This window comes from Azospirillum sp. NS33 (assembly GCF_059703765.1).
The window spans coordinates 54,525-112,195 of the sequence record NZ_BAAKJB010000020.1 but is presented as its reverse complement, the minus strand read 5'-3'; the positions used below and the strand labels follow the sequence as shown (position 1 = coordinate 112,195).

Sequence of the window (57,671 nt, the reverse complement as noted above, 5' to 3'; positions counted from 1 at the left end):
TCGGCGCCCCCTCGCGCAGCGGCACCTCCGCGGGATCGCCGTAGACGGCCGCGGAGGACGCGTACACCACCGGAACCGGCCCGTCGCTGCGGGCGTCCCGGGCCGCCTCGAACACGCCGATGCTGGCCGACAGGTTGGTGCGGTGGGTGGCCAGCCAATCCTCCCGTGACCGCTCGACCGAGGCGATGGCGGCGAGATGGAAGCAGCCGTCGACGCCGGCCATCGCCGTGCGGACCACCGCACCGTCGGCGACGTCGCCGACCACCAGGGTCGCCGCGGCGGGCAGGTTCTCACGCCGGCCGGTCGACAAGTCGTCGAGCACCGTCACCGCGTGGCCGCCGGCGAGCAGCCGGGCCACGAGGTGGGAACCGATGAACCCGCAACCGCCGGTGACGAGGTAACGCGCCATGGGCGTGCGCCTCCTTGGGGCGGATCGGAGGGTGGGCGGCCGGGTGGGCAGCCGGGTGGGCGGAACCGGGCGGGCGTTATATGGGGACCGGCGCCGCGGCGTCGAGGAAGGCCCGGACCTCCCCTGAAAACTCTTTCGGGCGTATCGGTTTGGCCAGGTGGCCGTCGAACCCGGCCGCGGCGAGACGGCGCCGGTCGGCCGGCGACGCGAGGTTGGTCACCGCGACCACCGGGGTCGCGGCGAGATCGGCGGCGCCGCGGATCTGCCCGATCAGCTCAATGCCGGTGAGGTTCGGCATCAGGATGTCCATCACCACCAGGTCCGGCCGGACGTCGCGCATGAGGCCGAGCACGGACCGCGGGTCCTCCGCCTCGACCACCGCGAAGCCGCCATCCTCCAGGCAGCGGACGAACAGCTTGCGCATCAGCGCGTTGTCTTCGACCACCAGGATCGTTCCCGTTCGACCGATCGTGTCCATGTCCGCGTCGTCCATCTGCAACGTGCGCCCGTCCGGCCCGCGGCGGCGGCGATCCCGTGCCGGTCAGCCGAGCCGGCGGGGAGCGATGACATATAGGAAGATGTGCATTTTCGTCAAATCGTCCTTAAGTGGGAGATCGGCGGCGGCGTGTGCGGCGGCGTGCGGCGGCCTGCATCACCGCCGTTCGGCGACGGAGCCGTCGTCGCGGGCGACCCACCAAGTCTCGAAGGCCAGGGCATAGGGGGGCGCCACGTCGGGCCGGTGCAGGCGGCGCCAATAGGCGACGCGGTAGGCGGTGCTGTGCCAATGGGGCACCACGTGGTGGCCCCACAGCAGGACGCGGTCCAGGGCGGCGACCGCGGTTTCCAGGTCGCGGCGGGTCGTCGCCCGGACCACCGCGTCGATCAGGCGGTCGACCGCCGGGCTGCGGATGCCGGCGAGATTCTGGCTGCCCGGGGAGTCCGCAGCCTCGGAGCCCCAGAGGCCGCGCTGCTCGTTGCCGGGTGACAGCGATTGCGGCCAGACATGGACCACCATGTCGAAATCGAAGTCGCGGATGCGGTTCTGGTACTGGGTCGCGTCCACCGTGCGCACGCGGGCGCGAACGCCGAGGCGGCGCAGATTGGCGACGAAGGGCAGCGTGACGCGTTCGAAGGTCGGCGACTCCAGCAGGATCTCGAACGTCAGCGCCCGCCCGGTGCCGGCGTTGACCCGGACGCCGTCGCGCACCGTCCAGCCCGCCGCCTCCAGCAGGCGCTGCGCCGTCAGCAGGGCGCGGCGGCGGCCGTCGGGCCCGTCGGTGGAGGGCGGCTCGTAGGGACGCAGGAACACCTCCTCCGGCAGCTGGCCGCGCAGCGGCTCCAGCAGCGCGCGTTGCGCCGCGTCGGGCACCCCGGCCGATTGCAGGTCGGAGTTGTCGAAGTAGCTGTCGGTCCGCGTGTAGGCGCCATAGAGCAACGTCTCGTTGGTCCAGGCGAAGTCGAAGGCGTGGGTGATGGCGTTGCGCACCATCGGGTCCTGGAACACCGCACGCCGGGTGTTGAAGACGTAGCCCTGCATGCCGGCGACGTTCTGGTGGGGGATCTCCTCCCGGACGATCCGGCCGGCGGCGACCTCCGGCAGGTCGTAGCCGGTGGCCCAGGTCTTGGCGGCGGTCTCGGCGCGGAAATCGACGAGGCCGGAGCGGAACGCCTGCAACGCCACCGCCGCATCCCGGTAGTACTCATAGGTGATCGAGCCGAAATTGTGCCGGCCCGCCATCACCGGCAGGTCGCGCGCCCAGTAGTCCTCGACCCGCTCGTAGACCACGGTGCGGCCGGGCTCGACGCGGGCGACGCGGTAGGGGCCGCTGGTCAGCGGCGGCTCGAGGGTCGAGGCGGCGAACGCCCTCCCGTGCCAGTGGTGACGGGGAAGCACCGGCAACTGGCCGAGGATCAGCGGCAGCTCCCGGTTGGCGCCGGGGCGGAACAGGAAGCGGACGGCCCGCTCGCCCTCCACCTCGACCGTCCGGACCCCCCCGTAATAGCCGCGGAAGAAGGGGTGGCTGGCGACCAGAGTCTCGAAGCTGAAGGCGACGTCGGCGGCGGTCACCGGGCGGCCGTCATGCCACCGCGCCTGCGGGCGAAGCACGAAGCGCGCCCAGCTCCGGTCGTCGGCGACCTCCACCGTCTCGGCGAGCAGGCCGTACTGGGAGAACGGCTCGTCGTCCGAGCCGACCATCAGCGTGTCGTAGGTCGCGCCGAGCCCGGCCGCAGGCACCCCCTTCAAGGTGTAGGGGTTCAGGGTGTCGAAACTGCCCACCGCCGACAGGCGGACCGCGCCGCCCTTGGGGGCGTCGGGGTTGACGTAGTCGAAATGCGCGAAGCCCGGCCCGTACTTCGGGTCGCCGTAGAGCGCCAGGGCGTGGCGGGGCGGGCCGGCGTGGGCGGCGTCGGCGGCAGCGAGCACGCCGGCGGCGGCACCGGCGGCGGCGAGGACGATCGCGGCGAGGATGCGCGGCATCGGGACGGCCTCCGTCTTCGGACTGTCGGGATCTCCGGTCCGAAGAACAACAGGCGCGCCGCCCGGGGGTCGCGGGGCCGCCCCGGCCATCCCCTGCCCGGTTGGCCGGCGGGGCAGCCGCGTTCAGGGGCGGCCGGGCCGTTCAGCCAGGTGGATCAGCCGGGCCGTTCAGCCGGGCTCGTCGGGGTCCGCCGGCTCCACCGTGCGGCAGCGGCGCTTGAGCAGGTCGACCGCCTGCGGAAGCTGCTCGTCCGACATGTCGAAGCTGGCCTGGTCCAGCATGCGGCCGGACGCGTCGGACACCAGCACCTCCAGCCCGTCCTCCACGTAGCGCACGCGGGCGTCCAGCACGCCGTCCGTCGTCTCGTCCGAGGCGACGTCCAGGAACTGGCTGAGCTCGTCGAGCAGGGCGTCGTCGTCCCACGCCCCTTCGGCGACGAACTCCAGCAGGTCGGTCAGCCCGCCCACCGGCCGGCAGCGGCGGATGCGGGAATCGGCAGCGGCGACCGCCGAGGAGATTTCGGCGACGGCGGTCAGGATGCGCTCCTGCCCCTCCGGCGACAGCTCCTCGTCCCAGTCCTCGTCGGTGCGCAGGAAGGCGTCGTCGTGCGGCTCGTCCAGCAGGCCCAGCACCGCCAGCATGCCGCCCTCGTCGCTGCCGTCGGCCAGCAGCTCCTGCTCGGCGGCGAAGCGGCCGACCCCGTCGAACGCCGCCACCACCCGCTTCAGCAGGGCGCGGCGGTCCACCGCCTCCATGTAGGACAGCTCCTCCGGCGACAGCCACACCGGCACCACGCGCAGCCGCTCCTCGCCCTCGAACAGCTCGGCGTCGTCCACCGCCGTGGCGATGGCCTCGGCCGGCGGCGGCACCGTCAGCTCGCCGTCGACCTCGGCCACGAACCAGTACAGGCTGCTGGTGACACGCCGCCCGTTCTCGTCGACGCGGTCGACGATCTCGGCCAGCGTCTCGACGTCGTCCAGGAAGGACAGCCGCTCGTCCTCGCGCAGCTTGGCCGCGGCGGCGTCCACCACCGCCTGGCGCCCGGCGTCGAGGATCTCGTCGAGAAGCTGGTCGAACCGCTCGTCGTCGCCACGCCACAACCGGATCAGCCGGTCGGCCGGCGTGCCCGTGAAGGGCTCGCGCGGCGCCACGCCGCCCGCCCCGCCGCCGTTATCCCGTTGCCCCACGACGCTCTCCTCCATCCCGTCCGCGAGCCGGCATCATAGGCAGACCGGGGGTCCGCGTCGACAGCGACGACGGGGGAGTCAGCCGCGGCGGAAGAGGAATTCGCGCCCGACCTTGACCCGCGGTTCGCCATCGTACTCGATGATGTCGGCGGTGGCGTAGGTCTCGTTCCAGTGCTCCGGCAGGAAGCTGCCGGTGCCGACCACGTCGACCGGGGCGCTGGCCTCCGCCATCAGCCGGCACTTGGCCGGCCCGAAGCCGCTGGAGGCGACGATCTTGACCGCCGGAAAGCCCGCCTCGTCCAGCTTCTCGCGCATGTGGTGGGCCGCCGCCGCCGAGACGCCGGTGCCGATGAGGTAGCGGAGCTGGGTCTCGTCGCGGTAGCCGCGAATGGCGTGGGGGGCGTGACGCTCGAGCACCGCGTAGGACGCCGGGGGGTCCAGCCCCTCCACGAAGCGGCCGCCCGGGGTGTCCAGCCGCACCCCCAGCTTGCCGGCCGCCGCCAGCTCGGGAAAGCGGCGGCACACCGCCAGGCTGTCGGTGACCTCGCGCCCGAAATAGTCCACCAGGACGGTCAGCGGCAGGTCGGGAAAGGTCTCGTGGAACATCTCGGCGGCGCGCACGGTGGAGCCGGCGTAGCCGATCAGGGCATGGGGCATGGTGCCCATGCCGCGGCTCTGGCCGAAATACCGCGCGGTGGCGTCGGTGGCGTTGCCGACGAAGCCGCGCGCCCCGACCTTGCGGCGCGCCCGCTCCGACCCGACCGAGGCGGCGTAGGCCATGGCCTCGGCCATCTCGGTGCCGGCGCAATGGCGGGCGTCCATGGCCAGGAACGCCGCCTTCGGCAGGTCGGCGCACATGGTGAAGGCGTTGTAGGCGGCCACGCAGGCCGGCCCCAGCTTCATCAGGAACAGCGTCTCCAGGTCCACCAGGTGATAGAGGGAGCCGGTGAGGTACATGATCGGCTCACCCGCGCCGATCCACTTGCCCTCCTCGTAGTTCAGCTCGATCCCGACCTCGGTGCCGCGCTGCGCGCAGACCGCCTTCAGCCAGTCGATGGCGAGCCGCGGGGCGCAGACCACGGGGCGGCGCATGAAGACGGCGTAGACGACCCGCTTGTCGCCGAACTTGCCGACCGCCTCCTTGGTGCGCTTGAAGTAGGTGTCCGTCCAGTCGCCGACCGTGGCGGCGTCCGGATAGGGGAAAGTCGTCGCGCTGTTGCCGTCCATTGCCTCGTTCCCGGCGTCTCGTTCCCGGCGTCTGGTGCCGTGCCCGCCCGGCCGCCCGGGGGCCGGCCACGGCACGGAGCGTCCAGCTTTATACGGGCGGGCGGCGCGAGGGAAGAGGCTTTGGCGGGGACGCCGGGGCGACCGCCGGCGGCGGCGGACCTCCGGCCCCGTCCCCTCTCCCCGCCGGGGAGAGGGGCTTCACAGGCGGCGGTGGGGCCGGCGGGCGGAGCCCTGCGTCACTGGGCCGCGCGGGCGGCGGCGCGGCGCTCGGCGTCGCGCTGGTCGCGGGCGCGCTTCAACTCCTCGGCCAGCAGGAAGGCCAGTTCCAGGGCCTGGCTGGCGTTGAGGCGGGGGTCGCAGGCGGTGTGGTAGCGCAGCGCCAGCTTGTGGTCGGTGATCGCCTGGGCGCCGCCGGTGCACTCGGTGACGTCCTGGCCGGTCAGCTCGAAATGGACGCCGCCGGCGTGGGTGCCCTCGGCCTGGTGCACGGCGAAGAAGTCGCGCGCCTCGCCCAGCACCCGCTCGAACGGCCGCGTCTTGTAGCCGTTGGAGGCCTTGATGGTGTTGCCGTGCATGGGGTCGCACGACCACACGACCGTGCGCCCCTCCGCCCGCACCCGGCGCAGCAGCGGCGGGAACATCTGCGCCACCTTGTCCGCCCCCATGCGCACGATCAGGGTCAGCCGTCCCGGTTCGTTGACCGGGTTGAGGATGTCGATGAGGCGGATCAACTCGTCGGGGTCGCTGGTCGGCCCGCATTTCAGGCCGATCGGGTTGCGCACCCCGCGCAGGAACTCCACGTGGGCGCCGTCGAGCTGGCGGGTGCGGTCGCCGATCCACAGCATGTGGGCCGAGACGTCGTACCATTCGCCCGAGGTGCTGTCGATGCGGGTCAGCGCCTGCTCGAACGGCAGCAGCAGCGCCTCGTGGCTGGTGAAGAAGTCGGTCTCGCGGATCTGCGGGGTGGTCTGCGCCGTGATGCCGCAGGCCGCCATGAACGCCAGCGATTCGTCGAGGCGCTGCGCCAGGTCGCGCATGCGCTCGCCGGCGGGCGACCGCTCGACGAAGCCCAGGGTCCACTGGTGCACCTTGTGCAGGTCGGCGTAGCCGCCCTGGGCGAAGGCGCGCAGCAGGTTCAACGTGGCCGCCGCCTGGGTGTAGGCCTGCATCATCCGCTCGGGATCGGGGATGCGCATGTCCGGGGTCGGCTCGAAGCCGTTGATGATGTCGCCGCGGTAGCTCGGCAGCTCGACACCGTCCACCGTCTCGTAGTCGGCCGAGCGCGGCTTGGCGAACTGGCCGGCCATGCGCCCCACCTTGACCACCGGAATGGCCGCGCCGAAGGTCAGCACGATGGCCATCTGCAGCAGCACGCGGAAGGTGTCGCGGATGTTGTTGGGGTGGAACTCGGCGAAGCTCTCGGCGCAGTCGCCGCCCTGCAGCAGAAACGCGTTGCCCGCCGCCGCGTCGGCCAGATGCTGCTTGAGCCGCCGCGCCTCGCCGGCAAACACCAGGGGCGGGTAGGAGGCCAGGCGTTGCACGACGGACTCGACCTTCGCCGCGTCCGGATAGACCGGCAACTGCTTCGCCGTCTTCGTCTTCCAGCTCTCCGGGGTCCAACGCTCGGCCATGACGCTCACTCTTTCCTTCCGGGTCAACCTCCATTGGGCCAGGGCCGGCCCAAGGGATCATTGGGCCAGGGCCGGCCCACGGGATCAACCCTATACGTCGGCACCCGGAAATTTTCCACTGCTTCGGAGTCGCCGGGAGGGCCGCCGCCTACTTGGCGCGGCGCAGCAGGAACACGTAGTCGCCCTTTTCCTCCTTGAGCCCGACCAGCTCGTGGCCGGTGGCGCGGCAGAAGGACGGGAAATCGTCGAGCGAACCGGGATCGGTGCTCGTCACCTCCAGAAGGCCCCCGACCGGCAGTCCCTGGATCGCCTTCTTGGTCCTCATCAGCGGCTGCGGGCAGCTCAGCCCGCGCACGTCGAGGGTTCGGGTCACGGTGGTGTCAATGCTCATGTCCGCGCATTCTCCTGGAGGGAAACGGCCGCTCAGCCGCGGGTGAGGACGGCGCGCAGGGCGCCGCCGAAGGAGCCTTCTTCCAAGTACTTCATGCCCAGCACCCCGCCCGCGAGGATCGCCAGAAGGGCGAGCACCGAGCCGACCGCCAGGGTGGAGATCCCGGTCAGCCCCTGGCCTATGGTGCAGCCCAGCGCCAGCACGCCGCCCACCCCCATCAGCACCGCCCCGCCGAGATGGCCCAGCATGTCCTCGGCGCCGACGAAGGCCTCGACCCGGAAGGTGCCGGTGGCCACCGCCATCAGGAAGGACCCGGCGATCACGCCGCCCACGGTGGCGATGCCGAAGTCGATGGTCGAGCCGGTGAAGGTCATGAGGTATTGCAGGCTCTCGCCGATCGGGGCGATGAAGGAGAAGGAGGCCAGCGGCGTCGGCTCGAAGTCGTCGTGGCCGACCACGCCGGTGATGCACCATCCCGCCGGAACGATCAAGCCGATGATGAGGCCGGCGGCGACGTCCTTGCCCGAGCGGCGGAACGCCGCGTCCTTGAGACACCACCACAGGACCGCCCCGGCGGCCAGCGCCGTCACCGCCAGGCGCAGGGCCGCCGCCGGCAGGCCGGTGGTGGCGGCGAGGATCTCGTCGACGCCCTGCGCCATGCCGAGGTCCAGGTTGGTGGCCGCCTCCATCTCCACCCGGGCCAGGGCGATCAGGCCGCGCAGGGTCATGTAGGCGGTGACGCCCAGCACCATGAACACGACCACTGACTTCAGGCTGCCGCCACCGATGCGCACCAGGGTCTTGTTGCCGCACCCGCCGGCCAGGGTCATGCCGAAGCCGAACATCGCCCCGCCGAGGATGGCACCCATCCAGCCGAGGGAGGCGGTGCGGTAGATGGAGCCGTTGAGGTCGATCACCCCGGCCGCCCACAGGCCCTGGCTCACCGCGAGCGCCACGGCGATGGCCAGCAGCCAGGACCGGAAGCGGCGGTAGTCCGCCATCACGACGATGTCGGAGATGGCGCCCATGGTGCAGAAATGGGTCTTCTGGGCGGTGGCTCCGAACACGATGCCGGCCAGGAACGCCAGCCCCGCCACTGCGGTGCGGACCGAAACCTCTTCCATGCGACGCCCCCTGTTGAACGGCGGCCCGCTCAATGGCGGGCCGGCAACCCCTGTGTGTGCGCGAGTATTCCCGACACCGTCGCTTCGGGCAATGCCCGCAGCGGCGGCATCGCCTCGCCGGGATGGCCGTTCAGGATGCCGTGCAGCGCCCGCCAGGGATCGCCGGCGGCGATCCGGCCGAGCGGCGGCATGGTGCGGATGGCGCGTCCCTCCCGGCCATGGCAGGGCGCGCAGATGGTCTGGAAATGATCCGCATGGGCGGCCGCGTCGCCCCGCGCCCGCCGCGTGGCCCGGTCGATCACGGCGTCCATGTCGACCTGGCCGTGGACGACGAAGTTGGCGAGGTCGGCGCGGTCGCGGGGGCTGAGGAGCGCGCCGTAGCGGTGGGTCGCGTCGTCCAGCACCGCGGCCACCGCCGCCGGATCGCCGCCGGCCCGGTCGCGCACCCCGGCGATCCCGGTGTGGTGGGCGTCGTCGCCATAGGCGCCGTCCCGTCCCCGGTAGTCCCAGCCGTGGCATTCCTTGCAGCGCCAGGTGGTGCGGGGCAGCACGCCGGGCGGCAGCGGCCCGGGATAGGCGGGATGCACCGTGGCCGGCGGGTCCTGCCGGTTCTCCTTGTACCAGGTGTCGTAGAGGCGGCCGCCGCGCGCGATCGAGGCTTCGAGGGCGCGCGGCGGCAGCGTCTGCAGATGGGCCAGCGTGTCGCCGAGGGCGCCGAGGCCGAGGACGCGCAACGCCGGCATGTCGCCACCGGGGTGGCCGTTCAGAAGGGTGTGCAGGGCCTGCCACGGGTTGCCGCGGGCGGCGTCGCCCAGCGCGGGGGCGCGCGCGATGGCCTGCCCGGCGATGCCGTGGCAGTTGGCGCAGATGGTCTGGAACAGGACGTTGCCCGGGCCGGGCGCGCCGGCGGCGCGGCCCGTCGCCGGGTCCACCGTCCGGTCCATCGCCACCTGCCCGCGGGTGACGAAGGCGGCAAGGTCCATGACGTCGTCGTGGTCCAGGACCGCGTCGTGGCCATGGCGGTCATCGGCGAGGACCGCCAGGACGGCCGCGGGGTCGCCGCCGCGCAGGGCCTGCAGGCCGGCGGCCGCCCCGGGCCCGCCGCCCCGCCCCCGCTCGCCGTCGCGGCCACGGTAGTCCCAGCCATGGCAGGCGACGCAGCGGCCCGGCGTCCGCCCCTCCCCGGCCCCGGACCCGGACCCGGACCCGGATTCGGGCACCGTGGCTCCGATCTCCTTGGCCCAGTCGTCGTAGAGGCGACCGCCGCGGACGACGGAGCCGAGGTCGCCCTCTCCCACACCGGCCCCGTTTCCGTCGGCGGCGGCCGGGGCGGTTCCCGGCCACCCCAGCAGCGCCGCCAGAACCCCGATCGCCAACACCCCCGCGGGCCGTGCCGCGCGCACCCGCCGCCCGATTGCCGGTCGTCCCGCCATCAGTCGCCCTCGTAATCCGCTGGCAGTTCGTGGACGATGCCCTTGTGGCAGGCCACGCAGTGCTTGCCCTCCTGCATCGCCGCCGGATGCTTGGCGCGGGCGCGCCGGCCCTGCTCCTCCAGATCCATCGCCCGGAAATCGTGGCAGGTGCGGCAGGGCTGCGAGCCGGACGCCTCCATCGTCGCCCACACCCGCTGCGCCATGGCGAGGCGGCGGGCCTCGAACTTCTCCCGGGTGTCGATGGTTCCCATCAGGGAATGGTAGACGTCCTTGACCGCCACCACCTTGGCGACCAGCTTGGGGCCGAACGCCTCGGGTACGTGGCAGTCGGCGCACTGCGCCCGCACCCCGGTCCGGTTGTTGAAGTGGATGGTCCGGGTGTACTCGGCGTACGGGCCGCTCTCCATCTCGTGGCACGAGATGCAGAACTCCGTCCGGTTGGTGAGGTCGGCAAAGGCGTGGAACCCGCCGACCAGCAGGGCGGTGAAGACCGCCCCGCCGGCGGCGAGGAGCAGGGCGCCGGCGACGCGGCGGGACACCCACGGGAAGGCACGGGCGGACACGGCCGGCGCTCCTCAGCCCCAGCTGTCGGCGACGATGTTGCGATGCCAGGAATGGGCGTAGGCGCGTTCCCGCTTGCGGTCGGCGTCGCTGGCATCCAGCGGCGACAGGCCGCCGGCGCCCTCGACCGCGGCGATCGCGTTCGTCGCCTTGTCGTAGGTGTAGACGGCAGCCACGGAAAAGCCGTGGTCCGGGCCGGCGATCGAGTAGCAGGTGTTGACGTAGGACGGCTCCGGTGCCTCCTCGCCGCGCAGCAGGGCGGCCACCGCCGCCGCCGTCACCTTGCCCTGGGAGTTCGCGGAATAGCCCGATTTCGGCATCGCGGTGGCGTCGCACGCGTCGCCCAGAACGTGAATGCCGGGCACCTTGGCGGATTCGAAGGTCCGCTTGTCGACCGGTGTCCAGTCGCCCTCGGTCAGCCCGGCGTCGGCGGCGATCCGGCCCGCCCGCTGGGCCGGGATGATGTTGAGCACCGCCGCCGCGACGCGGTCGAAGTCGGTCTCCACCGCCAGCCCCGCCACGTCCACCGCCCCGACGGCGCCGCCCTTGGCCGCCGGCACCCACTCGATCATGCTGTCGGCGCCGCCGAAGCCGTAGAACTTGGCCCAGGCCTGCTCGAACAGCTTCTGCTTGGAGAAGGCGTCCTTGGCGTCGAGGATGATCACCTTGGAGCGGGGCTTGTGCCGCGTGAAGTACTGGGCGACCAGGCTCGCCCGCTCGTACGGACCCGGCGGGCAGCGGAACGGGTTGGGCGGCGCCACCAGGACGAAGGTGCCGCCGTCGGGCATCGCCTCCAGCTGGCGGCGCAGCAGCGCCGTCTGCGGCCCCGCCTTCCAGGCATGGGGGGCGGTTTCGGCGGCGGCGGCGCTGTAGCCGTCGATGCTGTCGTAGACGAGCTCGATGCCCGGCGCGACGATGCAGCGGTCGTAGGCGAAGCGGTCGCCGCCCCGGGTGACCACGGTGCGCGCGGCGCCGTCGATCCCCGTCACCAGGTCGTGGACCACGGTGATGCCCGCCGCGGCAAGGCCGCCATAGCCGACCCGCAGGCTCTCCAGGCTCCGCTCTCCGCCCAGCACCTCGTTGCTCATGAAGCAGGTGTGGTAGTCGCGGTTGGCCTCGATCAGCGTCACCGCGACGGTGGGGTCGAGGCGGCGCAGATGGCGCGCCGCGGTGGCCCCGGCCGGGCCGCCGCCGACCACCACCACCCTGGCCCCGGCGGCGCGGGCGACCTGGGGGGCGGCAACGCCGGCGGCGGCGGCGGTGCCGGCGCCGGCCAGCGCCATGGCGACGAACGAACGACGGTCGATCCTGGTCATGGTGCGTTCCTCCCGGTTCATTGCAGGCCGGCGTAGTAGTGCAGGATCGCATCGAACCCCGCGTCCCCGTGCGCCTCCTTCAGCTCCGCGTATTTGCGGGCCTGCCGCTTCTCCATCTCGCGTGAGCCGTCGAGGAAGTCCTCCATGGCGAACTCCATGTAGGCCAGCTTCTGGCCGGCCAGCACGCCCACGCCGTCACCCACCCGCCCCTCCTCCTCGTGGCAGGATTCGCAGAAGGTGCGGGCCAGCCGCTTGCCCTCCGCGGCCTTGGCCGGGTCGACGGGCTGGGCGACGCGGACGAAGGGCCGGTCCTGGAACCACGCCGCCATGGCCGCGACCTGCCCGTCCGTGTAGCCCTTGGCAATGCGCTGCATCACCGTGGACGGCCGCTTGCCGGTCCGGAAATCCTCCATGGAGAGCACGAAGTACTCGACCGACAGGCCGGCGATGGTCGGGGTGGCCGGGCCGAGGCTGGAGCCGTCCGGCCCGTGGCAGCCGGCGCAGGTACCGGCCAGGGCCGCGGCGTCCGGGCCGCCGGCGGCCAGGGCCGCGGTGGGCGCCAGCCCGGCGGCGGCCCCGAAGGCGACCGCCCCCCCGACCGCCGTGGAGGCGAGTAGACGACGCAGGCGTGACAGCATCATGTGCGTTCTCCCCTGTGATCCGTTCCTGCCCGGTGCCGTTTCGTGCGCAGCCCGCCGGCGCCACCGCCCGGGGCGACGTCACCATGGCCCCAGACGGGGGGGCCCCAGACGGGACCCCGGGCGCGGCCCGCCGGCCCGTGCCACGGCCATCGGCAATGGTTATGTTTCCATATTGCTAATGTAGCAAATCATCATTCACACGTGTAACTGGAAAATGTCCCGCACCTCGGCGCCGCGGGCGAAGGCGGGGGGCGGCGCCGGCCGCCGGGTCCGGGGAACGGCCGCCAATTCACGCGCGAACCCGGGCGTTTGCCCGGTCCGCGGCGGCCGGCGGCGGGACGCTGCGGCGTGGTGTCGCAGGGGCCGGCGCGCCATCGGCCGGGGCGGGCGCGGCCGTTGCGGGTTGGCCGCGGCCCGATGGCGTGCCTATAACGTCCGCACCGGCGCCGCGCCGCCGCCACAGAGGGGAGTGCCGCGTGAAAGCGTCGTCGTGGGTCCAGGCCGCCGCCGTCTATCTCGACCGCCGCGTGCTGACCATCCTGTTCCTGGGCTTTTCCGAGGGGCTGCCTCTGGCGCTCACCGGCGCGACCCTGTCGGTGTGGCTGCGCGAGGGCGGGATCAGCAAGACCGCCATCGGCCTGTTCGCCCTGGTCTCCCTGCCCTACGCGCTGAAGTTCGTGTGGGCGCCAATGATCGACCGGCTGCGCCTGCCGGTGATCACCCGGGTGTTCGGCCGGCGCCGCGGCTGGGCGCTGGTCACCCAGGTGGCGCTGATGGCGGCGCTGGTCGGGCTGGGCAGCACCGACCCGCTGGCCGACCTGTGGTGGACCGCGGTCTGCGCCGTGGTGGTCGCCTTCTGCTCGGCCAGCCAGGACATCGTCATCGACGCCTACCGGGTGGAGTTGCTGGAGGAGGAGGAGCAGGCGGCCGGAGCGGCCATGCTGGTGCTGGGCTACCGCTTCGGCATGCTGGCCTCGGGCGCCGGCGCGCTCTACGTCGCCTCGTTCTTCGGCTGGCACGCCGCCTATTACACCATGGCCGGTCTGGTGGCGGTGGGCATGGTCACCGTGCTGCTGACGCGGGAGCCCGCGGCCGCCGGCTCGGCCGACGCCGCGGCGCGCGAGCGCCACGTCGCCGCCTGGCTGGAGGCGCGTCCCCACCTGCACGGCTGGCGCGCCGAGACGCTGGCGTGGCTCTACGGTGCGGTGGTGGCGCCCTTCGCCCAGTTCATGACCCGGCGCGCCTGGGTGGCGATCCTCGCCTTCATCGCCTGCTACAAGCTGGGCGACGTGCTGGCCGGCATCATGGCCGCGCCGTTCTACGTGGACCTGGGCTTCGAGAAGACGGAGATCGCCAACGTCACCAAGCTGTTCGGCCTGTGGGCGACGATCGTCGGCGGCTTGGCCGGAGGCGTGCTGGTGAGCCGCATCGGGGTGCTGCGCGGGCTGCTGGTGGGCGGGCTGGCGCAGATGGTGTCCAACCTCGGTTTCGTCGCGCTGGCCTGGGCCGGCCACGACCTGTCCATGCTGGCGGTCACCGTGGCGGCCGAGAACGTCTGCGGCGGCATCGCCACCGCCGCCTTCGTCGCCTATCTCTCCAGCCTGTGCCACGCCTCCTACACGGCCACCCAGTACGCGCTGCTGTCGAGCTTCTACAAGCTGGGCGGCGACCTGCTCGGTGCCTCGTCCGGCTGGCTCGCCGATCAGATGAGCTGGAGTGCGTTCTTCCTGCTGTCGATGGCGGGGGCGCTGCCGGGCCTGCTGATCCTGCTGTGGCTGATCGGCGTCAGCGGCAAGCGGCGGGACGACGCCGCGGCGGGTGCGGAGCCGGCGGTCGCCGGCTCCGCCCCGTGAGGACGGCGGGTCAGGTCGCGCCGACCGGCTTCGTCTTGCCCGCTCCCGGCCCGGCACCGATGTCGGCGCCGGTGGTCGGGTCCACGTCGAGGCGCGACTTGGTGCGCTCCGCCACCTTGTCGACCGAGGCGATCTCCGCCGCGGCCAGGCGCACCGAGGCGTTGCCGTCGCCGCCGTCGACCGCCTGCTGGTCCGGCCGGGCGTCGACGTAGTCCCACTGGTCGCCCTGGTTCCACGGCCCGCGCATGTCGCCGGGGCCCTGGCTCATGTTGTAGTACGTGTTCGCGAACCGCTCGTCCCCCGGCATCTTGCCCGGCGGGAAGTTGTTCTCGATGGAGTAGAGTGCCTTCTCGAAACTCTTCTGGTGGGCGATCTCGCGGGTCATGAGAAAGCCCAGTGCCTCCTTGACGCCGGCGTCGTCGGTCACGTTCATCAGGCGCTCGTAGATGATCTTGGCCCGCGACTCCGCGGCGATGTTGGAGCGCAGGTCGCAGGTCGGGTCGCCGATGGAATCGACGTACCCCGCGGTCCACAGCTGCCCGCCGGAGTTGGTCAGCGCCGGACCGCCGCCGTAGAGCAGCGACAGCGTGTGGCTGGAGCCGCCCTGGGTGATGTTGGCCAGCAGGTCGGCGGTCTCCTCCGCCCCCTCGGCCAGCTTGCCCTTCACACCCTTGGTCAGCATGGCGACGATGCTGCCGATCACCTCGAGATGGCTCAGCTCCTCGGTGGCGATGTCGATCAGCATGTCCTTGCGGCCGGGATCCTCGTCCGCCAGCCCCTGGGTGAAGTAGCGCATCGCCGCCGCCAGCTCGCCCTGCGGACCGCCGAACTGCTCCAGCATCAGGCTGGCCAGCATGGGATTCGGTTCCGACACCCGCACGGTGTACATCAGGCGCTTGTTGTGCATGAACATGGAGGAGGACTCCTGCCAGGTTGTGGAACGGGGCCAGGCGCGTCACCGCCGCCACGGCCGGCATCGCCGGCGTACGGTGACTCACCTCCCGCGCCCCCAACAGTCCGCCGCCTGGAAGCGTTACAAGCGCCCGCTCCCACCGCCGCCCACCTGCCCGGGATGCAGTGACCGGCCGACCGGCGGCATACGCCCTATGGTGACGGATCGGCCAGCTTGTCACGCATCAGCACGAACTCCTCCGCCGTCGAGGGGTGAAGGGCGATGGTGCGGTCGAAATCGCGCTTGGTGGCGCCGCTGTTCAGGGCGATGGCGAGCCCCTGCACCATCTCCGGCGCGTCCATGCCCATCATGTGGCAGCCCAGCACCCGCTGGCTCTCGCCATCGACCACCAGTTTCATCAGGACGCGCTCCTCGCGTCCCGACAGGGTGTGCTTCATCGGCCGGAACCCGGTGCGGTAGATGTCCACCTTGCCGTAGCGGGCCCGCGCGTCGGCCTCGGTGAGGCCGACGGTGCCGAGCGGCGGCAGCGTGAACACCCCGGTGGGGATGTTGTCGTAGCTCACCGACATCGGGTTGTTGTTGTAGAGGGTTTCCGCCAGCGCGCGCCCCTCGGCGATGGCCACCGGCGTCAGCGCCATACGGTCGGTGACGTCGCCGATGGCGTAGATGGACTCCACGCTGCTGCGCGACCATTCGTCGACCTGGATCGCGCCGCCCCCGGTCAGCTCCACCCCCACCTCCTCCAGCCCCAGCTCGCGGGTGTTGGGGCGGCGGCCGGTCGCCGCCATCACCAGACCGGCCGAATGCTCGCGGCCGAGATGGTCGGTCACGGTGAATCCGCCCGGCCCCTCGGTCACCGTGTGCGGCTTGGTGCGGGCGAGGATCTGGATGCCGCGCCGGCGCAACTCCTGCGCCAGCGCGACGCGGATGTCGTCGTCGAAGCCGTTGAGCAGCTCCTCGCCGCGGATCATCAGGGTGACCTCGACGCCCAGGCCGCGGAAGATGCTGGCGAACTCGACGGCGATGTAGCCGCCGCCGATGATCAGGATGGAGTGCGGCAGGTGGCCGAGGTGCAGCGCCTCGTTGGAGGTGATGGCGTGGTCGATGCCGGGGATGGACGGCAGCGCCGGCCAGCCGCCGGTGGCGACCAGGATGCGCCGGGCGGTGTAGCGCGCCCCGGCGACCTCGACGGTGTGCGGGTCGACCACCCGGCCGTGGCCGGTGACCAGGGTGACGCCCGCGGTCTCCAGCATGCCGAGGTAGATGCCGTTGAGGCGGTCGATCTCGCGGTCCTTGTTGGCGATCAGCCGCGCCCAGTCGAAGCCGGGGACATGGGAGTCCCAGCCATAGGCGCAGGCGTCCTCGAACCCGTCGCGGAACTGGCTGGCGTAGACCAGGAGCTTCTTGGGCACGCAGCCGCGGATCACACAGGTCCCGCCGACGCGGCTGCCCTCGCAGATGCCGACCTTGGCCCCGAAGGCGGCGGCACGCCGGCTGGCGGCCACCCCGCCGGACCCCGCGCCGATGGTGAACAGGTCGAAATCGAACTCCGCCACGACAGTCTCCTTCCCGTCTTCATCCTTCGGGCGGGAGTGTTCCCCATTCCCTGCGGCCTGTCGAGAGCGTGGGAGGACGGCGGTCGGCGATGCGGGGTCAGCGGACCAGGAAGTGCTGCAGCATGACCGAGCGCACGCGCAGCGGCTTCAACTCCCGGTTGGCGGCGATGCTGACCTGCTGCTTGACCAGGCTGGTGCCGGCCGCCCCGGCGAGTTCGCCCGGCTGCATCTCGGTCATGCGCCCGTTGACGGCGGCGGCGACCCGCGACACCGACTGGGCGACGGCCTCGGGATCCGTCCCGGGGGCGAACTCCAGGGTGACCTGCAGGTTGACCGTGTGCAGGCGGCGCTCGCCGGCCAGCGTGAACTCCATCGCCGGCAGCGGCGCCAGCGGTCCCATGGAGGAGGTCAGCGCCGTCCCGGGGCGGACGGCGTGCGCCTGCGCCACCCCGAACAGCATGGCCCCGCCGGCCCCCAGCAGCAGCAGCATGCCGAGAAGGGCCACGAGAACGACCGCCGGCACGCTGGGAAAGCGCTCGGGCACCGGCATCGTCACCGCGGCGCCGGGATTCGTCCATCGCGTGGAGGCGGTCTGTGCCATGTCGTCCTCGTCTTCTATACGACGACAGTAGACGGTGACCGATGCGGCGTCAAATGTCGGTATTTTAGTCGGTTGATCGCCAATAACGCGGCATTCCGGAGTGCGTTTTCTTCAGATGCCCGCCGCAATTGCTGCGAATTTGTCGGATATTTTTGGACATTTTTCGGGACGTTGGGAGGGGGCGCCGGCGCAACGATCGGCTGCATGGCCCGGCGCGGCGTGGCCCGGGGCGGCGCCGCCCCGGACGGCCGGGGCCGGGGCGGCGTTCCGTCACGCTAGACGTTGAGCAGCAGGTTCTCGCGCTCCCACGAGCTGATCACCCGATGATACGCTTCGTACTCCGCCTCCTTCACGCTGGTGAAGGCGGCGATGAACTTGTCGCCGAGCACCTCGCGCAACGGCTTGCAGGCGTTGAACTTGCCAAGCGCGTCGCCCTGGTGGCGCGGCAGGGTGAAGGCGAGTCGGTAGGCCGACCCCTTGACCGGCTCGGTCGGCTCCAGCCCCTGGGACATGCCCAGCCAGCCGCAGGCCAGCGACGCGGCGATCGCCAGGTACGGGTTGGCGTCGGCGCCGGCGACCCGGTTCTCCACCCGACGGCCGTCGGGCTGGGACACCGGCACCCGCAGCCCCGTGGTGCGGTTGTCGCGGCCCCAGTGGACGTTGATCGGCGCATCGGAGTTGGGGACCAGACGGCGGTAGGAGTTCACGTTGGGCGCCAGCAGCGGCATGACGTAGGGAAGGAACTTCTGCAGCCCGGCGAGGTGCGACATGAACAGCGGGCTGTCGGACCCGTCGGGCTCGGCGAACAGGTTGCGGCCGGTGGCCGCGTCCACCACGGACTGGTGGATGTGCATGGCGCTGCCCGGCTCGTTCTGCATGGGCTTGGCCATGAAGGTCGCATAGACCTGGTGGCGGATCGCCGCCTCGCGGGCCGTGCGCTTGAACAGGAAGGCCTGGTCGGCGAGCTCCAGCGGGTCGCCATGGTTGAAGTTGATCTCGATCTGCGCCGCCCCCGCCTCGTGGGTCAGGGTGTCGATGTCGATGTCCTGCACCTCGCAGAAGTCGTAGATCTCCTCGAAGATGGGATCGAACTCGTTCACCGCGTCGATGCCGAACGCCTGGCGCCCGCTCTCGACCCGGCCGTTGCGGCCGACCGGCGGCACCAGGGGATAGTCCGGGTCCTTGTTGACCTGGACCAGGAAGAACTCCAGCTCCGGGGCCACCACGGGCTTCCAGCCGCGCTCCTCGTAGAGCGTCAGCACCCGCTTGAGGACGTGGCGCGGCGAGAAATCGACGGGGTCGCCGTTGGCGTAGACGCAGTCGGTGATGACCTGCCCCGTCGGCTCCTTGTACCAGGGCACGAAACGGATCGTCCGCTCATCCGGGATCATGTAGATGTCGGAGTTCTCGTCCGACGTGATGTTGTCTTCTTCCGGGTATTCGCCGGTCACCGTCTGCACGAAAATCGCCTCCGGCAACCGCAGTCCGCGATCGCGCAGGATGCGCAGGAACTTCTCCGCCGGCACGATCTTGCCGCGAGCGATGCCCGACATGTCGGGCACGAGGCATTCGACTTCGGTAATGCGGTTCTTCTTGATGAAGTCATCCATGAAAGCCATGAACGAAACGGCCCGCGCGGGAACGCCGGGCGGCCTCCCTTTTGTTGAGGACGCCCCACTATGGTGCCATCGGGGGGCGGCGCGCCAGTGCCACGGTGGGCGCCGCCGGCAAACACCGCCGAAGACCCTACCGGCAGCAGGGCCGTCATGCGGTGGCCGGGCGGCCTCGGCGGTTGACGGCACCCGCGCCGCGGCCTATCCGAGACGCATGATCGCCGCCTCCTTCCCGCCGTCCTGGTACGCCGACACCGCCAACCCCCATCCGGCCCACCCCGCGCTGGCCGGCGAGGAGCGCTGCGACGTCTGCGTGGTCGGCGGCGGCTACACCGGGCTGATGGCGGCGCTGGAGCTGCGCGAGCGCGGCTACGACGTGGTGCTGGTGGAGGCGGAGCGGGTCGGCTGGGGCGCCTCGGGGCGCAACGGCGGCCAGATCATCACCGGCTACAACAAGGCGATGGCCGACGTCGAGCGCTGGGTCGGCCGCGACGACGCGCGCCGGCTGTGGGACCTCAACGAGGACTCCAAGGCGCTGCTGGCCGACCGGGTGGCGCGCCACGCCATCCGCTGCGGCCTCACCTGGGGCTACGTGCTGACCGCGCCCAAGCATCGGCACATGGGCGACCTGGCCGCCATGCAGCAGGAGCTGCGGGAGCGCTACGGCTACGACCGCACGACCCTGCTGGACGGCGCCGGCCTCGCCCGCTACGTCTCCAGTCCGGTCTATGTCGGCGGCCTGCACGACGCCGGCAGCGGCCACCTCCACCCCTTGAACTACGCCCTCGGCCTGGCCGATGCCGCCACCGCCGCGGGGGTGCGGATCTTCGAAGGCTCGCGCGTCACGGCGCTCGACACCGGGCCGGCGCCCTCGGTGCGCACGGCACGCGGGCTGGTGCGGGCCGCCCACCTGGTCCTGGCCGGCAACGCCTATCTGAACGGGCTGGTGCCGCAGCTGTCGGGCACCATCATGCCGGTGGCCACCTACCTCCTCGCCACCGAGCCGCTGGGCGAGGCGATGGCGACCGCCCTGCTGCCGGCGGACGTGGCCGCGTCGGACATGAACTTCGTGCTCAACTACTTCCGCCGGTCGCCCGACCACCGGCTGCTGTTCGGCGGCGGCGTCAGCTACTCCGGGCTCGACCGGCCGGGGCTGACCCAGGCGTTGCGGCGCAAGATGGTGCGGGTGTTCCCGTCGCTGCGGGAGGCGCGCGTCGCCCACATGTGGGGCGGTCACGTCGCCATCACCGTCAACCGCATGCCGCACCTGGGGCGCCTGTCGCCGACCACCTATTTCGCCCACGGCTATTCCGGCCACGGCGTGGCCCTGGCGGGCATCGCCGGCAGGACCATCGCCGAGGCGGTGGCCGGCACGGCCGAGCGCTTCGACGTCTTCGCCCGCATCCCCCACCGCCGCTTCCCCGGCGGCCCGATGCTGCGCACCCCCGCCCTGGTCCTGGCCATGACCTGGTTCCGTCTGCGCGATCTCCTGTAGGGCGCGCGGGCCCCGGCCGGTGGCCGGCGTGAGCACGGTTGCAGCGGAACGGGGTTCCCTGTAGGGATAACGCTCACCCTTCCGCCGGTCGGACCATGAGCGACGACGCGAACCTCGAGGCTACCGCCGACACGCCCACCGATGGCGCGCCCGCCCTCATGCGGGACACCCATTTCGATTTCCAGCACAAGGTCTTCTCGCTGCCCGCCGCGTTCTTCGCGGTGGAACCGACCTCCAAGGAGCCGGTGCTGAACATCCTGCTGGGCGAGCTCAAGGCGTCCCTGCCCTTCCACACCCTGGCGGAATCGTTTCAGATCGCGGAGGGAAGCCACGATTACCGGCTGCTGGAGACGGTCGCCGAGGGCCTGCGCTACGTGAAGCAGATCCGCCCGGGCGAGAAGATCCCGGGCGAACTGCTCGACGGCACCGCCTCCTGGTCGGTCGACGAGAAGCACCGGCTGATCGCCCGCGGCCGCCTGACCATGCAGCTCGTGTCCTGGATCACCGGCAGCGAGATGATCGTCGTCGACATCGACGAGCTGGAACAGATCGTCGAGGACCCGCAGACCAAGACCCGCCTGAAAGCCGCGTTCCGCGCCATCGCCGAAAAGCTCAACGTCACCGACAACCCGGAACAGTACATCAACGACCGGGTCGACGACCTGACGCAGGAGCTGTCGTACATCGAGGCGCTGCGCGACCGCTTCAAGCACATCCGGGCGATCAGCGAGAACCTGCAGCGGATGGCGCAGATCTACCGCAGCGACCGCACCCTGGCGTCGGAGATCGCCCGCATGCAGGGGCTGCTGCGCCGCCCCATGAAGGAGTTCGACGCCATCTTCGAGCAGGCCGACGCCCAGACCGGCGAGGTCGTCGGCGCGCTGAAGTCGTTCGGTTCGACCGTGACCTTCATCCGCAAGACCCGCGACGACCTGCGCGAACGGCTGATCGAGTGGGAGGAGCTGCTGCAGGCCTGGGACGGCGTGCCCATCGAGCGCTCCCAGACCCTGGAGCAGCTGCAGAAGCTGACCTACCGCTTCCTCGCCAACCGCTACATGGAAAGCAAGGTCTGGCAGCGCCGCTAGGCGGTCCCGCTCAGCGCACCGGCGGCAGGCAGGCGCCGAGGATGCGGTAGCACAGCTCCGGGTCGCGCTGGCGGTCGTAGCGCAGCTCGGCCACCCGGCCGTCGCGCACCACGACGGTCGCCTCGCAGCCGAAGGTGCGCGACCACACCTCCACCTCCGGGCGAAGCGCGCGGATGCCGTGGCGCGCCAGCAGGCGGTCGGGCTCCCAGTCCACCTCGCGCTCGACGATGGTCTGGCTGCGCCGGTAGGACAGCACCTCCGTGCCGTCCGCCTGGGCGCTGGCATCGGGCACGCCGGCGCAGGCCAGCAGCTCGGCCTTGGGCAGGCCGACCAGGGTGCGCGGCGCGGCCAGCGCCGCCTCGTTCTGCGGGTTCGCGCACGCCGCCAGCGCCAAGCATCCCACCAGCACCGCCGCCAGCCGCACCGTCCATCGCCTCGCCGCCCGCGCCATTCGCGCCCTCCCCTCGGCCACGCCCGCGTTTTCACCCAACAGGCGGCCGGCCGAACCGTCGCGGCCGCCCCCTCCGCCCGTCAGGGCAGCGGCCAGTGTGCCATAGGCAGGCCGGCGACCGGCGAGCGGAATCGGGCGATGCGGCTGCCGCGCAGGCTGCCGAGATACACCGTGCGCAGGTCGGCGCCGCCGAAGGTGACGCTGGCGCACCACGGCGCGATGGTGCCGCCGCAGGCCAGCATCAGGTCCGGCGTCGCGGTGTCGCGGGCGAACGCGTCCATCAGGGCCCGTCCGGCGGCGCTGCCGTGGTCGTCGTCCAGCAGGATGCGCAGGTCGCCGTCGGGGGTGATGGCGAACACCCGGTCGGTCATCACGTGGGTGCCCCAGAGATTGCCGTGGGCGTCGAAGGCGATGCCATCGATGAAGGCGCCGTGGTCGGCCGGGCCGAACACCTCCCGCCCGCTCAGGCTGCCGTCCTCGGCGACGCGCAGGCGCGTCACCCGGCGCCCGCAGGTCTCCGCGACGTAGAGCCACTCCTCCCGCGCGTCGAGGCGGATCTCGTTGGTGAAGGCGAAGCCGTCGGCGACGATGCGCAGGCGGCCCTGGTCGTACAGCGCGACGAAGCCGTCGGCCACGTTCGGGCTCATGGCCCGCATCCAGTTGGTGATGCGGGTCGACACGGTCAGCCACAGCCGGTCGCGGCGGTCGCGCAGCACGAAGTTGACCTTGCCGATGGGCGCCCCGTCGATGCGGTCGACCAGCACCCGGGTGGCGCCGTCGCGGGTCATCACCTCCAGCCGGTCGGTGCCGAAGTTGGAGATGACGATGTCGCCGTTGGCGGCGAACGCCAGCCCGTTGGGCAGAGTGCCGCTGACGAAGCGGGTCTCCTCGTCGGTGGCCTCGGCGAAGGCGGACCGGGCGCGCTGGGTGACCAGCCGCTGGGAGCCGTCGGGACGGATGTGCACGACCCCGCCGCGGGCGTCGGCGGCCCACAAGGACCCGTCGGGCTCGGCCAGGATGCACTCCGGGCGCTGCAGGTCGTGGCCCACATGGTCGATCCCGGCGGGATCGACCACGAAGCCGTCGATGGGGTTGCCGGCCATGGCGCGCTCCTCCTCCTGCGGCCTCAGAACCCGACCCGGTCGCCGCCCTTCAGCGCCAGCATGGCGCGGGCCTCGGCCGGGGTGGCGATCTCGTGGCCCAGCTCCTCCAGGATGCGGCGGACCTTGGCCACCTGCTCGGCGTTGGAGGCGGCCAGCGTGCCGCGGCCGATGTAGAGGCTGTCCTCCAGGCCGACGCGCACGCTGCCGCCCATCAGGGCCGCCTGGGTGGCGAAGGGCATCTGGTGGCGCCCCGCCGCCAGCACCGACCAGCGGTAGGCGTCGCCGAACAGGCGGTCGGCGGTGCGCTTCATGAACAGCAGGTTGTCCAGGTCGGCGCCGATGCCGCCGAGGATGCCGAAGATCATCTGCACGAAGAAGGGCGGCTTCAGCAGGCCGCGGTCGACGAAGTGGGCGACGTTGTAGAGGTGGCCGACGTCGTAGCACTCGTGCTCGAAGCGGGTGCCGTGCTCCTCGCCCAATGTCTTAAGGATTCGTTCGATATCACGGAACGTATTGCGAAAAATGAAGTCGTCCGTGTTGCGCAGATAGGATTCCTCCCAGTCGAACTTCCATTCCGTGTAGCGGTCGGCCAGGGGGAAGATGCCGAAGTTCATCGAGCCCATGTTGAGCGAGCACATCTCCGGCTTGGCCTGGAGCGGGGCGGCAAGGCGCTGCTCCACCGTCATGTTGAGGCCGCCGCCGGTGGTGATGTTGATGACCGCGTCGGTGTTCTGCTTGATCCGCGGCAGGAACTGCATGAACACGGCGGGATCGGGCGTCGGGCGGCCGTCCTGCGGGTCGCGGGCGTGCAGGTGGAGGATCGACGCGCCGGCCTCGGCCGCGGCGATGGCCTGGGCGGCGATGTCGTCGGGGCGGTACGGCAGGGCGTCCGACATGGTCGGCGTGTGGATGCCGCCGGTCACCGCGCAGGTGATGATGACCTTCGGCGCCGGCGTCTTCTTCGGCTTGGCGGTGGGCTCGGACATGGGGTTCCTCCGGCGCGGGGTTTCAGTCTTCGAAGATCGCCACGGCCCGGGTGAACCCGGCCGAGGCGTTGCGGATCTTGTAGGGGAAGCAGGCGATCATGAACCCGGTCGGCGGCAGCGCCTCCAGGTTGCCCAGCTTCTCGATGTGGCAGTAGGCGCGGTCCATGCCGGCGCGGTGCCCCTCCCAGATGATCGAGGCGTCGTGGCTCGCGGCGTAGCGCCGGGCGGTGTGGACGAACGGGGCGTCCCAGCTCCAGGCGTCGGTGCCGGTGACACGCACCCCGCGCTCGGTCAGGTACAAGGTGGCCTCGCGGCCGATGCCGCAGCCCGAGGCCACGTAGTCGGGCTGGCCGTAGCGGGCGCCGGCGGCGGTGTTGACGACGACGATGTCGTAGGGGCGCAGGGTGTGGCCGATGCGCTCCAGCTCCGCCGCGACCTCCTGGGCCGTCACCACGTGGCCGTCCGGCAGGTGGCGGAAGTCCAGCTTCACCCCCGGGCCGAAGCACCACTCCAGCGGCACCTCGTCGATGGTGATCGCCCGCTTGCCGCCGTCCATGGTGGAATGGAAATGGTAGGGCGCGTCGAGATGGGTGCCGTTGTGGGTGGTGATGGTCAACCGCTCGATCGCCCAGCCCTCGCCGCCCGGCAGGTCGTCGGTGGTGGCGCCGGGAAAGAACGACACCATGTCGGCGGCGGTGGCGCGGTGGTCGAGGTACTCGATGGCCGGCAGGTGTCCCGGCGGGTCGGAGGCGATTCCCGCCTCCAGCGGGACCGACAGATCGACGATGCGGCGCGGCATGGGGCTCTCCTGTGGATGGTCAGCGCCCGAGGAGCGCGGTGGTGAGGCCGGGAAAGACCAGGATCAGCCCGAGCACGCCGAGCATGATGGCGACGAAGGGGAAGGCGCCGGCGAAGACGTCGCCCAGCGTCAGCTCGGGGTCGGGCGCCGTGCCCTTGATGACGTAGACCGACATGCCGAAGGGCGGCGTCAGCAGCCCGACCTCCACCGCCAGGATGGTGACGATGCCGAACCAGATCGGGTCGATGCCCAGCGCCTTCATGATCGGCAGGAAGAGCGGGATGACGATCAGCAGGATGGAGGAGCTGTCGAGGATCGTCCCCATCGCCAGGATCAGCGCCACGTAGCCCAGCACCACCCCCCAGTAGCCGACGTCGGCGGTGGCCACGGCGGCGCTGAGGTATTCCGGCAGGCCGCTCAGCGACAGCATGCGGGCGTACATGCTGGCGGCGATGATGAGGAAGCAGATCGCCGCGGTGACCTGCCCGGTGTCGGTCAGCACCCGCCAGATCCGCTGCGGTCCCAGGGCGCGGCGGGCGAGGCCGATGACGATCGCGCCCAGCGCGCCCACACCGCCCGCCTCGGTGGGCGTGAACACCCCGCCGTAGATGCCGCCCAGCACCAGGGCGATCAGCGCCACGATGGGCAGCCCCTTGACGGCCATCGCGCCCGCCGACAGGGGGGCCGAATCCTCGGCGATGGCGGCACCGGCGTAGCCGGGGAACCGGCGTGCCAGAATATAGACACCGGCGCCGAAGGCCACCGCCAGGACGAGGCCGGGCAGCACGCCGGCCAGGAACAGGTCGCCCACGGACTGCTCGGTCAGCACCCCGTAGAGGATCAGCAGCAGGCTGGGCGGGATCAGCATGCCCAGCACCGAGCTGCCGGCGACGATGCCGTAGGCGAAGCGCCGGGAGTAGCCGTGGCGCAGCATCTCCGGCACGGCGACCCGGGTGAACACGGCCGCCGAGGCGATGGAGATCCCGGTGATCGCGGCGAACACGGCGTTGGCCCCGACCGTGGCGATGCCGAGGCCGCCGCGGATGCGCCCGAACAGGCTGTTGGCCACGTCGAAGGCGTCGCGCCCGACGTCGGCCTGGGAGACGACGAAGCCCATCAGGACGAACAGCGGCACCACGCCGAAGATGTAGGAGTCGATGGATTCCGCCGCGGCCAGCCCCAGCATACGCCCGGCCAGCGCCCCGTTGCCGGTCATCGCCAGAACGCCGAGGAAGGAGCACAGGGCGAGCGCCACCGCCACGTGGACACCGCCATAGATCAGCGTCACCAGGGCGAACAGGGCGACCGCGCCGATCAGCAGGTCGGTCATGGCCGCCTCCCCGCCGCCGCACGCGCGGCGCGGAGGGCGCGGGCCAGGAACTGCAGCCCCAGCGCCGCCGTCCCCACCAGCATGATCAGACGCACCGGCCAGATCGGCGCGGTGAAGTCGCCGATGGCCCCGACGAACACGTTGCGCGTCCACGCCCGCTCGAACAGCGGCAGCAGGCCAGTGAACAGCACCACGCACAGGGCGACGCCGAGCAGGGCGTAGAGCCCTTCCAGCGCCGCCCGGCCGCGCGGCGGCAGGCGGCCCAGCAAGGCCTCGGCCCGGGTCAGCCCGCCGGTGCGCAGAGCGTGGCCCACCTGCAGGAAGACGATGGCGACGATCGACAGGCTGACGAGTTCCGGCACGCCGGAGATCGGGCTGTCGAACAGGGCCCTCCCCAGCACGTCAGCGTTGATCGCCAGCATGACGGCGACGATCAGCAGCGTGCCGGCGGCGTTGAGCGCGGCCGTGCCGGCGTCCAGCAACCGCTGCGCGCGGCCGTCGCCGCCGGGCAGCCCGTCGTCGCGGCCGCCGGCTCCGGGGCCGGCGGCGTCAGCGGGTTCACCGGTCATCGTGCGGCTCCGCTCCTCCCCGCCGGGGTCACTGGCCCGCCCAGTCGCGCAGCGGTTCGGCCCCGGCGGCGCGCACCGTCTCCATGTAGGCCTTCAGCACCGCCTTGGCCGGCATGCCCTGCCCCTCCAGGGTGGACACCCACTGGGTGGTCGGGTCCTCCATGGCGGCGGCGTAGGCCGGGCGCAGGGCGGCGGAGTCCGGGTTCAGCGTGGCGCCGGCCGCGGTCATGCTCTCCAGGGCGGCGGCGGCGGCCTTGCGCAGGTCCTCGGTGTAGGACGCCTCGAAAGCGGCGGCCCCCGCCTCCAGCGCCGCCTTCACCGCGTCGGGCTGATCGTCGTACCACTCCTTGTTGGCGGCGATGCCGCCGGCGTACTGGGCGCCGTACCCGACCTGGGTGATGTGCGGCGCCACCTCGTGGATCTTGGCCGGCAGGGCCGCCGTGGCGAAGGTGAGCACCCCGTCGTACAGCCCGGTCTGCAACGAATTGTAGTATTCGGTGAGGTTGCCGGCGACGCCGACCGCGCCGGTCCCCTTCATCCAGTTGATGGACGGACCGGGCGTGCCGATCTTGCGGCCCTTGAGGTCGTCGAGGCTCTTCACCGGGAACGTGGTGAACAGCAGGTAGTCGTCCAGGGCGAAGCCGCCGCCGAGGTAGACCACGTCGTTCTGTTCCCACGCCGCCATCATGCCGGGCACCGCGCGCTGCACCGTCTGCACGGCGCCGGTGACGACACCGGGGTCGGTGCTGACGAAGGGGGTGTAGTAGGTGATGTTCTGGAGCGGCAGCTTCGACGGCTCGAAGATCGACGGCACCAGGGCGACCTGGGCGATCCCTTCCTGGATCGCCTCCAGTTCCTCGCCGACCTTGGCGAGCGACCCGCCGTAGAGCTGCTTCCACGACACGGTGTGGCCGGACGCCGCCAGGGCCTTCTCCACGGCCGGGACGAAGCTCTCCTGCAGGTGCTTGACCCAGCGGAACACGGGCGGGTGCCCGTTCACCAGGGTGATCTCGACGGTGTCCGCCCGGGCCGCCGGAGCGGAGACGAGCGGGACGGCGGCGGCCAAGGCGGCGAGGACGGCAACCGGCAGCATGCGCATGGAACGTTTCCTCCTGGCAGTTCAACGGGTTGGGCGGCGGGGCGCCGCCGGGTCAGCGGGGGTCGGGAGCGCAGCGGTGAACGGCCAGCGACCGGACGCCGCCGGCGATGAACGGGACGATCCGGGCCATCACCGTGTCCACGTCGGCGTCGTCGCACGCACCGTCGGACAGGCGGCCGGCGCGGCCGGTGGCCGCCATCATGGTCATGCCCACACCGATGGCGAACATGTAGGCCCACACGGCGTCGTCGGGCCGCAGCGCCGGCTCGACCTGGCGCAGGGCGTCGATGAAGCGGCGGGCGATGGCGTCGTAATGCTCGCCGATGAGCGCGCGGGAGCGCTCGTCGTCGGCGTTCGCGGTGGCGGCGAGGATGCGCGAGAACAGGTTGCCCGGCTGGCCCTCGTGACCGAATTCCATGGTCGGGCGGAACAGGGCCTCCACCAGGTCCTCCAGCGTCGGCGCCGCGGCCCGCGCCGGAGCGAACAGGGCGTCCAGCCGTGCCGCGCGCGCCGCGTTGATGGCGCCGGAGCGTCGCGCGAACATCGCCTCGAACAGCTTTTCCTTCGTGCCGAAATGGTAGTGCAGCAGGGCCTGGGCGACCCCGGCCTCGGCCGCGATCTTGCGCATCGAGCAGCCGTCGAAGCCGTGCAGGGCGAACACCCGCTCCGCGGCGTCGAGGATGGCGTGGCTTGCGTTGCGCTCCGACACCGACGCCCTCCCCCGAATGCTGGCATGTCCCGAGGCGGCCGTCCGTGCCGGCCATCCATTGCTGGACCAGCTAACCACTGACTGGGCGATCAGTCAAGATCCGTCCGTGCACACCTTGCCGCTGGCAATTGCCGCCTACGGGTTGTATCCATGACCGATCAGCGGCCTCCCGCGGCGCCATGACCAACGACCCACCGATCACCGGCATCCGTCCCATCCTGGCCATTGTCCAGCCCAACGGCGAACGGCTGCTGGTCGCCCGCCTTACGAACCTGGGAGGATCCAGCCAGTCCAACCGCTTCGTGCTGCGCCGGGTCGACCTGCGGCCGCCCTGGCCGCAACCGGACAAAGGGTATTTCGGGTACGCCGAGGTGGCCCGTGCGCTCGACGCCAACGGCTGGCGCGGCTGCACGGTCGAGGCCATGAACACCGCGGACGTCGACGAGATGCGGGCGCGCGCGCTGGCCAAGCGCAAGCTGCACCAGCACTGCATCTCCGCCGCCATCGACCGCGCCGCCCAGGACGCCGCCCGGGACGCCGCCCAAGCGTCGCGGCGCGGCGGCGGCTGACCCGGCTTTCCTTGGCCGGGCGGCCCCCCTATATCCCGTGGGTTGCCGCATCGGGAGGAATGGATGATCCGCAGCGCCGCCCTTGACACCGCCGACGGTCCCGACACCGGGTCCCTGCCCGCCTGGGACCTGCGCGACCTGTACCCGGCGATGGACGCGCCGGAGCTGACGGCCGACCTGGCGCGCATGGACGAGGACGCCAAGGCGTTCCATGCCGCCCACGCCGGCAAGGTGGCGGCCCTGGACGGGCCGGGGCTGGGCCGGGCCGTCGCCGAGTACGAGCGCATCGACGAGACCCTGTCGCGGGTGATGTCCTACGCCGGCCTGGTCTACAACGGCAACATGGTCGACCCGGCCATCGCCAAGTTCTACCAGTCGATGCAGGAGCGGGTGAACGCGATCTCCACCCACCTCGTCTTCTTCGCGCTGGAGTTCAACCGGATCGAGGACGCGGCGCTGGAGCGCGCGCTGGCGCAGTCGCCGGAGCTGGCGCGCTACACCCCGTGGATCCGCGACGTCCGCCTCTACCGCGACCACCAGCTCTCCGACGAGATGGAACGCATGCTGCACGAGAAGCATGTGGTGGGCCGCGCCGCCTGGAACCGGCTGTTCGACGAGACCCTGGCCGACCTGCGTTTCCCCATCGGCGGCAAGGAGCTGACCTGCGCGGAAGCCCTGAACAAGCTGTCCGACCGCGACGGCGCGGTGCGCAAGGAGGCGGGGCAGACCATCGGCACGGTGCTCGGCGCCAACGCCCGCCTGTTCGCCCTGATCACCAACACCCTGGCCAAGGACAAGGAGATCGACGACACGTGGCGCCAGTACGCGCGCCCGGTGTCGGCCCGCAACCTCTCCAACCGGGTCGAGGACGCGGTGGTTGACGCCCTGCACGGCGCCGTGCGCGAGGCCTACCCCGACCTCTCCCACCGCTACTACCGATTGAAGGCGACGTGGTTCGGGCAGGAGCGCCTGGACTACTGGGACCGCAACGCGCCGCTGCCCGACGACAGCGACCGCAGCATTCCCTGGTCGGAAGCGCGCGATCTGGTGCTGGGCGCCTACGACCGCTTCGCCCCGGAGCTCGGCGCCATCGGCAAGCGCTTCTTCGACAACGCCTGGATCGACGCCGCGGTGCGGCCGGGCAAGGCGCCGGGCGCCTTCGCCCACCCCACCGTTCCCAGCGTCCACCCCTATCTGCTGCTGAACTACCAGGGCAAGACCCGCGACGTCATGACCCTGGCCCATGAGCTGGGGCACGGCGTGCACCAGGTGCTGGCCGGCAGCCAGGGGCATTTCCTGTCCGACACCCCGCTGACCCTGGCCGAGACCGCCTCGGTGTTCGGCGAGATGCTGACCTTCCGTGCCCTGCTCGACGGCGAGCGGGACCCGGCGCGGCGCCGCATCATGCTGGCCACCAAGGTCGAGGACATGCTCAACACCGTGGTCCGCCAGATCGCCTTCTACGATTTCGAGACGCGCGTCCATGCCGAGCGCCGCGAGGGCGAGCTGACGGCCGAGCGGATCGGCGAGATCTGGCTGGCGGTGCAGGAGGAGAGCCTGGGGCCGGTGCTGCGCTTCGACGAGGGCTACCGCAACTACTGGGCCTACATCCCCCACTTCATCCACTCGCCCTTCTACGTCTACGCCTACGCGTTCGGCGACTGCCTAGTGAACTCCCTCTACGCCGTCTACCAGGATGCCGAGAAGGGCTTCGCCGAGAAGTACCTGGCCATGCTCTCGGCCGGCGGCACGCTGCGCCACAAGGAGCTGCTGGCCCCCTTCGGCCTCGACGCGTCCGACCCGGCGTTCTGGCAGAAGGGGCTGGGGGTGATCCGCGGCTTCGTGGACGAGCTGGAAGCGACGGGCTGACCGCCGGCCGACCGCAGTGAGCGGTGCGCCGGAAACGGCGCACCCGGAAGCCTCCGGCATCATTGCAATCGGCGACGGGCCGCGCCGCAATTTGCCACGCAGCGCGGCCCTCCGGTCCGCGGCTCTGTGCCCCGCCGGCGCGCCACCGGCGCGTCTGCTGGAGCGCAGCCCCCTGCGGGCGCTGGAACGGTCCTTGCTTAGGCGGCCGCACCCATCGCCCCGGAGGCCACCCGTGTCCCTCGCCAACCTGCCCGTCCTCGCCAAGATCCTGATCCTCGTCGGCCTGCTGGCGCTGGTCACCCTCGGCACCAACTTCTTCGCGCTGGGCCGCATGGCCCATGTGGAGGAGCGCAACGTGGCGCTGATCGAGCACGACGTGGAGGCGATCATCGACGCCGGACGGGTGGGGCGCCTGCTGATGGGGATCGGCCGGCGCGCCTACCAGATGGTCGCCCAGAGCGACATGGCGCGCCGGCGCGACGCCGCCGACGGTGTCGCCCGCAACGCCACGGAGATCCGCGCGCAGCTGGCGGCGGTCAAGGCCGCCGCGCCGCGCTGGGCCGCCGAGGTCGAGGCCGCCGCGCAGGGATTCGAGACGCTGATGGCCGACTACGCGCGGCTCGAGCCGCTCGCCCTCGCCGGCCGCACCGGCGAGGCCCTGGCGCTGCTCAACGCCACCGTCGACCCGGACCTGGAGCGTCTGCGCGACGCCGTCGACGCCCTGGTGGACCGGATGAACACCGCGGTGGACACCGCCGCCGCCGACGCCAGCGCGGTGTACGTGGACGCCTGGTGGACCACGGTGCTGCTCGCCGCCGCCGGCATCACCGGGGCGACCGCGCTGTCCGTCGCCATCGCCGTATCCGGGATCGCCCGGCCGATCGGCCGGATCACCGGCGCCATGCGGTCCGTGGCGGCCGGCGCCCTCGACGGCGCGGTGCCGGGCCTCGGGCGCAAGGACGAGGTCGGCGCGCTGGCCGAGACGTTGGCGGTGTTCAAGCAGGCGGCGATGGAGAACCGGCGCCTGCAGGCCGAGGTGGCGGAGACCGAGCGCCAGGCGGCGCTCGACCGCCGTGCCAGCCTGCACCGTCTCGCCGATGCCTTCGAGTCCAGCGTCAGCACGGGGGTGTCCCTGGTGGCCTCGGCCGCGACCCAGCTGCAATCCAGCGCCCGTGGCCTCTCCACGATGGCCGACCAGAGCCGGTCCCAGTCGGCGGTGGTCGCCGCCGCCACCGACGAGACGGCGATGAACGTCCAGACCGTCGCCGCCTCGGCCGAGGAGATGGCCTGCTCCATCGCCGAGATCAGCCGCCGCGTCGGCCAGTCCGCCGAGATCGCCCGCCTCGCCAGCGGCCGCGCCGACGCCACCAACGCATCGATCCAGACGCTGGCGGAAGAGGCCAGGGCGATCGGCACCGTGGTCCAGCTCATCACCGACGTCGCCAGCCAGACCAACCTGTTGGCGCTGAACGCGACGATCGAGGCGGCGCGGGCCGGCGAGGCCGGCAGGGGCTTCGCCATCGTCGCCCAGGAGGTCAAGACCCTGGCCAACCAGACGGCCAGGGCCACCGAGGAGATCACGGCGCGCATCGCGTCCGTTCAGGCGGCCACCGACGGTGCGGTGGCCGCCACCCTGGAGATCGCCCGGGTGGTCGGCGAGATCAACGAGATCTCGACCACCATCGCCGCCGCGGTCGAGGAGCAGGACACCGCCACCCGCGAGATCGCCCGCAACGTGCAGCAGGCCGCGGTCGGCACCGAGCACATCGCCACCTCCATCGGCACGGTCCGCCTCGTCGCCGGCGAAACCGGCAGCTCGGCGTCCCAGGTGCTCGGCGCGTCGGGCGAGCTGTCGCGCGAGGCCGAGCGGCTGCGCGTCGAGGTCGCCCGCTTCGTCGCCGAGGTGCGGGCGAGCTGACCGCCCCACCCCACCCCCACGTTCCGCCGGCAGCCTTGCCTGGCACCGGCGGTCCGTGCCTTCATCGCGGAGACACACCACGATGGAAGAGCACGCCATGGAAGCGCCGCTGCGGGTCCTGTCCTTCGCCGGCTCCCTGCGCCGGGAGTCCTACAACCGCACCCTACTGCGCATCGCCGCGGAGGTGGCGCCGGAGGGCGTCACGGTCGACACCGTCGACCTCGCCCCGATCCCCCTCTACGACGCCGACCTCGACGCCGCCGGGCGGCCCGAGCCGGTGGAGGCCTTCCGCCAGGCGATCCGCGCCGCCGACGCCATCCTCATCGCAACGCCGGAGTACAATTACTCGATCCCCGGCGTGCTGAAGAACGCCATCGACTGGGCCTCGCGCCCCCCGGCCCAGCCCTTTGCCGGCAAGCCCCTGGCCATCATGGGCGCCGGCAGCGCGCTGGGCACGGCGCGCGCCCAGTACCACCTGCGCCAGGTCTGCGTGTTCCTGGACATGCACCCCCTGAACAAGCCGGAGGTGATGGTGCGCTACGCCGAATCCTTCCATCCCGACGGCACCCTCAAGGACGAGGCGGTGCGCGCCAAGGTGGCGGCGCTCCTCACCGCGCTCGCCGACTGGACGCGGCGCATCGCGCCCCCCGGCTGAGCGCACGGGGCGTGTCCGTCCCGTGCACTGGCCGCGCCGCCCCGGCACCCCATCTTTGATGCCATGTCGAACCGGGAAACCAACTCCTTGGGCGGGCGGCTCGCGCGGTACGCGCGGGTCGGCTCGGCCGTTGGCGGCTTCGCCGCCCGGGTGGCCGGCGAGCGGGTTCTCGGAATCCCCGCCGAACGCCAGCGCCACGCCGCCGAGCTGCGGGCCGCCCTGGGCGGTCTCAAGGGGCCGCTCATGAAGGTGGCGCAGATCCTCGCCACCATCCCCGACGCCCTGCCCCAGGAGTACGTGGCCGAGCTGTCCCAGCTCCAGGCCGACGCCCCGGCCATGGGGTGGCCGTTCGTGCGCCGCCGCATGGCGGCCGAGCTGGGGGCGGACTGGCAGACCCGGTTCGCCCGCTTCGAGCACACCGCCGCCGCCGCCGCGTCCCTGGGGCAGGTGCACCGGGCCGACGCCCTGGACGGCCGGCGGCTGGCCTGCAAGCTCCAGTATCCCGACATGGCGTCGGCGGTGGAGGCGGACCTGCGCCAGCTCAGCCTGATCTTCGCGCTGTTCGAGCGCTACGACAGCGCCGTCTCGACCCGCCAGATCCACGCCGAGATCGGGGCCCGCCTGCGCGAGGAGCTCGACTACGAGCTGGAAGGGCGCCACGCCGCCCTCTACCGGGCCATGCTGGCCGACACCCCGGGCGTCCACGTGCCCGAGGTGGTGCCGGCGCTGTCGACCCGGCGCCTGCTCACCATGGAATGGCTGGACGGCCGCCGCATCCTGGAGTTCGTGGCCGCGCACCCGGAGGCGCGGGAGGACCTCGCCATGAACATGTTCCGGGCGTGGTACGTGCCCCTCTACGGCTACGGCGTGATCCACGGCGATCCGCACCTCGGCAACTACACGGTTCGCCCCGACCGCTCGGTCAACCTCCTGGATTTCGGCTGCGTCCGCGTCTTCAAGCCGAGCTTCGTCAAGGGCGTGATCGACCTCTACCACGCCCTGCGCAGCGACGACGAGGCGGCGGCGGTGGAGGCGTACCGCACCTGGGGCTTCGCCAACCCGTCGAAGGCGCTGGTCGCCGTCCTGAACATCTGGGCGCGCTTCGTCTACGCCCCCATCATGGACGACCGCACCCGCCGCATCGAGGAGACCAACGCCGGCCATTACGGCCGGGAGACGGCCGAACGGGTCCACGCCGAACTGCGCAAGGTCGGCGGCGTTGAGATCCCGCGGGAGTTCGTGTTCATGGACCGCGCCGCGATCGGTCTCGGCTCGGTCTTCCTGCACCTGAACGCCGAGGTGAACTGGTTCCGCCTGTTCCAGGACCTCGTCGGCGATTTCGACGTCACGGTCCTGGAGCAGCGCCAGCGCGCCGCCCTGGAGGCGCACGGGGTGCCTCTGCCGATCTGACGCCGCGGGGCCGTCCGTCGTTCGTGCCCAAAAGGCGTTCCCTGGCCATTGTTGCACACCTATCCTGCGTTGCACGGGCGCGGACGGGCGCCCACCCATGCCGCGTCGCGCCCCCCACCATGGCGGCGTCCGGAAACAGGAGGCGACCATGGACGATCAGAACGGGCCGATGGCAGCCGGAGCCGGCGGCCCGCTGCAGGCCATCCTCTACGCCTGCGACATCGTCGGTTTCCCCGCCCCGGACGCCGCGGCGCTCCACGCGCTCCGCCAGCCGGACGGCACCGTGGGCGGTCTGTGCGTCGAGTACGACCTGGCTGGTCCGGTCACGCTCCGGATCGTCTTCGACGAGGACCGCCGGGAGTATGCGGTCCGCGGCGGGATGGGCCGCGTTCCCGACCCCCGCCTCGCGGCCGTCGCCCCCATGGCCCTCAAGGCCAACGCCCTGCTGGCCGAGGATGGGCTGTGCCTGGCCATCGATCCCGTGACCGACGAGTTGGTGGTCACGCAGACCTTGCCGGCCGACGGTCTCGACGTGGTCGAGGCCGCGTCGCGGCTCGCCCGCGTCGCCGGCATCGCCATGGCCTGGAAGGAGCACATCGACGGCGGAACGGAGGCGCCGGCCGCCGCGGCGACGCCTGTGACAGCCGCAGGCGCGGCGCCGCCCATGTGGGGGTGAACGGACGGCGCCCGAGCGGCCGACGGCCATCGTGTGACACGCAAGGACGGAGGGATGGATGGTGGAACGGATTGGCGGGGGTGTCGTCGTCGGCACCCCGCGACTGGAGACAATCAAATCGGACGACGTCGCCAACGTTCTGAATCAGATCAAGAACGATCCTGGCTACAAAAAGAACCACGACAACTACGAGTTCCGCGTGATCTCATCCGGCAACCAGCGGCACCTGGTCCTGAAGGAGCAGAACTGGGTCGGGCAGGTGAAGGAATTCCTTGGCATCGGAAGCGCCCGGCGGCGCGAGGAGCGCGACGCCGCCCTCGCCGTCCTGTCCAACGCGCTGGGCGACGCGAAGGCCGACACGATGCTGGGCATCACCGGCCAGAAGCCGAATGAAGCCACGCGGAGCCGGGCCGCCCTGGCCTTCGTGACCGACGCCCTGAAGCCGCCGCCGGCCGACGCCAAGCTGGAAAAGCTCAGCGATTTCGATAATTACGCTTACGCCAACCACAAGGGCGTCGCGTTGTCCAGCGGCGTCTGCCAGGGCGCCTCGATCACCTGGCTCAACACGCTCCACGCCGAGGGCATGGCGGCCGCCAAGACGCTGGAAAGCCCCGCCCGCATCCAGGGAATCCTGGACCTCCAGGTGGAGGTCGAGACCGGCACCGTCGACACGAATTTCATGGCGATGACCGGGCACCTGAACGCATCGACCTACGACGCGTTCTCCGCGGAGAACTTCGTGGTCAGCGGCAATCGCAGCGAACTGGTGGGGGACCCCGGGCAGAAAGTGGCGGTCAACACACAAGTCACCAAGGCGGCGTCGAAGGACCAGTTCGCTGGCTGGGTCAACACGCATCTGACAAAGCCCGGCGACTTTGCCTTTATCAACATGCAGAACTCCAATGGGACTGGCGCCCATGCCTCGGCGCTCTATCGGGGAAGCGACGACACGATCTACTTTTTCAATCCCGACGAGGGCATGTATTCCTGCGGCACCAATTCGGTCGACCAGTTGCGGGATATCCTCTACGCGCAGGTGGGCGGGCGCGACTGCGCGCTGATCCCCGGCGAAATGACCCCGCAGCAGCCGGCCCAGCCATAGGGGCCGGCCGGCAAGCCACGACGCCGAGCGCGCCCCTATGCGGGTGCGCTACGCCGAGCGCAGCTTGTGTCCGGGTGCGCTACGCCGAGCGCGCCCCTATGCGGGTGCGCTACGCCGAGCGCAGCTTGTGTCCGGGTGCGCTACGCCGAGCGCACCTTGTTGAGGAAGCCCGAGACCTCGCCGCGCAGCATCTCGGCCTGGCGCGACAGCTCCTTGGACGCGCCCAGCACGGCGTCGGCGGCGGTTCCGGTCTTGCCGGCCGCCGTCGTCACCTCGGAGATGTTGCGCTTGACCTCCTGGGTGCCCGCCGCCGCCTGGTTGACGTTGGCGGCGATCTCCCGGGTGGCCGAGCCCTGCTGCTCCATCGCCTCGGCAATGCCGGTGACGGTGCTGCTGATGGTGTCGACGGCGTCGGAGATGGTGCGGATCGCCCCCACCGCCCCGCCGGTGGCCGACTGCATCTGCGCCACCTGGCTGGAGATCTCCTCGGTCGCCCGCGCGGTCTGGCCGGCAAGGTTCTTCACCTCGGTGGCCACCACCGCGAAACCCTTTCCCGCCTCGCCGGCCCGGGCCGCCTCGATGGTGGCGTTGAGCGCCAGCAGGTTGGTCTGCTCGGCGATCTCGCCGATCAGGTCGACCACCTGGCCGATGCGCTGGGCGGCGTCGGCCAACCCCTCGACGATGGCGTTGGTGTGGCGCGCCTTCTCCGCGGCGTCCTGGGCCACCGTCGAGCTGGCGGTGAGCTGGCGGGAGATCTCGGCGATCGAGGCCGACAGCTCCTCCGCCGCCGCGGCCACGGTCTGGACGTTGGAGCTCGCCTGCTCCGACGCGGTGGCGACCGCCTGGGACTTGGCGTTGGTCAGTGCGGCGTCCGACGACATCGCCTGGGCGTCGCGCCCCAGCGAATCGGCCGAGGCCGCCAGGGTCTGGACGACGCCGCTGACCGCCGCCTCGAAGCCGTTGGCGAACTCGTCCATGGTCCGCCGGCGGTCCTCGTCGATCTGCCGGCGCATCTCCTCGCGCTCCGTCTCCATGCGCCGCATCTCCAGGGCGTTGGCCTTGAAGACGCCGAGGCTGTTGGCCATGTGGCGCAGCTCGTCGCGGCGGTCGGAGCCGGGGATGTCGGTGGCGAGGTCGCCTTCCGCCAGGCGGTCCATCGCCCGGGTCATGGCGTGCAGCGGCACGGTGATGGCGCGGTCGATGAACCAGGCGAGCACCGCGCCCAGCGCCAGCGCGACCGCCGCGCCGACCGCCACGACCAGCCCGGCGTTGGCGCGCCCGGCCTCGCGCTCGTCGCGCTGCATCGCGGCCAGGCGCGCCACCTGGTCGCTCACCGTGCCGGCGGCCTGCGCCATCGCCACCGAGGCGCTGCGCTGCCCCTCCACGGCGCCGACCAGCGCGCCGAAGCTCTGCTCGAAGGCGCCCAGGGCCGCCTGGGCGGCGGCGATCAGCGCCTTGCCCTCCTCGTCCAGCAGCAGGTCGCCGGCCTGGCGGGCGAGGCCGGCGATCGCGGCGGCGGCCTCGCCCACCATCGCCCGCGCCGCCTCGCCGCCCTTGAGACGGTAGTCCCGCTCACCCAGCATCGCGGCCTGGGCGGCGACGTTCATGCGCATGGCCAGGCCGCGCAGCAGCACCGCCTCGTCCACTTCGGCCTGGGCGAAGTCCGCCGCGCCCTGGAGCGCCATCGCCACGGCGATCTGGTTCTCCTGCATCTCGTGGGCCAGCGCCTGCACCTGCTCGGCCTGCTTGTCCAGGATCAGCATGCGGGCCTGGAACGTCTCCGCGTCATCGCCGGCGGCGTAGCGGGCCTGTTCGGCGAAGGTGTCGCGGTAGGCGGCGACGGCGGCCACGATGTTCTCCGCCAGCTCCTCGTCGTTGGTCCCCATGACCTCCTCGTGCAGGGCCCCGGCGTTGGCCTGCAGCTCGGCCAGCGCGGCGTCCGCCGCCTCGACGATGGCCGCCTCGCGGGTGCGGACGAACTCGCCCTGCAGGCGGCGCGCCTCGAGAAGGTGCTCGATCAGGCGGTCGGCGCGGTCGGCGGTGTCGCGGCTGTGCCGCGCCGCCAGCGCCGCGTCGTTCAGGCTGATCATGTTGTTGTCGTAGCGTTCGGCCTGCTGGTGGCCGATCTTCTCCGCCACGTCGCGCAGGGCGCGGGCGCTCTGCGCCATGGAGCCGGTGCGGGCCCGCGCCTCCGCGTCCTGGGCGGCGAAGTTGGCGAAGGCCTCCTGGTACACGCCGATCCCCGCGAGGATGTCGTCGACCAGGGCGCCGCCGGCGCCGGTGCGCAGGGTGCCGCGCGTCGCCACCGCCTCGCCGCGCAGCGACTCCAGCATGGCGCCGACGTTGGCGGCGGCCTGGGCGTCGCGCTCCGCGACGAAGCGCGCCTCCTCCAGCCGGACGTTCTTGAGACGGGCGTCGAGCTCGGCCGTGTGGGCGGCGACGTCCACCCGTTCGGCGTAGGTGCGGAGGCTGTTCCAGCCGACGAAGGCCACCGCAACCGTGAGCAGCAGCACAGCCGCGAAGCCGAGCGCAATGCGCCTGCCAATCGTCATCGGGGTTTCCCTTTTATGCGGCCGGAAGCCTGGAGGGAGTCCCCTCCGAGCGTAGGCTCTTGTGTTTCTTTTTTGTACACGGCACAGAGTCGCACGACATGATCCGGATCAAGTGTGCGGCGGATTGGCGCGCGCTCAGAAGCGGTCCGGCATCCACGGCCTGGGTCCGGCGAAGACGCGGGCCGCCGCGGCCAGCGACGCCGCGTCGCCGTCGACCAGGCCGAGCCCCTGCAGCGCCGCCGGGCCGAGATGCCCGGTGAACAGAGGAGCCAGCGCCGCCACCGGCAGCCGCAGCCCGCCGGCGCCGCGCGCCCGCCGCTCCACCGTGGCGCGCCCGTCGGCCACGCGCAGGCGGAACGCGCCGTCGTTCTCCGCCACCACCGGGTCGGCGACGTCGAGCACGAGGTCGGCGTCGACGCCCGCGGGGTAGCCACGCCGAGAAAGGGCCGCCTCGACATCGACCACGCGCAGCAGCCACTCCTCCCACCCGTCCACGGCCACCCGGGCTTCGAACGCGGTGTGCACCAGCGGGTCCTCGGGGCCGCCGGACCACACCACGTCGCGCACGCGGGAGCGGTACCCGGCCAGGAACGCCGCCGCCTGGCGCACCGCGGCGGGGCCGGGCAGGCAGTGGTCGGCGACGGTCAGCCGGCCGTCCTGGGGCGGCACCACCGCGAGGTAGCCGTCGTCGCCGACCAGGAACACGTCGGCGCGCTCGCCGTCGCCGAAGGGATGGAGCGCGGCGGTCCAGGTCGCCTCGGTGCGCTCCGGCACGCCGTTGGTGCGCGCCGCCATGGGCCGGCGCAGGCCGGCGAGGAGATCGGCGTCGAGCGGGTCCAGCCGCCGCGGCAGGGCCACCTCGGGGCGGCCCTGGGCCAGCGCCTCGGGGGCGGCGCGGTAGCGGAACCACGACCCGGCCCTGGCGAAGCCGAGCTTGGCGTAGACCGGCTGGGTCGCGGCGTAGAGGACGGCCAGCGCGCTGCCGCCCGCCCGCGCCTCGGTCAGCACGGCGCGCATCAGCCTTGTGCCGAGGCCCCGGCCGCGCGCGACGGGGTCGACGCTGACGAAGGCCACCGCGCGCGCCGGCACCGGCCGGCCGCCGAACCACTGGTCCCAGCTCCACACCGCCGCCGCGCCGGCCGGCCGGCCGGCGTCCCGCAGCAGCCGGAGGCAGTCCGCCCCGTAGAGGTCGCGGCTGCGCTCCAGGTCCGAGCGCGACAGGCCGAACGCCTGGCGCGCCAGATAGGCCAGAGCGTCGGCGTCGGCGTCGCGGTAGGGTCCGTAGCCGGGGTCGGCCGGCCCGCCGGTCACAGCGCCCGGGCCTGATCGCGCAGGACGAACTTCTGGATCTTGCCCGTCGAGGTCTTGGGCAGCGGCGCGAACACCACCGTGCGCGGGCATTTGAAGTGGGCGAGATGGCCGCGGCACCAGGCGATGATCTCCTCCTCGGTCGCCGCCATGCCGTCGCGCAGGGTGACGAAGGCGCAGGGCGTCTCGCCCCACTTCTCGTCGGGGCGGGCGACGACCGCCGCCTCGACCACCGCCGGGTGGCGGTAGAGCACCCCCTCGACCTCGATGGTCGAGATGTTCTCGCCACCGGAGATGATGATGTCCTTGGAGCGGTCCTTCAGCTCGACATAGCCGTCGGGGTGGAGCACGCCGAGGTCGCCGGTGTGGAACCAGCCGCCGGCGAACGCCTCGGCGGTGGCGCGGGGGTTCTTCAGGTAGCCCTTCATGACGGTGTTGCCGCGCATGAAGACCTCGCCCATGGTCTGCCCGTCGGCCGGCACGACCTCCAGCGTGGCGGGGTCCATCACCGTCAGCCCTTCGAGGGTGGCGTAGCTGACCCCCTGGCGGGCCTTGAGGCGGGCCCGCTCCTCCAGCGGCTGGGCGTCCCACTCCTCGTGCCAGGCGCAGATGGTGACCGGGCCGTAGACCTCGGTCAGGCCGTAGACGTGGGCGATGTCGAAGCCCATCCGCTCCATCTTCTCGATGACGGCGGCGGGCGGGGCGGCGCCGGCGGTCATCATCCTGATGCCGTTCGGCACGGGCCGGCGCTGGTCGTCGGGGGCGTTGCAGATCAGGCCCATGACGATCGGCGCGCCGCACAGATGGGTGACCCCGTGGTCGGCCATGGCGTCGTAGATCGGCTTGGCGGCGATCTGGCGCAGGCAGACGTTGGTGCCGGCCATCGCCGCGATGGTCCACGGGAAGCACCAGCCGTTGCAGTGGAACATGGGCAGCGTCCACAGATAGACCGGATGGTGCGGCATCGCCCAGGTCGCCACGTTGCCCAGCGCGTTCAGATAGGCGCCGCGGTGGTGGTAGACGACGCCCTTGGGGTTGCCGGTGGTGCCCGAGGTGTAGTTGAGGGCGATCGCCCGCCATTCGTCGTCCGGCATCGCCCAGGCGAAGCCGGCATCGCCCTCGGCCAGGAGCTGCTCGTAGGTCAGCGCGCCGATGAGCGCGCCGCCCTTGCCCTGGGGGTCGTCGATGTCGACCACCAGCGGCCGCCGCTCCGGGGCCAGCATGTGCAGGGCCTTGGCGATGACCCCGGAGAACTCCCGGTCGGTCAGCAGCGCCTTGGCCTCGCCGTGCTCCAGGATGAAGGCCAGCGCCTCGGCGTCGAGGCGGATGTTGAGGGCGTTCAGGACCGCCCCGGCCATCGGCACGCCGAAATGGGCCTCGAACGCCTCGGGGATGTTGGGGGCCATGACGGCGACCGTGTCGCCGGTCCCGATGCCGCGGCTCGCCAGCGCCGACGCCAGGCGCACGCAGCGCTCGTAGGTCTCCGCCCAGGTGCGGCGCACCGGGCCGTGCACGACGGCGGTGCGGCCGGGGAACACGGCGGCGGTGCGGCGGAGAAACGACAGGGGGGTCAGCGGTACGTGGTTGGCCGCGTTGCGGTCCAGACCGCTCTCGTAGGGCCCGCCCTCGATGGGCCCGCCCTCGATGGGATTGTGCGCGGTGGTGGTCATGCGTTCCCCCCAATGCCCGTCGGCGGCGGCGCGGGCCGCCTGTCGACCGCCAGTCTTGCCAGAGAAGCCGGCCCAGGGGAAGGGCGACGCCGGTGCGGATGGCGGTGGGGGGCGGGCGGTGGTGAGGGGGGGACGGGCGCCCGGGGGTGGGGGCGAAGGGCGCCCGTCCGTTCCACAACGCCGCCGCAGGGTGTCGCGGCGTTGGGTTCCGATCTGGAATGCATTCAATGTGCAACGACGGCGCGGCGCGGTCCAATCGTTTCTGCCGACGGCGGCGATCGGCGCGGCCGATCGGCGCGGCCGATCGCCGCGGCCGATCGACGGGCGGCGGGTCAGCGCCGCTCCACCGCGCCGTGGCCGGCCCACTCCCGCAGATCGGCGGCCAGCCGGTCGATCGCGGCGCCCCACGCGCCGGCCGCCGGTTGGGTGTACAGCCGCACCCCCGGGTACCACGGGCTGTCGGTGCGCCCCGCCAGCCAGCGCCAGCAGGCGTCGAAGCGCGACAGCACCCACACCGGCGTGCCCAGGCCGCCGGCCAGATGCACCACCGAGGTGTCGACGGCGACGACCAGGTCGAGTTGCGCGATCAGGCCGGCGGTGTCGGCGAAATCCGTCACCGCGTCCATCCAGTCGGTCAGCTCCAGCCCCGGCGGCGGGGTCCGGGCCTGCGCGGCCGGCGCGCCCTTCTGCAGGCTGTAGAAGGCGACCCCCTCGGTCCCGGCGAGCGGGGCCAGCGCGGCCAGCGTCAGGCTGCGGCGGCGATCGACCGCGTGGGCGGCGGCGACCTGCGGGCGCGGATCGCCGGCCCAGGCCAGCCCCACCGTCCGGCGCCGCTCGCCCGCCAGCCGGGCACGCCACGGCGCCTCCCATTCCGGGCGCCGCGGCAGGTAGGGGGCCGGGGGAATGGTCTCCAGCGTCGTCCCGAAGGCAAGCGGAAGGCTCATGAGCGGGCAATGGAGATCGAAGCCGCCGAACGCCTCGTCGGTGCCGTGAACCGCGGCCACCCCGGGCAGCGCCCCCAGCAGGCGCTTCAGCGCCGGCTGCACCGCAAGGATCACCCGCGCGCCGCGCCGCGCCAGCAGCGGCGCGTAGCGCACGAACTGCAGGGTGTCGCCATGGCCCTGCTCGGCATGCAGCAGGATGGTCCGGCCGACGGGGTCCTCGCCGCGCCATTGCGGCACCCGCACCGGCGGCGCGGGCACGTCCGCCATGTCCCACCGCGCCTCGTAGAGCGGCCAGCCACGGCGGTAGTCGCCGGCGCGCAGCCGCGACAGCGACAGGTTGAAGCGCGCCACCGGGTCGCCCGGGCGCAGCACCAGCACCCGGTCGAAGACCGCGGCGGAGGCCGCCAGCCGGCCGTCGCACTGCAGGGCCACGCCCAGCGTGTTCCACGCCTCGGCGAAGTCGGGGCGCAGCGCCAGCGCCCGGCGCGCCCCGGCCGTGGCGGCGGCGAAGGCCCCCATCAGCCGCTGCGCCTCGGCGGCGCCATGGCGGGCCTCGGCGTGGGCGGAGTCCACCCGCAGCGCGTGGCGATGGGCGGTCAGCGCCGCCTCGGGCCGGCCCATGGCCGCAAAGGCGACCCCCAGGTTGCGCCACGCGTCGGTGTGGCCCGGCTCCAGCGCCACCGCCCGGTGGTAGCACGCGACCGCCTGCTCCGGCCGCTGGTCGTCCTGGGCCGCCGCACCCCGGTTGTTGTGGGCGCCGGGGTCGAGCGGCGCCACCGCCGCCGCACGGCGCAGCAGGCGCGCCGCCGTCTCGCGCCGCCCCTCCGCCCGCTCCAGCGCCGCCAGCGCGGCCAGGGACTCGGCGTGGTCGGGCTGGGCGGACAGGGCGCAGCGGTGGGTGGCGCGGGCCGCCGCGGCACGGCCGGCACCGCGCTGGGCCAGGGCCAGGGCGTGCCGCGGTGCGGCCGCCGCCGGATCGAGCCGCACGGCGGCGCGGGCCGGCGCCACCGCCGCCTCCTGGCCGCGCAGCGCGGCCGCCAGGTTGCGCAGCGCCTCGCCGTAGGCCGGGTGCAACGCCGCCGCGCGGCGGTAGTGGCCGGCGGCCGCCCCGCCCCGCCCGGCCATGCGGCAGGCCTCGCCCAGGGTGTTGTGGTAGATCGCCTCGCCCGGGGACAGCCGCAGCGCCGCCCGCACCAGCGGCGCCGCCCCCTCCCCAGCGCCCTCCGCCAGGCGGGCGGCACCCAGCAGGTGGAGCGCGTCGCCGTGGGCCGGAACCATCGCCAGCGTGCGCCGGTACAGCGCGGCGGCGGCGCCGGTCCGGCCGGCGCGATGGTGGGCCAGGCCGGCCGCCAGCAGCGCCTTCTCCGCCCCGGGGGCCGGCCGGGCGGCCGCACCGCCGGCGGCCCGGGGGGTCGCGGCCGCCGCGGCCAGCGCCGCCAGGTCGCGCGCGACGGCCGCGAACACCGGGTCCCAGTCGCCCGGCGCGGGCTGGCGGAAAAGGCGGAGCGTCGGGTACCAGGGACTGTCCCGCCGGTCGGTCAGCCAGCGCCAGCAGGCGTCGTGGCGCGACAGCACCCACACCGGGACGGCCAGCGCCCCGGCGAGATGCGCCACCGAGGTGTCCACCGCGATCACGAGGTCGAGCCGGGCGACCAGCCCCGCGGTGTCGGCGAAGTCCGTGACCGCGTCCATCCAGTCCAGCAGGTCCATGCCGGCCGGCGGCGCCGTCGCCTGGGCCGCGGCGGCGCCCTTCTGCAGGCTGACGAAGCGCACCCCCGGCACCCGGGCGAGCGGGGCGAAGCGATCGAGGGCGACGCTGCGCCGCCGGTCGGTCAGGTGGGCCCGCACGACGTCCGGGCGGGGATCGCCCGCCCACACCAGCCCGACCGTGAGCCGCCCGTCGCGGGGCCAGCGCCCGGCCCAGCGCGCCGACGCGTCGGCCGGCGCCGCCAGGTAGGGCACGGCGGCCGGGATGGTGTCGAGGGTGGTGCCGAACAGGCGCGGCAGGCTCATCATCGGGCACTGCAGGTCGTGGGGCGGCACGGGGTCGCCGTGGCCGAGCACCGTGATGGCGCCGGCCCGGGCCTCCGGCATCGTCGCCACCAGCCGGGCCAGCGCCGGCTGCACCAGCACCACGACATGGGCGCCCCGGCGCGCCAGCAGCGGGACGTAGCGGATGAACTGCAGGGTGTCGCCGTGGCCCTGCTCGGCGTGCACCAGGATGGTGCGCCCGGCCGGATCCTCGCCGGCCCAGGCCGGCCGCGCCAGCGTCGGCGCCGTCAGCTGGGCGGTGCGCCACCGCCACTCGTACTCCTGCCACCCCTCGGCCAGGCGGCCGGACTTCAACAGCACCAGCGACAGGTTGAAATGGGCGTCCGCGTCCGCCTCCCGGGTGGCGATGGCGGCGCGGAAGGCGGCCTCCGCCTCGTCCAGCCGGCCCAGGTCGAGCGCGACGATGCCCACGTTGTTGTGGGCGACGCCGTGACCCGGGTCGAGGCGCAGGGCCCGCCGGCCCAGCCCCTCGGCGGTGGCGTAGGCCGCGCCGTCGGCCGCCCTCAGGCGGGCGATGTAGGCGAGGTTGGCGTAGGCGTCGGCGGCGTCGGGCCGGGCCGCGACGGAGCGCCGGAGGCTCGCCGCCGCGGTGTCCAGGCGGCCGCCCTCCATGAGGGCGTAGGCCCGGTTGTTGTGGGCGTCGGGGTATGCGGGCCGCAGCGCCAGGGCGCGCACGTACAGGGTCTCCGCCGCGCCGTGGCGGCCCAGGGCCAGACAGGCGCCGCCGAGGTTGTTCAGGGCTTCGGCGACATCGGGACGCAGGGCCAGCGCCGTGCGGTAGGCGGCGGCGGCACGGGTGTGCGCACGCTCGGCCATCCAGGCGTCGCCGGCCGACCGCTCCGCCGCGGCGCGAAGCGCCGCCACCGCGGCGTCGCCGGGGGCGAGGCCGTGGGCCGCGGCGGCGGCGTCCCGGGCCGCCACCGCGTCCCCCCGATGGCGGTGCAGGCGCGCCAACGCGAGCAGCATGTCCGCCCCGCCCTGGCCGAGCGCCGCGGCGCGGCGCAGCGCCGCGCACGCCGCCACCGCGGCGCCGGCGGCGTCCAGCACGAGGCCCAGGTTGCGGTACGCCTCCCCGTAGGCCGGATTCTCGACCACGGCACGGCGGTAGGAATCGGCGGCGGCGCGCCCATCGCCGAGCACCCGCCACGCCTCGCCCAGGCTGTTGCGGAAGGCCGCCCGCTCGCCGCCGCCCCGCAGGGCGCGGCGGATGCCGGGCAGGGCCGCGGCGGCCCGACCGCGCTGCAGCTCGACGAGGCCCAGCAGGTGCAACGCGTCGGCCAGGCAGGGCGCCGCCGCCAGCGCCCCCCGGTAGAGCCGCGCCGCCACCTCGAGCCGCCCCGCCCGGTGGTCGTCCAGCGCCTGCCGGACGAGGTCCTCGGGGTGCGGACGCGGGGGGCGGGCGTCGACGGGGATGGAAGCGTGCATCGGCTGCTTATGCCATGGCCGCGACCGCCCTGTCTTCTCCGGCCGCGCCGTTTCCACCCCTCTTTCGAAACACGGGGGGCGGGGGCACCGGGTCACGCCGCCCGGTCCGGCGGGCGGCGATCACGCGGCCGGTGGCGGTCACTCCGCGGCGTCGCGGACGTCGGTGTTCCCCTGCTCGCGCGCCGGCGTCGCGCGCCGCCAGGGACGGTGGCGGTCCCACCACCGGGCCAGCCGGGCCCGCGCCCGCACCCGCCAGGCGTGCAGGTTCGCCTTCGCCATCAGGGCGCAGGGCGTCACCACCAGGGTGAGCACGGTGGCGAAGGCCAGGCCGAAGACGATGGCGGTGGACAGCCCGACCCACCACTGGGTGGCCGGGGCGCCGAAGGTGACGTCCCGGGTCAGCAGGTCGATGTTCATGCCGAAGGCCAGCGGCAGCAGCCCGAGCACCGTGTTGAAGGCGGTCAGCATGACCGGCCGCGCCCGCTCCGCGCCGGTGCGCAGGATCGCCTCGAAGGGGCTGGCCTCGGTCAGCTTGTATTGGTCGTAGGTGTCGATCAGCACGATGTTGTTCTGCACCACCGTCCCGGCCAGCGCGATCACGCCGACGCCGGTCATGACGATGCCGAAGGGCTGCCCGGTGACGATCAGCCCGATGGTCACCCCGATGGTCGAGAGGATCACCGAGGTCAGGATCAGGAAGGCCGAATAGAAGCTGTTGAACTGGGTGACCAGGATGATCGCCATGATGAACAGGGCCGCCACGAAGGCACGGCTGAGGAAGGCGGCGCTCTCCTTCTGCTCCTTGTCCTCGCCCTCGAAGCTCGAGCCGACGCCGGCCGGCAGCGGGTGGGCGGCGAGCCAGGCGCGCAGCGCGCTCACCGCGTCGTCGGCCAGCACCCCGGGGGCGACGTCGGCCTTCACCGTCATCACCCGCTCGCCGTCCACCCGGTCGATCTGCCCGACCTTGGGGCGCGCCACCCGGTCGACGAAGTTGCCGACCGGCACGGCGCCGCCGCCGGCGTCGATGCGGATGCCGTCGATCTGGTCGACGGTGCGCAGGGCGCGGGGGTAGCGCACGACGATGTCGATCTCGTCGTCGGCGTCGTCGGGCCGGTACTCGCCGATCTTCAGGCCGTTGGTGACCAGGCGCACGGCGTCGCCCACCGCGGTGACGTCGAGGCCGAAGCGGGCGGCCTGGGCGCGGTCCACCTCGACCTGCCACTCGATGCCGGGCAGCGGCCGGGTGTCCTCCACGTCGACCATGCCGCCGACCGCGTCGAGACCGGTGCGCACATGGCGCACCGCCGCGGGAAGCCGCTCCGCATCGCGGGCGTCGAGGCGGACCTGCACGGCCTTGCCGGTCGGCGGCCCCTCGTCCTGCTTGCGCGGTTCGACGACGATCCCGGCGAGGTCGGCGGTGCGGGCCCGGATGTCCTCCAGCACCACGGACGCCGCCCGGCGCTCCTGCCAGTCCCTGAACTCCAGGGTGATCTGGCCGATCACGTCCTCGGGCACGTCGCGCCCGACCGGCGGCTTGCCGGTGCGGGTGTAGACGCTCTTGAAGTCGTCGAGCGCCAGGATGCGCTGCTCCACCTCGCGCACCAGCACGTCCTGCTCGTGGATCGACAGGTTGCCGCGGGCGTGGACCAGCACGGTGGCGTTGGTCGGCTCCACCTCGGGGAAGAACTCGACGCCGTTGCCGTGCAGGGCGTAGTAGCCCTGGATCGCCACCAGAAGCAGGGTCGAGCCGATGAGGACCTTGGCGGGGTGGCGCAACGCCACCCGCAGCAGGCCGACGTACCAGCCCGTCGGCGGGTGCCGCGGGCCCGCCGCGTCGGCATCGTCGTCCGCCCCATCGCCGCCGCCGGGCTCCGGGCGGACGGCCGGCGCGACGTTGGGCTTGCCCACCAGGGCGCCCAGCGCCGGGATGAAGATCAGCGCCATCAGCAGCGCCGCCAGCAGGGTGGCGAACTGGCTGATGGGCAGGAACTTCATGAACTCGCCGACCACCCCCGGCCAGAACAGCAGCGGCGCGAAGGCGGCGAGCTGGGTGGCCGTCGAGGCGATGATCGGCCACGCCATGCGCCGCGCCGCCACCGCGTAGGCCTGGCGCTTGGCCATGCCGTCGGCCATCTTGCGGTCGGCGTATTCGGCGACGACGATGGCGCCGTCGACCACGTTGCCGGCGGCGAGGATCAGGCCGAACAGGACGACGATGTTGATGGTGTGGCCCATCCCCGCCAGCACCAGCATGGCGGTGAGGAAGGAGCCGGGCACCGCGACGATGATGAGGGCGGAGGTGCGCATCCCCAGGGTGGCGACGACGATGATCATCACCAGCAGCACCGTCACCGCCAGGTTGTTCTCCAGGTCGCCCAGCATGGTGCGGATGTCCTGGGAGCGGTCCTGGGAGTAGGTGATCTCCAGCGCCGCGGGGAAGAAGGCGCGCTCCGCCGCCACCGTGGCGCGGACCTGCTCGATCGTCTCGATGATGTTCTCGCCCGTGCGCTTGGTGATCTCCAGGGCGATGGCCGGCTTGCCGTCGACGCGGGCGAAGCTGTCGGGGTCCTTGAAGGTGCGGCGGACCTCGGCCACGTCGCGGAAGCGGACGACGGCGTCGCCGTTCACCTTCACCGGCATGTCCCAGATGTCTTCGACCGTCTCGAACAGGCCCGGCACCTTGACCGCGAAGCGGCCGGCGCCGGTGTCCAGGTTGCCGGCGGCGACCAGCCGGTTGGAGCGGTTGAAAAGCTGGGCCACGGCCGCCGGGTCGATGCCGTAGCTCTCCACCCGCATGGGGTCGATCACCACCTCGACCAGCTCCTCGCGGTCGCCGGCGATCTCGGCCTTCAGGACGGCGGGGATGGCCTCGACGCGGTCCTTCAACTCCCGGGCGGCCGCCAGCAGCGTGCGCTCCGGCAGGTCGCCGGACAGAATCACCACCAGGACCGGAAAGAGCGAGAAGTTGACCTCGTTGACCGTCGGTTCCTCGGTTTCCGCCGGCAGGTCCGCCTTGGCGCGGTCGACCCGCTCGCGCACGTCGTCCAGCGCCAGATCGGCGTCGAACCCGGCGTCGAACTCCATGATCACGTTGCCGCCGCCCTGGTAGGCGGTGGCGCGCATCTCCTTCAGCCCCTCGATGGTGCGCAGCTCCTGCTCCATGGGGCGCAGCAGCAGGCGCTCGGCATCCTCGGGCGAGATGCCCTCGTAGGCCATCGAGACGTAGATGATCGGGATGTTGACGTCGGGCGCCGCCTCCTTGGGGATCTCCTGGTAGGCGACCCACCCCGCCGCCAGCAGCAGCACCAGCGTCGCCAGGACGGTGCGGGTGTGGCTCAGGGCCGCCCCGATCACGGTGTTCATGCCGGGCCCCTCACGACGCGCCGCCGGGTGTCGCGTCGACCGGGGCCACGCGGTTGCCCGCGGCGACGTACTCGTGGCCCACGGTGATCAGGCGCAGCGCGTCGGGCAGCCCGGTCAGCCACACCCCCTCCGGGGTGGTCGCGGCGATCTCGACGGGCAGGAAACGGACGCGGTCGTCGGCGTCGACGACCTTGACGCCGACGCTGCCGTCGTCGGCCAGCGAGAGGGCGGAGGGCGACACGAAATGGCCCGGGCGCTCGCCGGTCGGCAGGCGAAGCTGGGCGGTCAGCCCGGAGACGACGGCGTGGCCGGGGTTGTCCAGCTCGAGCTCGACGCGAAAGGTGCGGGTCGCCGGATCGGCGGTCGCCGCCACATAGGTGAGGCGCCCGGGCACCGCGGCGACCCCGTCGAAACCGCCGACGATGCGGGCGGTGCCGGCCTGGCCGACGCGCAGCGCGCCCACCTGCAGCTCCGAGGCGAAGCCGACCACCCGCATGGGGTCGAGGTCGACCACCGTCGCCACCGGGTTGCCGATGTCGAGGAAATCGCCGACCTCGACCGGGCGGGCGTCGAGCACGCCGTCGAACGGGGCGGCGATGGTGGTGTGGGCGAGGTCGATCTCGGCCCGGCGCACCGCCGCCCGGGCCGCCTCCAGCGCGGCCGCGGCCTGGGCCAGCTGGATGTCGGTGTTGTGGCCGCGGGTGTTCAGGCTCTCCGCCGCCTTGTGCTCGATCCGGCGCTGGGCGAGCAGCGCCCGCGCCTGGTCCACCTGGACCGCCCGGTCGTCCTCGGCGAGGCGCACCAGCACCTCGCCCGCCGTCACCCGCGAGCCGCGCGCCACCGGAACCGCCTCGACACGGCCGCGCGCCTCGGCCCGCAGGCCGACGCTGCGCGACGCCTCGGTGCGGCCCTGCAGAACCACCTCGGCCGTCATCGGCCGGGCCGTCAGGCGCACCACGCGCACCGGCTGCGCCGGGGCCGGCGTCGCGTCCGGCGAGGCCGGCGCCGCGGCGGAGGGTGCGGCCTCCGGCCGGGGCGGCGGGTCGCCGCCGACCTGGCCGGACAGCACCCAGAGCACGGCCCCGACGGTGACGACGCCGGCGATGACAACGGACCGATTCATGACACTTCTCCACCGCCGCCGGACGCGGCTATTCGGCGACGCGCCGCTCGTGCTCGCCGGACGCCCGCACCAGCGCCTCCCGGTTGGCCTCGAGGTAGTCGGCGGCGGCGCGGTAGACGGCAAGGCCGTAGCCCAGGGCGAAGGCGTGCCCCGCCTCCTTGGGACGGTCGGCGCAGCCTTCCATGCGGGCGATCGCCGCGCGCAGCCAGGCAAGGCGCTCGCCGATCACCCGGTCGATGTGGTCCGGCGGCAGGGATTGCCCGAAGAAGGCGATGAACAGGAAGTCCGAGCGCACCTTGTCCGGCCCCGGTGGCGCCAGAAGGGTCGCGTACAGGGCGTCCCGGCCCGCCGCGGTGAGCCGGTAGACGACGCGGTCGCGGGCGTCGGCCGCCCCGTCCACCCCCTCCGGCGCGCCGGCGGCGATCGTCCCCTCGTCCACCAGGCGCTTCAGCGCCGGGTAGATGGAGGCGAACGCCGCCTCCTGGAAATGACCGAACGGCCCCCGCTCGAACCGCTTGCGGATCTCGTACCCGGTCGCCGGCCCGAGGGACAGCGCCCCCAGGCACAACGTCTTCACATCCATCGCGGCACCGCCCGCTCCACCGTGGCGGACACCGTACTGTAGCGGTCCGATATATGCCAGTCCGTAATATCGGGGGATGGCGCGATCCGGTGCGGCGCAACGCCGCTCCGGCCCGACCCGCCCCCCTCGAACGTCGGATGGGGCCCGGCCGAAGGTGAGGCGCCCCCACCGAAGCGCTTAGTGACAGACGGGTGCGATCTGGTACGGTCTGCCATCGAAACGCGTGCAACGAATTCCCTCTTTTGGATGAGCGAACGCACCGGGCTCCGCGACATCTGGCTGCTTCCCCTGGCCTCGCTGCTGGCGCCGCTGCTGCTGCTGGCGGTTGTGGCGTGGCGCGACCACGACCGCGCGTTCGCGCAGGCCGAACGCCATGTCGAACGCACCAGCGCCGTCCTCTACGAACACACCCTGCGCCTGTTCGAGACCTTCCGCTTCGTGGTGGACGAGGTGGCCGACCGCATCGCCGAGCGGTCCTGGGAGGAGATCGCCGCGTCGGCGGAGATCCACGGGTATCTGAGGCGGCTGGACGACGGCTTCACCCAGGTCGGCGGGGTCGTCCTGGTGCGCCCCGACGGCCGTCCGGCGAACAGCAGCGAGGGGTTCCCGCCGGCGACCGCGTCGCTGGCCGACCGCGACTACTTCCAGGCGCTGCAGGGCGGCGCGGACCGTTTCGTCAGCGCCGCCTACCCCGGCCGCAAAACCGGCAACCCCATCTTCAACGTGGCGCTGCGGCGGTCCGGCCCGGACGGCGGGTTCGACGGGGTGATCCTGGCGTCGGTGGACATCCGCGACGTCGCGGAGTTCTTCCGGCGGGTCAACGCCGATCCCCGCGACCTGGTGTCCCTGGTGCGCGACGACGGGGTGATCCTCGCCCGCGACCGCGGCGGCCCGCTGATGCGGCTGTCCCCGGACAGCGGCTTCATGCAGGCCATCGCCGCCGCGCCGGACAGCGGCGTCTACCGCGCGGCCGCGCAGAGCGACGGCAGCGAGCGGCTCTTCGCCTACCGCAAGCTGCCGGGCTCCCCCGTCTACGTGGTCTATGGCCGGGCGACCGCGGTGGTCCTGGAGGAGTGGCGCAACCAGGTGGCGTTCACCGCCTTCGTCGCCGTGCCGCTGGCGCTGGCGCTGGCGATCACGGCGTGGCTGGTCGTCCGCAAGGCGCGCGCCGAGCGCGCGGCGGTCGCCCTGTTGCGCCAGGAATCGGAACGCCGCCGTCACGCCGAGGAGCTGGTGCGGAAGGTCCAGAGGCTGGAGATGCTGGGCCAGATCTCCGGCGGGATCGCCCACGACTTCAACAACCTGCTGATGGTCATCACCAGCAACCTCTACCTTGCCCAGGCGCGCACCCGGGGCGCCGGCTCCCAGGGGCCGGGGCCGTTCATCGACACCGCCATGCAGGCGGCTTACCGCGGCGGCCAGCTCACCCAGCAACTCCTCACCTTCGCGCGCCAGCAGACGCTGAAACCGGAGGTCCTCGCGCCGGCGCCGACCCTGGCGGGCATGATCGACGGCATGCTCAAGCGGTCGCTGCGGGGCGACATCGCCATCGAGGCCGACCTGCCGGACGACACCGGACCGGTGGAGGTGGACCGCACCCAGTTCGAGCTGGCGATCCTCAACCTGGCGGTCAACGCGCGCGACGCCATGCCCGACGGCGGCACCCTGCGCATCGCCGCGGCCAACGTGACGCTCGGCGACGGCGCCCCCGGCGGCATCCAGCCCCCGCCGCAGCTGACGGGGCCGTTCGTGGCGCTGACGGTGGCCGACACCGGCAGCGGCATCGACCCGGCGGTGCGCGACCGCGTCTTCGACCCGTTCTTCACCACCAAGGACATCGGCAAGGGCACCGGGCTGGGCCTCAGCCAGGTCTTCGGCTTCGCCACCCAGTCCGGGGGAACGGTGACCCTGGAGAGCACGGTCGGCGTCGGCACGACCATCACGCTCTGCCTGCCGCGCAGCGCGGCCGCCCCCGGCGACGGCGCCACCCCGCGGGCGGAGCGCCCGCCCGACGGCCGCGGGCGGCGCGTCCTGCTGGTCGAGGACAGCCCGGAGATCGGCCGCTCCACAACCATCCTGCTGGAGGGCTTCGGCTACGCGGTGACCCTGGTGGACAACGCGCGCGCCGCGCTGGAGTCGTTGGCGAAGGGACGGCGCTTCGACTTCCTGCTGTCCGACATCGTCATGCCGGGCGACCTCAACGGGCTCGACCTCGCCCGCACGGTGCGGCAGCGCTACCCCGACGTGCCGCTGATGCTGACCACCGGCTACTCCAGCGCCGCCAGCACCGCGGTGGAGGAGGGTTTCCTTCTGCTGCACAAGCCCTACCGGCCGGAGGCGCTGGCCGACGCGGTCGACAGCCTGCTGGGTGCGCGAAACCGCGGCGCCGCGTGATCCACCCCGGCGGCGCGGGCGTACCGGTCCGACACGCCACGCCGGGAGGGAGCCCATGGACGACGACCGCGACCCCACGCCGCAGGGCCTCGCCTGGATCACCGGGGCGAGCAGCGGCATCGGCCGGGCGCTGGCCTTTCGTCTGGCGCGCGACGGCTGGACGGTCGTCGCCTCGGCGCGCTCGGCCGGCGCCCTCGACGCCCTGGCCGCGGCGTGCCCGGCGATCCGGCCGCTGCCGCTCGACGTCACCGACGCCGCCGCCGTGGGCGACGCGGTGGCGGCCATCGAGGACCGCTGGGGACCGGTCGGGCTCGCCGTCCTCAACGCCGGCACCCACGCCCCGATGGGACTCGGCGACTTCTCCGCCGCCACCGCCCGCCGGGTGATGGAGGTCAACTACATGGGTGTCGTCCACGCTCTGGACGCCCTGCTGCCGCGCCTGCGGGCGCGCCGCGCCGGGCGGGTCGCGGTGGTCGCCTCGGTGGCCGGCTACCGCGGCCTGCCGACGGCGGCGGCCTATGGGCCGAGCAAGGCGGCGCTGATCAACCTGTGCGAATCCCTGGCCCCCGACTGCACCGCCGCCGGCATCCGCCTCCAGGTGATCAACCCCGGCTTCGTCGACACCCCGCTGACCGAACGGAACCCGTTCCCCATGCCGGCCATGGTGTCCGCCGAGACGGCGGCCGACGCGATCGCCCGCGGCCTCGCCGGCCGCCGCTTCGAGATCACCTTCCCCCGCCGCTTCACCCGCGCCTTGAACCTGGCGCGCTGCCTGCCGTACGGCGCCTATTTCGCCCTCGTGCGGAAGGTCACCGGGGCATGAGCGGGGACGCACGGCGCGACGGCCTCGACGCCTGGGCGGCGTTCCTGGAAACCCTGGACGCCGCCGCCCTCGACCGCCTCGACGCCCTCACCACGCCCGGGGTGCGCTTCAAGGACCCGTTCAACGACGTGCACGGCCGCGCCGCCCTGCGCGCGGTCCTGGCGCACACGCTGGACACCTGCCGGGATCTGAGCTTCGCCGTCTCCCACCGCGCGGTGATCGACGGGCTGGGCGTCCTGCGCTGGCGATTCGCGGCGACCGTCGGGGTGGTCGGGCGGCTCGACGTGCCGGGCATGAGCGAGGTCCGGCTGGAGGAGGACGGGCGGGTGTCCGCCCACATCGACCACTGGGACGCCGGGGAGCATGTCTACCAGCGCCTGCCGGTCCTGGGCGCCCCCCTTCGCCTCATCCGCCGGCGGATCGCCGGTCGCCCAGGGGCTGGAAGAACAGGCTGACGGTGCCGATCCACAGGCCCCAGCGGCGCACATGGGCGCGGTTGATCAGCACCCCGTCGGGCTGCAACAGCATGCGGTCGTCGAACCCCACCCGCCACACCGCGTCGCCCACCGCCATGTCCATGGTGTAGCGCCAGCTCAAGACGTTGCCCGCGGCGCGGCCGCGGGCCACGCCGACCACCCCGTCGGCACGCCCTTCGTAGGTGCCGGTCGCGGTGCGCGCGATGCGCCAGACCCGCCGTTCGGTCGCCCCGTCGGCGTAGAGGAAATCCTCGGTCAGCACCAGCTCGCGGCCGTCCCAGGCGCCGACGATGTCCACGGTGAACTGGCGGCGCACCGCCCCGAAGCGGTCCTCGAACACCCCCCAGGCGCGGGTGCGCCCGGCGAAATACTCCTCGATCCGCAAGTCCGGCCCGCCGCCGGCCGGGGTGGGCGGCGGCGTGGGGGGCGCCGCGGCGGGCGGATGGCCACCCGTCATGGGGCACCCGGGCGGCGCAGGCGCCACAGGCCGACGTCGATGGTCCCGGCGCGGAACCCCGCCTCGCAATAGGCGAGGTAGTAGTCCCACAGGCGGCGGAACCGCGCGTCGAACCCCCGGCCGGCGCCGTCCCGGCCGGCGCTGTCCCGACCGGCGATGTCCCGACCGGCGATGTCCGGCCACGCGGCGTGGAAGCGCCGCCGCCATTCGGCCAGGGTGCGCGCGTAGGACAGGCCGAAGGTCTCCACATGCTCCACCACCAACCCGGCGCCCGCCGCCTGCTCGCGGATCGCCGCCGGGCAGGGCAGCATGCCGCCGGGGAAGACGTGGCGCTGGATGAAGTCGCAGCCGCGGCGGTAGCCGGCGAACCGCGCGTCGGCGATGGTGATGGCCTGGATCACCGCCGCCCCGCCCGGCGCCAGCCGGTCCCGCAGCACGCCGAAATAGCGGGGCCAATGGGCCTCGCCGACCGCCTCGATCATCTCGATGGAGACGATGCGGTCGAACCGGCCCTCGACGTCCCGGTAGTCCTGGAGGCGGAGGTCGGCGGCGCCGCCCAGCCGCGTCCGCGCCCACGCGAGCTGCTCCCGGGAGAGGGTGAGGCCGACCACCGCCGCACCGCGCCGGCGCACCAGGTGCTCGGCCATGCCGCCCCAGCCGCAGCCGATCTCCAGCACCCGCTGCCCGGGCGCCACCTGCAGCAGGTCGGCGGCGCGGCGCAGCTTCGCCTCCTGGGCCTCCTCCAGGGATTCCCCGCCGGTGGCGTAGAGGGCCGAGGAATAGCTCATGCCGGGGTCGAGCCAGAGCCGGTAGAACTCGTTGCCGAGGTCGTAGTGGAAGGCGATGTTGCGCCGGCTGCCGCCGCGCGAGTTGGCCCGGCTGCGGTGGATCACGCGGTTGATCCCACGCGCCACGGCGCTGCCCCAGGTCGCGCCGCCGATGCGCCCCTCGTTGCGCACGATCAGTTCGAGCAGCGCCGGCAGGTCGGAGGCCCGCCACAGCCCGTCGACGTACCCCTCGGCGAAGCCGACGTCGCCGCCCAGCAGCATGCGCCGGGCGGCCGCGCGGTGGTCGAGCACGAGGGCCGAGCGGGGCGCGCCGGCGGGGTCGCCGAACCGGAAGGTGCGCCCGTCGGCGGTGGTCAGGTCCAGCGCCCCCTCGCCGATCCGGGAGGCCAGCCCCAGAAGGGCCTCGGTCCAGGGGCTGCGGACGGGCGTCAGGCGGCGCCACCAGGGCAACGGGCGCGCCCCGGACGCGGCGGTCGCGGTCAGTTCGCTCATCGGGGAAGGTCCTCGCGAAGGGGGGTGGCGACGAGGGTGACGGGGTGCGCCGGGGCCGGCGGCCGCGGCCGGATGCTCAGCCCCTTGCGCCACAGCGCCAACGCCTGCCAATGGATGGCGGCCATCACCTTCGCGGTCATCAGGGGGTGGCGCAGCCAGGCCGCGGCCAGGGCGCGGTCCGACAGCTCGACCCGCCGGCCGGTCAGCGCCGCGTGCAGCACGGACCCGCCGGAATCGGTCTGGTTGATCGCCACGGCGACGCTGGCGCCGGGTGGCCGGATGCGGAAATGGTAGGTGGTCTCCATGTCCATGAAGGGGGAGACGTAGAACGCCTTCGCGCAGGCATGGCGCACCAGGCCGTCGGCGTCGACCGTCGCCGGCACCAGGTAGCCGTGGCGTTCGCCGAAGGTGTTCGAGACCTCGTGGAGGACCGCCACCAGGGCGCCGTCGCGGTCGTGGC

Annotated in this window: 47 protein-coding genes (2 of these 47 cut by a window edge); 13 read left to right on the top strand and 34 right to left on the bottom strand. The window is 72.7% G+C overall.

The genetic code is table 11. The features are described 5' to 3' along the window. From AC6H2I_RS18410 to AC6H2I_RS18355, 12 genes are all read right to left on the bottom strand, one after another. Positions 1-409: the 5' end (the start) of an NAD-dependent epimerase/dehydratase family protein gene (locus tag AC6H2I_RS18410; protein ID WP_497502140.1), read on the bottom strand. Its footprint begins 518 nt before the window's first position; only the first 409 of its 927 coding nucleotides appear in the window; its start codon is at positions 407-409; the stop codon falls past the left edge of the window. 76 nt (positions 410-485) lie between these two features. Beyond that, positions 486-887 (bottom strand): response regulator, encoded by a 402-nt coding sequence (locus AC6H2I_RS18405; protein WP_497502139.1) that lies wholly within the window; start codon positions 885-887, stop codon positions 486-488. A 174-nt stretch (positions 888-1,061) separates the two neighbouring features. Next, positions 1,062-2,888, bottom strand: coding sequence for an extracellular solute-binding protein (locus AC6H2I_RS18400; RefSeq protein WP_497502137.1), 1,827 nt, complete (start codon positions 2,886-2,888; stop codon positions 1,062-1,064). Positions 2,889-3,056: 168 nt separating this feature from the next. Next, a complete protein-coding gene (locus AC6H2I_RS18395; protein ID WP_497502136.1) occupies positions 3,057-4,076 on the bottom strand; it encodes a hypothetical protein in 1,020 nt (339 codons plus the stop codon). 78 nt (positions 4,077-4,154) lie between these two features. Further along, positions 4,155-5,303 carry a beta/alpha barrel domain-containing protein gene (locus AC6H2I_RS18390; RefSeq protein ID WP_497502135.1) on the bottom strand — a complete coding sequence of 383 codons (1,149 nt, stop codon included), beginning with the start codon at positions 5,301-5,303 and terminating at the stop codon, positions 4,155-4,157. Positions 5,304-5,539: 236 nt separating this feature from the next. Then, a complete protein-coding gene (locus AC6H2I_RS18385; protein ID WP_497502134.1) occupies positions 5,540-6,934 on the bottom strand; it encodes a class II 3-deoxy-7-phosphoheptulonate synthase in 1,395 nt (464 codons plus the stop codon). 148 nt (positions 6,935-7,082) lie between these two features. Then, complete coding sequence (locus AC6H2I_RS18380) at positions 7,083-7,325, bottom strand: sulfurtransferase TusA family protein (protein ID WP_497502133.1); 243 nt, start codon at positions 7,323-7,325, stop codon at positions 7,083-7,085. Positions 7,326-7,357: 32 nt separating this feature from the next. Continuing rightward, positions 7,358-8,449, bottom strand: coding sequence for a YeeE/YedE family protein (locus AC6H2I_RS18375; RefSeq protein ID WP_497502132.1), 1,092 nt, complete (start codon positions 8,447-8,449; stop codon positions 7,358-7,360). 29 nt (positions 8,450-8,478) lie between these two features. Then, entirely contained in the window at positions 8,479-9,825 is a 1,347-nt protein-coding gene (locus AC6H2I_RS18370; RefSeq protein WP_497502131.1) for a c-type cytochrome, read from the bottom strand. A 56-nt stretch (positions 9,826-9,881) separates the two neighbouring features. Further along, positions 9,882-10,445, bottom strand: coding sequence for a NapC/NirT family cytochrome c (locus tag AC6H2I_RS18365; RefSeq protein WP_497502130.1), 564 nt, complete (start codon positions 10,443-10,445; stop codon positions 9,882-9,884). Between the two features lie 12 nt (positions 10,446-10,457). Further along, positions 10,458-11,759 carry an FCSD flavin-binding domain-containing protein gene (locus AC6H2I_RS18360; RefSeq protein ID WP_497502129.1) on the bottom strand — a complete coding sequence of 434 codons (1,302 nt, stop codon included), beginning with the start codon at positions 11,757-11,759 and terminating at the stop codon, positions 10,458-10,460. Between the two features lie 17 nt (positions 11,760-11,776). After that, complete coding sequence (locus tag AC6H2I_RS18355) at positions 11,777-12,400, bottom strand: c-type cytochrome (protein WP_497502128.1); 624 nt, start codon at positions 12,398-12,400, stop codon at positions 11,777-11,779. Positions 12,401-12,876: 476 nt separating this feature from the next. Here AC6H2I_RS18355 and AC6H2I_RS18350 point away from each other — a divergent pair, with 476 nt between their 5' ends. Then, positions 12,877-14,253, top strand: a complete 1,377-nt coding sequence (locus tag AC6H2I_RS18350; protein ID WP_497502127.1) for an AmpG family muropeptide MFS transporter — start codon at positions 12,877-12,879, stop codon at positions 14,251-14,253. A gap of 10 nt (positions 14,254-14,263) precedes the next feature. Here the strand turns inward: AC6H2I_RS18350 and AC6H2I_RS18345 are convergent, their stop codons facing one another. The 4 genes from AC6H2I_RS18345 to AC6H2I_RS18330 form a co-directional block, all read right to left on the bottom strand. Continuing rightward, positions 14,264-15,166: a manganese catalase family protein gene (locus tag AC6H2I_RS18345; protein ID WP_497502126.1), complete on the bottom strand. Its 903-nt coding sequence runs from the start codon at positions 15,164-15,166 to the stop codon at positions 14,264-14,266. A gap of 191 nt (positions 15,167-15,357) precedes the next feature. Further along, positions 15,358-16,722 carry a glutathione-disulfide reductase gene (gor, locus tag AC6H2I_RS18340; protein WP_497502125.1) on the bottom strand — a complete coding sequence of 455 codons (1,365 nt, stop codon included), beginning with the start codon at positions 16,720-16,722 and terminating at the stop codon, positions 15,358-15,360. A 97-nt stretch (positions 16,723-16,819) separates the two neighbouring features. Then, positions 16,820-17,323, bottom strand: coding sequence for a flagellar basal body-associated FliL family protein (locus tag AC6H2I_RS18335; protein WP_497502124.1), 504 nt, complete (start codon positions 17,321-17,323; stop codon positions 16,820-16,822). 275 nt (positions 17,324-17,598) lie between these two features. Further along, entirely contained in the window at positions 17,599-18,942 is a 1,344-nt protein-coding gene (locus tag AC6H2I_RS18330; RefSeq protein WP_497502123.1) for a glutamine synthetase family protein, read from the bottom strand. A 208-nt stretch (positions 18,943-19,150) separates the two neighbouring features. Between AC6H2I_RS18330 and AC6H2I_RS18325 the strand changes: the two genes are divergently transcribed. Further along, positions 19,151-20,431: an NAD(P)/FAD-dependent oxidoreductase gene (locus AC6H2I_RS18325; RefSeq protein ID WP_497502122.1), complete on the top strand. Its 1,281-nt coding sequence runs from the start codon at positions 19,151-19,153 to the stop codon at positions 20,429-20,431. A gap of 95 nt (positions 20,432-20,526) precedes the next feature. Next, positions 20,527-21,516, top strand: a complete 990-nt coding sequence (locus AC6H2I_RS18320) for a hypothetical protein (RefSeq protein ID WP_497502121.1) — start codon at positions 20,527-20,529, stop codon at positions 21,514-21,516. 10 nt (positions 21,517-21,526) lie between these two features. Here AC6H2I_RS18320 and AC6H2I_RS18315 read toward each other — a convergent pair whose 3' ends face one another. From AC6H2I_RS18315 to AC6H2I_RS18280, 8 genes are all read right to left on the bottom strand, one after another. Further along, positions 21,527-21,967 (bottom strand): hypothetical protein, encoded by a 441-nt coding sequence (locus tag AC6H2I_RS18315; protein ID WP_497502120.1) that lies wholly within the window; start codon positions 21,965-21,967, stop codon positions 21,527-21,529. Between the two features lie 80 nt (positions 21,968-22,047). Beyond that, a complete protein-coding gene (locus AC6H2I_RS18310; protein ID WP_497502119.1) occupies positions 22,048-23,070 on the bottom strand; it encodes an SMP-30/gluconolactonase/LRE family protein in 1,023 nt (340 codons plus the stop codon). Positions 23,071-23,093: 23 nt separating this feature from the next. Further along, a complete protein-coding gene (gene kce, locus AC6H2I_RS18305) occupies positions 23,094-24,056 on the bottom strand; it encodes a 3,5-dioxohexanoate:acetyl-CoA acetone transferase (RefSeq protein WP_497502118.1) in 963 nt (320 codons plus the stop codon). A gap of 22 nt (positions 24,057-24,078) precedes the next feature. Further along, the gene (locus AC6H2I_RS18300) at positions 24,079-24,855 is read right to left on the bottom strand and encodes a cyclase family protein (protein WP_497502117.1); all 777 of its coding nucleotides are present in this window, start codon (positions 24,853-24,855) and stop codon (positions 24,079-24,081) included. Positions 24,856-24,874: 19 nt separating this feature from the next. Next, complete coding sequence (locus AC6H2I_RS18295; RefSeq protein ID WP_497502116.1) at positions 24,875-26,185, bottom strand: TRAP transporter large permease; 1,311 nt, start codon at positions 26,183-26,185, stop codon at positions 24,875-24,877. Next, complete coding sequence (locus tag AC6H2I_RS18290) at positions 26,182-26,754, bottom strand: TRAP transporter small permease subunit (protein WP_497502115.1); 573 nt, start codon at positions 26,752-26,754, stop codon at positions 26,182-26,184. The genes AC6H2I_RS18295 and AC6H2I_RS18290 overlap by 4 nt, the downstream gene beginning before the upstream one ends. A 28-nt stretch (positions 26,755-26,782) precedes the next feature. Beyond that, a complete protein-coding gene (locus AC6H2I_RS18285) occupies positions 26,783-27,853 on the bottom strand; it encodes a C4-dicarboxylate TRAP transporter substrate-binding protein (RefSeq protein ID WP_497502114.1) in 1,071 nt (356 codons plus the stop codon). A 52-nt stretch (positions 27,854-27,905) separates the two neighbouring features. Continuing rightward, a complete protein-coding gene (locus tag AC6H2I_RS18280; protein WP_497502113.1) occupies positions 27,906-28,562 on the bottom strand; it encodes a TetR/AcrR family transcriptional regulator in 657 nt (218 codons plus the stop codon). Between the two features lie 179 nt (positions 28,563-28,741). On the opposite strand from AC6H2I_RS18280, the gene AC6H2I_RS18275 reads away from it, so the two are divergent. From AC6H2I_RS18275 to AC6H2I_RS18245, 7 genes are all read left to right on the top strand, one after another. Beyond that, positions 28,742-29,131: a hypothetical protein gene (locus tag AC6H2I_RS18275; RefSeq protein WP_497502112.1), complete on the top strand. Its 390-nt coding sequence runs from the start codon at positions 28,742-28,744 to the stop codon at positions 29,129-29,131. A gap of 63 nt (positions 29,132-29,194) precedes the next feature. After that, a complete protein-coding gene (locus tag AC6H2I_RS18270) occupies positions 29,195-31,000 on the top strand; it encodes a M3 family oligoendopeptidase (protein ID WP_497502111.1) in 1,806 nt (601 codons plus the stop codon). A 232-nt stretch (positions 31,001-31,232) separates the two neighbouring features. After that, a complete protein-coding gene (locus AC6H2I_RS18265; protein ID WP_497502110.1) occupies positions 31,233-32,918 on the top strand; it encodes a methyl-accepting chemotaxis protein in 1,686 nt (561 codons plus the stop codon). Positions 32,919-33,000: 82 nt separating this feature from the next. Next, the gene (locus AC6H2I_RS18260) at positions 33,001-33,573 is read left to right on the top strand and encodes an NADPH-dependent FMN reductase (protein WP_497502109.1); all 573 of its coding nucleotides are present in this window, start codon (positions 33,001-33,003) and stop codon (positions 33,571-33,573) included. Between the two features lie 63 nt (positions 33,574-33,636). Beyond that, on the top strand, positions 33,637-34,983 hold the full coding sequence (locus AC6H2I_RS18255) for an ABC1 kinase family protein (RefSeq protein WP_497502108.1): 1,347 nt from the start codon (positions 33,637-33,639) through the stop codon (positions 34,981-34,983). A gap of 148 nt (positions 34,984-35,131) precedes the next feature. Next, on the top strand, positions 35,132-35,659 hold the full coding sequence (locus tag AC6H2I_RS18250) for a type III secretion system chaperone (RefSeq protein ID WP_497502107.1): 528 nt from the start codon (positions 35,132-35,134) through the stop codon (positions 35,657-35,659). 58 nt (positions 35,660-35,717) lie between these two features. Next, positions 35,718-36,761 carry a hypothetical protein gene (locus AC6H2I_RS18245; RefSeq protein WP_497502106.1) on the top strand — a complete coding sequence of 348 codons (1,044 nt, stop codon included), beginning with the start codon at positions 35,718-35,720 and terminating at the stop codon, positions 36,759-36,761. A 140-nt stretch (positions 36,762-36,901) separates the two neighbouring features. On the opposite strand, the gene AC6H2I_RS18240 is transcribed toward AC6H2I_RS18245, so the two are convergent. The 7 genes from AC6H2I_RS18240 to AC6H2I_RS18210 form a co-directional block, all read right to left on the bottom strand. Continuing rightward, positions 36,902-39,313 (bottom strand): methyl-accepting chemotaxis protein, encoded by a 2,412-nt coding sequence (locus tag AC6H2I_RS18240; RefSeq protein WP_497502105.1) that lies wholly within the window; start codon positions 39,311-39,313, stop codon positions 36,902-36,904. A 135-nt stretch (positions 39,314-39,448) separates the two neighbouring features. Further along, positions 39,449-40,624: a GNAT family N-acetyltransferase gene (locus AC6H2I_RS18235; RefSeq protein ID WP_497502104.1), complete on the bottom strand. Its 1,176-nt coding sequence runs from the start codon at positions 40,622-40,624 to the stop codon at positions 39,449-39,451. After that, entirely contained in the window at positions 40,621-42,291 is a 1,671-nt protein-coding gene (locus AC6H2I_RS18230; protein WP_497502103.1) for an acyl-CoA synthetase, read from the bottom strand. Before AC6H2I_RS18230 ends, AC6H2I_RS18235 begins: the two co-directional genes overlap by 4 nt. 332 nt (positions 42,292-42,623) lie before the next feature. Further along, positions 42,624-46,712 (bottom strand): tetratricopeptide repeat protein, encoded by a 4,089-nt coding sequence (locus AC6H2I_RS18225; protein ID WP_497502102.1) that lies wholly within the window; start codon positions 46,710-46,712, stop codon positions 42,624-42,626. Between the two features lie 138 nt (positions 46,713-46,850). Further along, positions 46,851-50,075, bottom strand: coding sequence for an efflux RND transporter permease subunit (locus AC6H2I_RS18220; RefSeq protein WP_497502101.1), 3,225 nt, complete (start codon positions 50,073-50,075; stop codon positions 46,851-46,853). Between the two features lie 10 nt (positions 50,076-50,085). After that, positions 50,086-51,198 carry an efflux RND transporter periplasmic adaptor subunit gene (locus tag AC6H2I_RS18215; protein ID WP_497502100.1) on the bottom strand — a complete coding sequence of 371 codons (1,113 nt, stop codon included), beginning with the start codon at positions 51,196-51,198 and terminating at the stop codon, positions 50,086-50,088. 28 nt (positions 51,199-51,226) lie between these two features. Then, positions 51,227-51,781, bottom strand: a complete 555-nt coding sequence (locus AC6H2I_RS18210; protein WP_497502099.1) for a helix-turn-helix transcriptional regulator — start codon at positions 51,779-51,781, stop codon at positions 51,227-51,229. A gap of 246 nt (positions 51,782-52,027) precedes the next feature. Here AC6H2I_RS18210 and AC6H2I_RS18205 point away from each other — a divergent pair, with 246 nt between their 5' ends. Genes AC6H2I_RS18205 through AC6H2I_RS18195 form a run of 3 tightly spaced genes read left to right on the top strand, consistent with a single transcriptional unit; the run spans position 52,028 to position 55,453 of the window. Beyond that, entirely contained in the window at positions 52,028-54,175 is a 2,148-nt protein-coding gene (locus AC6H2I_RS18205) for an ATP-binding protein (RefSeq protein WP_497502098.1), read from the top strand. A 55-nt stretch (positions 54,176-54,230) separates the two neighbouring features. Continuing rightward, entirely contained in the window at positions 54,231-54,998 is a 768-nt protein-coding gene (locus AC6H2I_RS18200; protein ID WP_497502097.1) for an SDR family NAD(P)-dependent oxidoreductase, read from the top strand. Then, complete coding sequence (locus AC6H2I_RS18195) at positions 54,995-55,453, top strand: nuclear transport factor 2 family protein (protein WP_497502096.1); 459 nt, start codon at positions 54,995-54,997, stop codon at positions 55,451-55,453. Before AC6H2I_RS18200 ends, AC6H2I_RS18195 begins: the two co-directional genes overlap by 4 nt. On the opposite strand, the gene AC6H2I_RS18190 is transcribed toward AC6H2I_RS18195, so the two are convergent. The 3 genes in view from AC6H2I_RS18190 to AC6H2I_RS18180 are tightly spaced (each overlapping or abutting the next) and all read right to left on the bottom strand, a layout consistent with a single transcriptional unit that may run on beyond the window. Continuing rightward, complete coding sequence (locus AC6H2I_RS18190) at positions 55,404-55,931, bottom strand: DUF3833 family protein (protein ID WP_497502095.1); 528 nt, start codon at positions 55,929-55,931, stop codon at positions 55,404-55,406. The genes AC6H2I_RS18195 and AC6H2I_RS18190 overlap by 50 nt on opposite strands. After that, on the bottom strand, positions 55,928-57,211 hold the full coding sequence (locus AC6H2I_RS18185; protein WP_497502094.1) for a class I SAM-dependent methyltransferase: 1,284 nt from the start codon (positions 57,209-57,211) through the stop codon (positions 55,928-55,930). The genes AC6H2I_RS18190 and AC6H2I_RS18185 overlap by 4 nt, the downstream gene beginning before the upstream one ends. Continuing rightward, a protein-coding gene (locus AC6H2I_RS18180; RefSeq protein WP_497502093.1) for a DUF1365 domain-containing protein crosses the window boundary here: on the bottom strand, positions 57,208-57,671 show its 3' portion. It continues 334 nt past the right edge of the window; only the last 464 of its 798 coding nucleotides appear in the window; its start codon lies beyond the right edge, outside the window; its stop codon occupies positions 57,208-57,210. The genes AC6H2I_RS18185 and AC6H2I_RS18180 overlap by 4 nt, the downstream gene beginning before the upstream one ends.

Bases quoted from the DNA above. Each gene is read 5' to 3' on its own strand.
- AC6H2I_RS18250 (WP_497502107.1), top strand. From the start codon at position 35,132: ATGGACGATCAGAACGGGCCGATGGCAGCCGGAGCCGGCGGCCCGCTG.
- AC6H2I_RS18205 (WP_497502098.1), top strand. From the start codon at position 52,028: ATGAGCGAACGCACCGGGCTCCGCGACATCTGGCTGCTTCCCCTGGCC.
- AC6H2I_RS18260 (WP_497502109.1), top strand. From the start codon at position 33,001: ATGGAAGAGCACGCCATGGAAGCGCCGCTGCGGGTCCTGTCCTTCGCC.
- AC6H2I_RS18315 (WP_497502120.1), bottom strand. From the start codon at position 21,967: ATGGCGCGGGCGGCGAGGCGATGGACGGTGCGGCTGGCGGCGGTGCTG.
- AC6H2I_RS18390 (WP_497502135.1), bottom strand. From the start codon at position 5,303: ATGGACGGCAACAGCGCGACGACTTTCCCCTATCCGGACGCCGCCACG.
- AC6H2I_RS18275 (WP_497502112.1), top strand. From the start codon at position 28,742: ATGACCAACGACCCACCGATCACCGGCATCCGTCCCATCCTGGCCATT.
- AC6H2I_RS18195 (WP_497502096.1), top strand. From the start codon at position 54,995: ATGAGCGGGGACGCACGGCGCGACGGCCTCGACGCCTGGGCGGCGTTC.
- AC6H2I_RS18285 (WP_497502114.1), bottom strand. From the start codon at position 27,853: ATGCGCATGCTGCCGGTTGCCGTCCTCGCCGCCTTGGCCGCCGCCGTC.
- AC6H2I_RS18335 (WP_497502124.1), bottom strand. From the start codon at position 17,323: ATGGCACAGACCGCCTCCACGCGATGGACGAATCCCGGCGCCGCGGTG.
- AC6H2I_RS18245 (WP_497502106.1), top strand. From the start codon at position 35,718: ATGGTGGAACGGATTGGCGGGGGTGTCGTCGTCGGCACCCCGCGACTG.
- AC6H2I_RS18210 (WP_497502099.1), bottom strand. From the start codon at position 51,781: ATGGATGTGAAGACGTTGTGCCTGGGGGCGCTGTCCCTCGGGCCGGCG.
- AC6H2I_RS18375 (WP_497502132.1), bottom strand. From the start codon at position 8,449: ATGGAAGAGGTTTCGGTCCGCACCGCAGTGGCGGGGCTGGCGTTCCTG.
- AC6H2I_RS18330 (WP_497502123.1), bottom strand. From the start codon at position 18,942: ATGGCTTTCATGGATGACTTCATCAAGAAGAACCGCATTACCGAAGTC.
- AC6H2I_RS18215 (WP_497502100.1), bottom strand. From the start codon at position 51,198: ATGAATCGGTCCGTTGTCATCGCCGGCGTCGTCACCGTCGGGGCCGTG.
- AC6H2I_RS18240 (WP_497502105.1), bottom strand. From the start codon at position 39,313: ATGACGATTGGCAGGCGCATTGCGCTCGGCTTCGCGGCTGTGCTGCTG.
- AC6H2I_RS18290 (WP_497502115.1), bottom strand. From the start codon at position 26,754: ATGACCGGTGAACCCGCTGACGCCGCCGGCCCCGGAGCCGGCGGCCGC.
- AC6H2I_RS18345 (WP_497502126.1), bottom strand. From the start codon at position 15,166: ATGTTCATGCACAACAAGCGCCTGATGTACACCGTGCGGGTGTCGGAA.
- AC6H2I_RS18185 (WP_497502094.1), bottom strand. From the start codon at position 57,211: ATGAGCGAACTGACCGCGACCGCCGCGTCCGGGGCGCGCCCGTTGCCC.
- AC6H2I_RS18270 (WP_497502111.1), top strand. From the start codon at position 29,195: ATGATCCGCAGCGCCGCCCTTGACACCGCCGACGGTCCCGACACCGGG.
- AC6H2I_RS18295 (WP_497502116.1), bottom strand. From the start codon at position 26,185: ATGACCGACCTGCTGATCGGCGCGGTCGCCCTGTTCGCCCTGGTGACG.
- AC6H2I_RS18200 (WP_497502097.1), top strand. From the start codon at position 54,231: ATGGACGACGACCGCGACCCCACGCCGCAGGGCCTCGCCTGGATCACC.
- AC6H2I_RS18220 (WP_497502101.1), bottom strand. From the start codon at position 50,075: ATGAACACCGTGATCGGGGCGGCCCTGAGCCACACCCGCACCGTCCTG.
- AC6H2I_RS18225 (WP_497502102.1), bottom strand. From the start codon at position 46,712: ATGCACGCTTCCATCCCCGTCGACGCCCGCCCCCCGCGTCCGCACCCC.
- AC6H2I_RS18380 (WP_497502133.1), bottom strand. From the start codon at position 7,325: ATGAGCATTGACACCACCGTGACCCGAACCCTCGACGTGCGCGGGCTG.
- AC6H2I_RS18400 (WP_497502137.1), bottom strand. From the start codon at position 2,888: ATGCCGCGCATCCTCGCCGCGATCGTCCTCGCCGCCGCCGGTGCCGCC.
- AC6H2I_RS18230 (WP_497502103.1), bottom strand. From the start codon at position 42,291: ATGACCACCACCGCGCACAATCCCATCGAGGGCGGGCCCATCGAGGGC.
- AC6H2I_RS18190 (WP_497502095.1), bottom strand. From the start codon at position 55,931: ATGACGGGTGGCCATCCGCCCGCCGCGGCGCCCCCCACGCCGCCGCCC.
- AC6H2I_RS18385 (WP_497502134.1), bottom strand. From the start codon at position 6,934: ATGGCCGAGCGTTGGACCCCGGAGAGCTGGAAGACGAAGACGGCGAAG.
- kce (WP_497502118.1), bottom strand. From the start codon at position 24,056: ATGTCCGAGCCCACCGCCAAGCCGAAGAAGACGCCGGCGCCGAAGGTC.
- AC6H2I_RS18405 (WP_497502139.1), bottom strand. From the start codon at position 887: ATGGACACGATCGGTCGAACGGGAACGATCCTGGTGGTCGAAGACAAC.
- AC6H2I_RS18310 (WP_497502119.1), bottom strand. From the start codon at position 23,070: ATGGCCGGCAACCCCATCGACGGCTTCGTGGTCGATCCCGCCGGGATC.
- AC6H2I_RS18255 (WP_497502108.1), top strand. From the start codon at position 33,637: ATGTCGAACCGGGAAACCAACTCCTTGGGCGGGCGGCTCGCGCGGTAC.
- AC6H2I_RS18300 (WP_497502117.1), bottom strand. From the start codon at position 24,855: ATGCCGCGCCGCATCGTCGATCTGTCGGTCCCGCTGGAGGCGGGAATC.
- AC6H2I_RS18360 (WP_497502129.1), bottom strand. From the start codon at position 11,759: ATGACCAGGATCGACCGTCGTTCGTTCGTCGCCATGGCGCTGGCCGGC.
- AC6H2I_RS18325 (WP_497502122.1), top strand. From the start codon at position 19,151: ATGATCGCCGCCTCCTTCCCGCCGTCCTGGTACGCCGACACCGCCAAC.
- AC6H2I_RS18320 (WP_497502121.1), top strand. From the start codon at position 20,527: ATGAGCGACGACGCGAACCTCGAGGCTACCGCCGACACGCCCACCGAT.
- AC6H2I_RS18355 (WP_497502128.1), bottom strand. From the start codon at position 12,400: ATGATGCTGTCACGCCTGCGTCGTCTACTCGCCTCCACGGCGGTCGGG.